57 protein-coding genes and 2 tRNA genes (2 of these 59 running past the window's edge) are annotated in these 57,671 nt (G+C 28.4%); 37 read left to right on the top strand and 22 right to left on the bottom strand.

The annotated features are described in order from the left end of the window. From ACLGL0_RS03180 to ACLGL0_RS03155, 6 genes are all read right to left on the bottom strand, one after another. A protein-coding gene (locus tag ACLGL0_RS03180) for a PIN/TRAM domain-containing protein (RefSeq protein WP_411013597.1) crosses the window boundary here: on the bottom strand, positions 1-11 show its beginning. Its footprint begins 1,060 nt before the window's first position; the window shows 11 of its 1,071 coding nt (coding positions 1-11); it begins with the start codon at positions 9-11; the stop codon falls past the left edge of the window. 9 nt (positions 12-20) lie between these two features. Next, the gene (locus ACLGL0_RS03175; protein ID WP_314558645.1) at positions 21-500 is read right to left on the bottom strand and encodes a CarD family transcriptional regulator; all 480 of its coding nucleotides are present in this window, start codon (positions 498-500) and stop codon (positions 21-23) included. 100 nt (positions 501-600) lie between these two features. Continuing rightward, positions 601-1,503 (bottom strand): ribonuclease H-like domain-containing protein, encoded by a 903-nt coding sequence (locus ACLGL0_RS03170; protein WP_314558647.1) that lies wholly within the window; start codon positions 1,501-1,503, stop codon positions 601-603. An 83-nt stretch (positions 1,504-1,586) separates the two neighbouring features. Next, positions 1,587-1,670, bottom strand: a tRNA-Leu gene (locus tag ACLGL0_RS03165). A gap of 5 nt (positions 1,671-1,675) precedes the next feature. After that, positions 1,676-1,752: transfer RNA gene (locus ACLGL0_RS03160), tRNA-His, on the bottom strand. Positions 1,753-1,835: 83 nt separating this feature from the next. Then, positions 1,836-2,336, bottom strand: coding sequence for a Fur family transcriptional regulator (locus ACLGL0_RS03155; RefSeq protein ID WP_411013596.1), 501 nt, complete (start codon positions 2,334-2,336; stop codon positions 1,836-1,838). 105 nt (positions 2,337-2,441) lie between these two features. Between ACLGL0_RS03155 and ACLGL0_RS03150 the strand changes: the two genes are divergently transcribed. From ACLGL0_RS03150 to ACLGL0_RS03095, 12 genes are all read left to right on the top strand, one after another. Then, positions 2,442-3,440, top strand: a complete 999-nt coding sequence (locus ACLGL0_RS03150) for a metal ABC transporter solute-binding protein, Zn/Mn family (RefSeq protein ID WP_411013595.1) — start codon at positions 2,442-2,444, stop codon at positions 3,438-3,440. A 9-nt stretch (positions 3,441-3,449) separates the two neighbouring features. Beyond that, positions 3,450-4,121, top strand: coding sequence for a metal ABC transporter ATP-binding protein (locus tag ACLGL0_RS03145; RefSeq protein WP_233056002.1), 672 nt, complete (start codon positions 3,450-3,452; stop codon positions 4,119-4,121). Then, positions 4,121-4,924 carry a metal ABC transporter permease gene (locus ACLGL0_RS03140; protein WP_411013594.1) on the top strand — a complete coding sequence of 268 codons (804 nt, stop codon included), beginning with the start codon at positions 4,121-4,123 and terminating at the stop codon, positions 4,922-4,924. The genes ACLGL0_RS03145 and ACLGL0_RS03140 overlap by 1 nt, the downstream gene beginning before the upstream one ends. Before the next feature lie 102 nt (positions 4,925-5,026). Next, on the top strand, positions 5,027-6,013 hold the full coding sequence (lplA, locus tag ACLGL0_RS03135; protein ID WP_411013593.1) for a lipoate--protein ligase: 987 nt from the start codon (positions 5,027-5,029) through the stop codon (positions 6,011-6,013). 10 nt (positions 6,014-6,023) lie between these two features. Next, a complete protein-coding gene (gene lipA, locus ACLGL0_RS03130; RefSeq protein WP_411013592.1) occupies positions 6,024-6,878 on the top strand; it encodes a lipoyl synthase in 855 nt (284 codons plus the stop codon). A gap of 104 nt (positions 6,879-6,982) precedes the next feature. Continuing rightward, complete coding sequence (locus ACLGL0_RS03125; RefSeq protein ID WP_411013591.1) at positions 6,983-7,912, top strand: alpha/beta fold hydrolase; 930 nt, start codon at positions 6,983-6,985, stop codon at positions 7,910-7,912. Positions 7,913-8,236: 324 nt separating this feature from the next. Next, positions 8,237-9,547 carry an NCS2 family permease gene (locus ACLGL0_RS03120; RefSeq protein ID WP_411013590.1) on the top strand — a complete coding sequence of 437 codons (1,311 nt, stop codon included), beginning with the start codon at positions 8,237-8,239 and terminating at the stop codon, positions 9,545-9,547. 121 nt (positions 9,548-9,668) lie between these two features. Continuing rightward, complete coding sequence (locus ACLGL0_RS03115) at positions 9,669-11,261, top strand: ABC-F family ATP-binding cassette domain-containing protein (protein ID WP_411013589.1); 1,593 nt, start codon at positions 9,669-9,671, stop codon at positions 11,259-11,261. Between the two features lie 66 nt (positions 11,262-11,327). After that, positions 11,328-11,654, top strand: coding sequence for a hypothetical protein (locus ACLGL0_RS03110; protein WP_411013588.1), 327 nt, complete (start codon positions 11,328-11,330; stop codon positions 11,652-11,654). Positions 11,655-11,823: 169 nt separating this feature from the next. Beyond that, the gene (locus ACLGL0_RS03105) at positions 11,824-12,255 is read left to right on the top strand and encodes a hypothetical protein (RefSeq protein WP_411013587.1); all 432 of its coding nucleotides are present in this window, start codon (positions 11,824-11,826) and stop codon (positions 12,253-12,255) included. A 17-nt stretch (positions 12,256-12,272) separates the two neighbouring features. Then, positions 12,273-12,971: a hypothetical protein gene (locus ACLGL0_RS03100; RefSeq protein WP_411013586.1), complete on the top strand. Its 699-nt coding sequence runs from the start codon at positions 12,273-12,275 to the stop codon at positions 12,969-12,971. A gap of 15 nt (positions 12,972-12,986) precedes the next feature. Next, positions 12,987-13,673: a hypothetical protein gene (locus ACLGL0_RS03095; protein ID WP_411013585.1), complete on the top strand. Its 687-nt coding sequence runs from the start codon at positions 12,987-12,989 to the stop codon at positions 13,671-13,673. Between the two features lie 735 nt (positions 13,674-14,408). Here the strand turns inward: ACLGL0_RS03095 and ACLGL0_RS03090 are convergent. The 4 genes from ACLGL0_RS03090 to gcvT form a co-directional block, all read right to left on the bottom strand. Next, the gene (locus ACLGL0_RS03090; protein ID WP_411013584.1) at positions 14,409-15,428 is read right to left on the bottom strand and encodes an oxidoreductase; all 1,020 of its coding nucleotides are present in this window, start codon (positions 15,426-15,428) and stop codon (positions 14,409-14,411) included. A gap of 126 nt (positions 15,429-15,554) precedes the next feature. Further along, positions 15,555-17,003, bottom strand: a complete 1,449-nt coding sequence (gene gcvPB, locus ACLGL0_RS03085; protein WP_314558784.1) for an aminomethyl-transferring glycine dehydrogenase subunit GcvPB — start codon at positions 17,001-17,003, stop codon at positions 15,555-15,557. Between the two features lies 1 nt (position 17,004). Then, on the bottom strand, positions 17,005-18,348 hold the full coding sequence (gcvPA, locus tag ACLGL0_RS03080) for an aminomethyl-transferring glycine dehydrogenase subunit GcvPA (RefSeq protein WP_411013583.1): 1,344 nt from the start codon (positions 18,346-18,348) through the stop codon (positions 17,005-17,007). Between the two features lie 26 nt (positions 18,349-18,374). Next, positions 18,375-19,478, bottom strand: coding sequence for a glycine cleavage system aminomethyltransferase GcvT (gcvT, locus tag ACLGL0_RS03075; protein ID WP_411013582.1), 1,104 nt, complete (start codon positions 19,476-19,478; stop codon positions 18,375-18,377). 673 nt (positions 19,479-20,151) lie between these two features. On the opposite strand from gcvT, the gene ACLGL0_RS03070 reads away from it, so the two are divergent. From ACLGL0_RS03070 to ACLGL0_RS03030, 9 genes are all read left to right on the top strand, one after another. Then, entirely contained in the window at positions 20,152-21,267 is a 1,116-nt protein-coding gene (locus ACLGL0_RS03070; RefSeq protein ID WP_411013581.1) for an ATP-NAD kinase family protein, read from the top strand. A gap of 396 nt (positions 21,268-21,663) precedes the next feature. Then, positions 21,664-22,041, top strand: coding sequence for a YtxH domain-containing protein (locus ACLGL0_RS03065; RefSeq protein ID WP_411013580.1), 378 nt, complete (start codon positions 21,664-21,666; stop codon positions 22,039-22,041). Positions 22,042-22,051: 10 nt separating this feature from the next. Continuing rightward, positions 22,052-22,522, top strand: coding sequence for a hypothetical protein (locus ACLGL0_RS03060; RefSeq protein WP_411013579.1), 471 nt, complete (start codon positions 22,052-22,054; stop codon positions 22,520-22,522). Positions 22,523-22,577: 55 nt separating this feature from the next. Continuing rightward, positions 22,578-23,330 (top strand): formate/nitrite transporter family protein, encoded by a 753-nt coding sequence (locus ACLGL0_RS03055; RefSeq protein ID WP_411013578.1) that lies wholly within the window; start codon positions 22,578-22,580, stop codon positions 23,328-23,330. A gap of 12 nt (positions 23,331-23,342) precedes the next feature. Next, positions 23,343-23,705, top strand: a complete 363-nt coding sequence (locus ACLGL0_RS03050) for a winged helix-turn-helix domain-containing protein (protein WP_411013577.1) — start codon at positions 23,343-23,345, stop codon at positions 23,703-23,705. A gap of 199 nt (positions 23,706-23,904) precedes the next feature. Next, positions 23,905-24,240, top strand: a complete 336-nt coding sequence (locus ACLGL0_RS03045; RefSeq protein ID WP_411013576.1) for a carboxymuconolactone decarboxylase family protein — start codon at positions 23,905-23,907, stop codon at positions 24,238-24,240. A gap of 258 nt (positions 24,241-24,498) precedes the next feature. Then, positions 24,499-24,996 carry a QueT transporter family protein gene (locus tag ACLGL0_RS03040; RefSeq protein WP_411013575.1) on the top strand — a complete coding sequence of 166 codons (498 nt, stop codon included), beginning with the start codon at positions 24,499-24,501 and terminating at the stop codon, positions 24,994-24,996. 131 nt (positions 24,997-25,127) lie between these two features. After that, positions 25,128-25,949: an undecaprenyl-diphosphate phosphatase gene (locus ACLGL0_RS03035; protein WP_411010215.1), complete on the top strand. Its 822-nt coding sequence runs from the start codon at positions 25,128-25,130 to the stop codon at positions 25,947-25,949. A gap of 102 nt (positions 25,950-26,051) precedes the next feature. Further along, positions 26,052-26,618, top strand: coding sequence for a hypothetical protein (locus ACLGL0_RS03030; RefSeq protein WP_411013574.1), 567 nt, complete (start codon positions 26,052-26,054; stop codon positions 26,616-26,618). A 48-nt stretch (positions 26,619-26,666) separates the two neighbouring features. Here ACLGL0_RS03030 and hpf read toward each other — a convergent pair whose 3' ends face one another. Next, positions 26,667-27,191: a ribosome hibernation-promoting factor, HPF/YfiA family gene (hpf, locus tag ACLGL0_RS03025; protein ID WP_233056036.1), complete on the bottom strand. Its 525-nt coding sequence runs from the start codon at positions 27,189-27,191 to the stop codon at positions 26,667-26,669. Positions 27,192-27,357: 166 nt separating this feature from the next. Here hpf and ymfI point away from each other — a divergent pair, with 166 nt between their 5' ends. The 3 genes from ymfI (at position 27,358) to ACLGL0_RS03010 (ending at position 29,809) form a co-directional block, all read left to right on the top strand. Then, the gene (gene ymfI, locus ACLGL0_RS03020; protein ID WP_313962245.1) at positions 27,358-28,095 is read left to right on the top strand and encodes an elongation factor P 5-aminopentanone reductase; all 738 of its coding nucleotides are present in this window, start codon (positions 27,358-27,360) and stop codon (positions 28,093-28,095) included. 110 nt (positions 28,096-28,205) lie between these two features. Next, positions 28,206-28,805, top strand: coding sequence for a 30S ribosomal protein S4 (gene rpsD / locus ACLGL0_RS03015; RefSeq protein ID WP_150263297.1), 600 nt, complete (start codon positions 28,206-28,208; stop codon positions 28,803-28,805). A gap of 140 nt (positions 28,806-28,945) precedes the next feature. Beyond that, on the top strand, positions 28,946-29,809 hold the full coding sequence (locus tag ACLGL0_RS03010) for an MBL fold metallo-hydrolase (protein WP_411013573.1): 864 nt from the start codon (positions 28,946-28,948) through the stop codon (positions 29,807-29,809). Between the two features lie 70 nt (positions 29,810-29,879). Here the strand turns inward: ACLGL0_RS03010 and brnQ are convergent, their stop codons facing one another. After that, on the bottom strand, positions 29,880-31,160 hold the full coding sequence (gene brnQ, locus ACLGL0_RS03005) for a branched-chain amino acid transport system II carrier protein (protein WP_411013572.1): 1,281 nt from the start codon (positions 31,158-31,160) through the stop codon (positions 29,880-29,882). A 316-nt stretch (positions 31,161-31,476) separates the two neighbouring features. On the opposite strand from brnQ, the gene pepF reads away from it, so the two are divergent. Continuing rightward, positions 31,477-33,270, top strand: coding sequence for an oligoendopeptidase F (gene pepF / locus ACLGL0_RS03000; protein ID WP_411013571.1), 1,794 nt, complete (start codon positions 31,477-31,479; stop codon positions 33,268-33,270). 560 nt (positions 33,271-33,830) lie between these two features. Here pepF and ACLGL0_RS02995 read toward each other — a convergent pair. The 6 genes from ACLGL0_RS02995 to dnaX all read right to left on the bottom strand — a co-directional run bounded on the left by ACLGL0_RS02995 (position 33,831) and on the right by dnaX (position 38,934). Further along, positions 33,831-34,148 carry an AzlD domain-containing protein gene (locus ACLGL0_RS02995; protein WP_233056044.1) on the bottom strand — a complete coding sequence of 106 codons (318 nt, stop codon included), beginning with the start codon at positions 34,146-34,148 and terminating at the stop codon, positions 33,831-33,833. 14 nt (positions 34,149-34,162) lie between these two features. Continuing rightward, on the bottom strand, positions 34,163-34,870 hold the full coding sequence (locus ACLGL0_RS02990) for an AzlC family ABC transporter permease (protein ID WP_411013570.1): 708 nt from the start codon (positions 34,868-34,870) through the stop codon (positions 34,163-34,165). Between the two features lie 23 nt (positions 34,871-34,893). After that, the gene (gene recR, locus ACLGL0_RS02985; protein WP_233056047.1) at positions 34,894-35,502 is read right to left on the bottom strand and encodes a recombination mediator RecR; all 609 of its coding nucleotides are present in this window, start codon (positions 35,500-35,502) and stop codon (positions 34,894-34,896) included. A 2-nt stretch (positions 35,503-35,504) separates the two neighbouring features. Then, entirely contained in the window at positions 35,505-35,846 is a 342-nt protein-coding gene (locus ACLGL0_RS02980; RefSeq protein WP_233056048.1) for a YbaB/EbfC family nucleoid-associated protein, read from the bottom strand. A gap of 254 nt (positions 35,847-36,100) precedes the next feature. Beyond that, positions 36,101-37,249 (bottom strand): serpin family protein, encoded by a 1,149-nt coding sequence (locus ACLGL0_RS02975; protein ID WP_411013569.1) that lies wholly within the window; start codon positions 37,247-37,249, stop codon positions 36,101-36,103. Positions 37,250-37,287: 38 nt separating this feature from the next. Continuing rightward, positions 37,288-38,934 (bottom strand): DNA polymerase III subunit gamma/tau, encoded by a 1,647-nt coding sequence (gene dnaX / locus ACLGL0_RS02970; RefSeq protein WP_411013568.1) that lies wholly within the window; start codon positions 38,932-38,934, stop codon positions 37,288-37,290. A gap of 229 nt (positions 38,935-39,163) precedes the next feature. Between dnaX and ACLGL0_RS02965 the strand changes: the two genes are divergently transcribed. Both ACLGL0_RS02965 and ACLGL0_RS02960 read left to right on the top strand, forming a co-directional pair. Continuing rightward, positions 39,164-39,844: a YczE/YyaS/YitT family protein gene (locus ACLGL0_RS02965; protein WP_411013567.1), complete on the top strand. Its 681-nt coding sequence runs from the start codon at positions 39,164-39,166 to the stop codon at positions 39,842-39,844. A gap of 84 nt (positions 39,845-39,928) precedes the next feature. Further along, the gene (locus ACLGL0_RS02960; protein WP_411013566.1) at positions 39,929-41,107 is read left to right on the top strand and encodes a M20 metallopeptidase family protein; all 1,179 of its coding nucleotides are present in this window, start codon (positions 39,929-39,931) and stop codon (positions 41,105-41,107) included. Positions 41,108-41,581: 474 nt separating this feature from the next. On the opposite strand, the gene ACLGL0_RS02955 is transcribed toward ACLGL0_RS02960, so the two are convergent. Further along, on the bottom strand, positions 41,582-42,736 hold the full coding sequence (locus tag ACLGL0_RS02955; RefSeq protein ID WP_411013565.1) for an NAD(P)-dependent malic enzyme: 1,155 nt from the start codon (positions 42,734-42,736) through the stop codon (positions 41,582-41,584). Between the two features lie 172 nt (positions 42,737-42,908). On the opposite strand from ACLGL0_RS02955, the gene radA reads away from it, so the two are divergent. After that, positions 42,909-44,276, top strand: a complete 1,368-nt coding sequence (radA, locus tag ACLGL0_RS02950) for a DNA repair protein RadA (protein ID WP_411013564.1) — start codon at positions 42,909-42,911, stop codon at positions 44,274-44,276. A 31-nt stretch (positions 44,277-44,307) separates the two neighbouring features. On the opposite strand, the gene ACLGL0_RS02945 is transcribed toward radA, so the two are convergent. After that, positions 44,308-44,853: a DUF6648 family protein gene (locus ACLGL0_RS02945; protein ID WP_411013563.1), complete on the bottom strand. Its 546-nt coding sequence runs from the start codon at positions 44,851-44,853 to the stop codon at positions 44,308-44,310. A gap of 36 nt (positions 44,854-44,889) precedes the next feature. Then, positions 44,890-45,315, bottom strand: a complete 426-nt coding sequence (locus ACLGL0_RS02940; RefSeq protein WP_314558833.1) for a hypothetical protein — start codon at positions 45,313-45,315, stop codon at positions 44,890-44,892. A gap of 248 nt (positions 45,316-45,563) precedes the next feature. Here ACLGL0_RS02940 and ACLGL0_RS02935 point away from each other — a divergent pair, with 248 nt between their 5' ends. The 4 genes from ACLGL0_RS02935 to ACLGL0_RS02920 all read left to right on the top strand — a co-directional run bounded on the left by ACLGL0_RS02935 (position 45,564) and on the right by ACLGL0_RS02920 (position 51,786). Then, entirely contained in the window at positions 45,564-46,268 is a 705-nt protein-coding gene (locus ACLGL0_RS02935) for an ABC transporter ATP-binding protein (RefSeq protein WP_411013562.1), read from the top strand. A 1-nt stretch (position 46,269) separates the two neighbouring features. Continuing rightward, entirely contained in the window at positions 46,270-49,491 is a 3,222-nt protein-coding gene (locus ACLGL0_RS02930; RefSeq protein WP_411013561.1) for an FtsX-like permease family protein, read from the top strand. 16 nt (positions 49,492-49,507) lie between these two features. Beyond that, complete coding sequence (locus ACLGL0_RS02925) at positions 49,508-50,101, top strand: hypothetical protein (protein WP_411013560.1); 594 nt, start codon at positions 49,508-49,510, stop codon at positions 50,099-50,101. A 356-nt stretch (positions 50,102-50,457) separates the two neighbouring features. Then, positions 50,458-51,786 carry a hypothetical protein gene (locus tag ACLGL0_RS02920; protein ID WP_411013559.1) on the top strand — a complete coding sequence of 443 codons (1,329 nt, stop codon included), beginning with the start codon at positions 50,458-50,460 and terminating at the stop codon, positions 51,784-51,786. A 391-nt stretch (positions 51,787-52,177) separates the two neighbouring features. Here ACLGL0_RS02920 and gad read toward each other — a convergent pair whose 3' ends face one another. Continuing rightward, positions 52,178-53,647, bottom strand: coding sequence for a glutamate decarboxylase (gene gad / locus ACLGL0_RS02915; RefSeq protein ID WP_411013558.1), 1,470 nt, complete (start codon positions 53,645-53,647; stop codon positions 52,178-52,180). 400 nt (positions 53,648-54,047) lie between these two features. Between gad and ACLGL0_RS02910 the strand changes: the two genes are divergently transcribed. The 5 genes from ACLGL0_RS02910 to ACLGL0_RS02890 all read left to right on the top strand — a co-directional run. After that, entirely contained in the window at positions 54,048-54,245 is a 198-nt protein-coding gene (locus ACLGL0_RS02910) for a helix-turn-helix transcriptional regulator (RefSeq protein WP_411013557.1), read from the top strand. A 1-nt stretch (position 54,246) separates the two neighbouring features. Further along, complete coding sequence (locus ACLGL0_RS02905) at positions 54,247-54,639, top strand: DUF2178 domain-containing protein (protein ID WP_411013556.1); 393 nt, start codon at positions 54,247-54,249, stop codon at positions 54,637-54,639. A gap of 37 nt (positions 54,640-54,676) precedes the next feature. Further along, positions 54,677-55,366 (top strand): alpha/beta hydrolase, encoded by a 690-nt coding sequence (locus ACLGL0_RS02900; protein WP_411013555.1) that lies wholly within the window; start codon positions 54,677-54,679, stop codon positions 55,364-55,366. Positions 55,367-55,818: 452 nt separating this feature from the next. After that, positions 55,819-57,267: a glutamate--tRNA ligase gene (gene gltX / locus ACLGL0_RS02895; RefSeq protein ID WP_411013554.1), complete on the top strand. Its 1,449-nt coding sequence runs from the start codon at positions 55,819-55,821 to the stop codon at positions 57,265-57,267. 74 nt (positions 57,268-57,341) lie between these two features. Beyond that, positions 57,342-57,671, top strand: partial view of a DUF2207 family protein gene (locus tag ACLGL0_RS02890; protein WP_411013553.1) — the start only. Its footprint extends 1,398 nt past the window's final position; 330 of the gene's 1,728 nt are visible here — the first part of the coding sequence; it begins with the start codon at positions 57,342-57,344; its stop codon lies off the right edge, out of view.

The raw sequence follows: 57,671 nt of genomic DNA, 5'->3' as shown, positions 1-57,671 counted from the left end.
ACTTTAAACATACTTTCCTCCTAATGTTCTGTTGAATATTCTATAATTTTGTTAATTTTGTGCTTTGAAAAACCACTTACCATAACAAATTCTGAAATCAAAATTCGTTTAGCAAGGTTTAACATAAACAATTCTTTTAGAGAAAGTTTACCTTTCTCATTTCTTACAGCCAATCCTTTAAAAACATAAGCTATTTCAAAAATATCTGTAGACTTAAGTCTTTGTGTATTTTCTTTGTACCTTTGAACCCAATTGTTCGGCATAGGGCATTTTTCGTAACTAAGATAGTCAAAAACTTTATCAAGTGTATCTAGGTTTACGAGTTCTCTAAATTGAAAATTTCTTATATCTCCTTCTTTGATGAAGATATGCAAATTTTGTTCAAAAGGGAGCTCTATAACATAAAATCGTTCTCTAACATCATCGAAATCTTTGTTTTCTATGCTTTTAATAAAACCTGCTCCATGCATAGGATAAAATATTTTGTCACCAACATCCATAGCAATCTCCTAAAAATTAAACCAACAACTACATAACGACCCTCCAATACTATTATACACCAAATACAAAAAAAATTAAAGGACTATTATGTTTCATACACTAAATAATATTAAGTAAAAGCAGTAAATTTTCTTTAATTAATTTATTTTGCTTTAATATAAGTATGAAATTTTCAGTTAAATTTTTAGATTCTTTAAAGATTTTATTATCGTATTTTGACTTAAAAACCTTAGCTTTAATATTGTTTTCTATAAGACCTTCTTCTAATTCCAATTCTATTTTTATTTCGTCTTTATTACTTATAATGCTGTAATTTTGTTGATGAAAATTTAAAATTAAATTTTTAGGATTAGAAAGTCTAATAACTAGAAAGTTTTTTTGTATATAAAGAGTTTTCATAACTCCAGTAAAATTCTTATTATTAATTGTAAGTATTCTATTTAAAATACTTTCTTTATATTCATAAATATGGCTTAAAACTTGTAAGTCAATATAATTATGATATATTAATTTTGATAGCATTTCATTGTCTTTAAGTTCTTGATACATCTTAAATATCTTTGGCATTTCTTGTTGATTAACATGATCATGCACATCAAAACCAAGTCTTTTTCCTAAATTTATAGCTTTAAGACTAGGCTCGTCTAAAAAGAAATTTAGCTTTTGGAGTTGCCTATAAATATCAGTGTTTTCAAAATTAAATTTAGGAATATTATATTTTTCCATTTTTTTTCTGATGAAAGGGAAGTCAAATCTATCACCATTATATGAGATAATTTTTTTATCATTTAAAAGTTTTGAAAGCTCTAAAATCAGTTCTTTTTCTTCTTTTTCATCTTCTATATAATATTGAGAATAGATTAATTCATTATCTTTTTTTTCGCAGATTCCAAACATATACATAAAATCTTTGCTTCGATTAAGTCCAGTTGTTTCTATATCAAATAAAGTATAATTTTCAAAATTTGAATCAGTTTTTTCAATATTTACAACTTTTTTCATAACAACTCCTTTCTTAAAGTGGTTTTAAATAGAAAAAAAGTAGAGTCGAAAAACTCTACTTTTTAACTACTATCCATAGTACATGGTGCAGGAAAGAGGACTTGAACCCCCACGTCAATGACACTAGATCCTAAGTCTAGCGCGTCTGCCAGTTCCGCCATTCCTGCATATATGGGGTGGATGATGGGATTCGAACCCATGACCTTCAGAGCCACAATCTGACGCCCTAACCAGCTAGGCCACACCCACCAAACTTTGCATTCATTCTAAACGCTTGTATATTATAACAATTTATTAAAAATTTGTCAATAGTTTTTTTAAAATTTTTTAAATTATATACAGTTTTCATCTTTGCATTTATGTGTACTATGAGCTTCTTTACTAGAATCTTGTAAATCTTTTAGTTCTTCTTCTGAAAGTTTTTCCTGACAATTTTTGCAAATTCCTTTAATTTCTAAATGATGACCAGTAACGATAAAATCAGTTTTATGTTCTATATCATGAATTAAATTATGTATTGGGCAATGGTTAATAGGCATTATTTTTTTGCATTTTTCACAGATTAAGCTATGAGTATGACCTTTATTTAATTGATAATAAGTAGTTCCGTCAATTTCTGCTGTTTTTTTAGCGATATTCTTATCGCAAAATTGATTTAATGCTCTATATACACTTGATATACTATATTTATCGCCTTTTGTTGAAATAGCGTTATAAATATCTTCTGCTGTTGTAGGAACTTCTCTTTTTTCTAATTCTTTAAGGATTGCCATTCTATTTTTTGTAATTTTTAAGTCATTATCTTTTAGAATTTTCAAAAAAACTTTTTTCATAAATACTCTCCTTTACTTGATTTTTCGGCAAATAGGGTATATAATACTATAAGTAAATGAGTGCTATTTGCAAATAAGCTCTCATAATATAAAAAAGGAGTAATTATGAAAAAAATCATAACTAAAATCATTTCCTTTGCCCTTATTATAACACTTTTTTCAGCTTGTGGCAAAGATTCTGTAAAAAATGATACAAAAAAAGAAGATAAAAAAATAATATACACATCATTTTATCCACTACAAAGTATTACTAAAGAAATTGTTGGAGATAAAATTGAAGTTAGAAATTTAATTCCAAATGGTCAAGAAGTTCACCATTGGGAGCCAACAGCTCAAGATATGAAAAACTTATCTGAAGGCAGTGTAATTTTAGTAAATGGACTTGGATTAGAAAGTTGGCTAGATAAATTTAAAGCTTCAATTAAAGATTTGAAAATTGTAGAGGTTTCAAAAGATGTTAATTTGTTAAAAGCAGAAGATGAAGACCATGACCATGATGAACATGATAAGCATAATGAACATGGAGAGCATAAAGATGAGGACCATAAACATGATAAGGAAGAAAAAGAACATAATCATGGAGAATATGATCCACATATTTGGTTAAGTCTAAAAAATATGAAGATTATTGCAAAGAATATTTATAGTCAAGTTGTAGAAATGGATAAAGAAAATGAAGCATTTTACAAAGAAAATTTAGAAAAATTACAAGCAAAACTTGATGATTTAGATAAAAAATATTCTGAACAACTAAAAAATGCAAAAATAAAATCTGTTATTACTTCACATGAAGCTTTTGCATATCTATTAAATGACTATGGTTTGAAACAAATTCCAATTGAAAATTTGAGTTCTGATTCTGAACCTAATTTAGAAAAGATTAAAGAAGTTGTAGAATTAGCAAAAAAAGAAGGAATAAAAGTTGTTTTTTATGAAGAACTAAGTGAAAATAAAGTTGAAGAAACTATCGCTAAAGAGATTGGTGGAGAAGTTAAAATGCTTTATACAATAGAAGGTCAAACTGAAGAACAAGCAAAAGAAAATAAAGACTATATTCAACTTATGGAAGAAAATTTAAAAGCCTTAGTTGAAGCTACAAAGTAGGAGAATGTTTTGAATAATATTATTTCGATAAAGGATCTGTCTTTTTCTTATAGTGGAGGAGTTAATGTCTTAGAAGATCTTTCTTTTGATATTCAAGAGAAAGATTTTATAGCAATTATAGGAGCAAATGGTAGTGGAAAATCTACTTTGCTTAAATTAATTTTAAGAGAACTTAATCCTTCAAGTGGAGAAATATTTATATCAGATACGAATATTAAGAATTTTAAGGAATGGAATACAATTGGCTATGTACCTCAGATAAATGCTAGTAATATTCCAAATTTTCCGATTACTGCATTAGAGATAGTAACACTTAATCTATATCAAAAAATGGGCTTTTTTAAGTTTTCAAAAAAAAGCCATATAGAACAGGCAAAAAGAGCTTTAATGCAAGTAAATATGCTAGATTTTGCCAATACGCCTATAAATAAGATGAGTGGTGGGCAGCAACAGAGAATTATGATTGCAAAGTCTTTGATTAATAGCCCAAAAATTTTAATTTTTGATGAGCCTACAACAGGAATTGACAAAGAAAGTAAAAATCAACTTTTTAGAATTTTAACTCACTTAAATAGAGTTCATGGAATTACAATTATACTTGTAACTCATGAGCTTGAAATTATGAAGGATAATTTGACAAGAGTTGTAGAAATAAAAGATAAGAAAGTGGTGGTAAGATAATGTTTCAACTTGAATTTATGAGAAGAGCTTTTTTAGTTGGAATTATGCTTTCCATCGTTATACCTTGCATCGGAGTTGTGATGGTAAATAAGAGAAATTCGATGATAGGAGATGCTTTATCCCATGTTTCTCTTGCGGGTGTTACTATAGGTCTTATATTTAGAGTAAATCCAATTATAACTGCAATTATTTCTTGTGCAATTGCAAGTTTTTCAATAGAGATTATGAGAAGGTATTTTCCGAAAAATTCGGATATATCAACGGCAATAATGATGAGTTTGGGAATTGGGCTTGCAGCAGTTCTTTCAGATTTTGTAAAGGGTGCTGCTAATTTCAATAGCTTTTTATTCGGTAGCATTGTTGCTATAAGTGATTTTGAAGTTATTTTAGTTACATTGGTATTTTTCGTTGTAATAACAGTTTTTACAATGCTTTACAAGGCATTACTTTATGTATCATTTGATGAAGTTGGAGCGAGACTTGCAGGAATAAAAGTACAAAGTGTAAATATAGTTTTTACATTTTTAATTTCCTTATCTATATCAATAGCTTCAAGAACTGTTGGGGTTTTAATGGTTTCATCATTAATGGTCGTTCCAGTAGCATGTGCGTTAAGAGTTTCAAAATCTTATTTTCAAACTGTAATTTACTCTATTCTCTTTGGAATGACATTTACAATTTCAGGTATAACAATTTCATTCTATCAAGGTTTAAAACCTGGTGGAACAATGGTTTTAACGGGAATATTAGTACTTTTTACAATCGTAATATTACAAAATTTAAGAAAGCTTTTAAAAATTTAAAGAAAATCAATTTGATTTTCTTTTTTTGCTTTGGGACTATTCTTTAACAATGATTTATGTTAAAATATAATTGGCTAAAAATTTATTTTATGGAGAGATAATATGATTTTTGTTGAAAATAAAAATTTTGATCCGGCATTAAATCACGCAATTGAACTTTATCTAATGGAAAATTATGATGAAGATATTTTTATGCTTTGGAGAAATAGACCTTGTATATTACTAGGTCGTTATCAAAATATTGATTTGGAAGTAAATTTAGATTTTACAAATGCAAATAATATGGATGTAATCAGAAGATTATCTGGTGGGGGTGCAATATATTGCGATACTGATAATATGCAATATACTTTTATAACTAAAAAGACTGGAGAAGATGTTGATTCGTCATTTAAAAAATTTGCAAAGCCAGTTGTTAATTTCTTAAATTCATTAGGTCTTAATGCTGAATTTACAGGAAGAAACGACATTCAGATAGATGGAGCAAAAGTAAGTGGTAATGCTCAATATCAAAATAAAGAAAAGATTTTACATCATGGAACTTTCTTATTTAAAGCAAATCTATATAATTTAACAAATTCATTGAAATCAAGAGATATAAAGTTCAAGGGTAAAGCAGTACAATCTGTTAGATCTAGAGTTGGCTTTATTGGGGATATGATTGATATGGATGTTGAAACTTTTATGGATAAAGCTATTGATTACATAAAAGATGAGTATAATATTACTAATACTACAATTCTAACTGAAGAAGAAATGAAAAAAATTTACGAGATTAGAGATTCTCTTTTTGCAACAAAAAACTGGAATTACGGAAATGGCTCTTTAAAAAAGAATAGAAAAGCAGAAAAATATTCTTGTGGAGTTGTTGAAATAGGGATTGATGTTGAAAACGAAAAAATAAAAGACATCTCAATTGAGGGTGATTTTTTCAGTGAATTGGGTATAGATAATTTGTGTAGTATATTAAAAGGAGTTCAATGTTCAAAAGAAGCCATTGAAGAGGCTCTTAAGGATATTGATATCGATAGATACATTAAGTCAATGAATAAGGAAGTCTTTATTGATGATATAACTAAATTATTTTAAGAGGTGTAATATGCTAAGAAAAAAAGCAGAAATAATGAGAAAACCTGAATGGTTAAAATTAAAAATTCAGGGAGATAAAAATACAACTGACGTTGAAAGCATGTTAGAGGGATTAAAGTTAAATACTGTTTGTCATGAAGCAAATTGTCCAAATAAAATGGAATGTTATTCAAGAAGAACAGCAACTTTCATGATTTTAGGAAGAAACTGTACTAGAAACTGTACTTTCTGTAATGTAACAAGACATACTCCAGATCCAATTAATTTAGAAGAACCTGAAAATCTTGCAAAAGCAGTACAAATTCTAGGACTTAAACATGCTGTTGTAACTTCTGTTACAAGAGATGATTTACCAGATGAAGGTGCAAATCAATTTGCAGAAGTTGTAAGACAAGTTAGAAAATACAATCCAGATACTACAATAGAACTTTTGATTCCTGATATGTCTGGAAGAAAAGAACTTATGGATATTATTTATGAAACAAAACCTGATGTTTTAAACCACAATGTTGAAACAATTCCAGCGTTTTATCCAAAGGTAAGACCTGCTGCAAACTTCCAAAGAAGCTTAGAAGTTTTAAAATATGCAAAAGAATGTGGACTTAAAACAAAATCAGGACTTATGGTAGGTTTCGGAGAAACTGAAGAACAAGTTGTTGAAGTTTTAAAAGCACTTAGAGAAGTGGATTGTGATATGGTAACAATTGGACAATATTTACAACCTACAAAATTCCATATAGCTGTTAAGGAATATGTACATCCTCAACAATTTGATAGATATAGAGATATAGCTTTTGAAATGGGCTTTTTAAGAGTAAACTCAGGACCATTAGTAAGAAGCTCATATCACGCGGAAGCACTATAATTATAGAACTCATTTTTACTTTTGTAGAAATGAGTTTTTTTACTACTGTATTTATTAATTAATTTGTGGTAAAATAATTGTAGCTTGTTATTATGAGGTGTTTTATGAAAGAGTTTTACATAAATTCATGTATAGACGATAAAAGACTATATTGTGTAGATTTTGCAGAAAATTTAAAAAATCCTAAAATGATTGTGCAAATTTGTCACGGAATGACTGAGCATATAAGAAGATATAAGGACTTTGCACTATTCTTAGAAAAACAAGGAATAAGGGCCTTTGGAATGGATAACAGAGGACATGGAAAAACTTGTGAAGAAGAGGAATTAAGAGGACATATTGCTGATGCAGAGGGTGATATAAAACTTATAGAAGATGTATATACTCTTAACAAATATATAAGATCAGAATTTCCGGATAAAAAAGTTGTAATTTTTGGACATAGTATGGGTTCATTAATAGTTAGAAACTTTTTAAATGAATACTCTGAATGTGTTGACGGTGCAGTTATTTGTGGAACAACAGAACCTTATGGAATTAAACATAGAATTTCTATGCTTTTAGCCAAACTTTTTAGTGCAAAAAATGGAAGTAAAAAGAGTGAATTTGTAAATAGACTTGGATTTAAAGGATATAATTCTAGAATAAAAAATAGAAATTCAGATTTTGACTGGCTTACATCAGATGAAAATGAAGTTGAAAAATACATTTTAGATAAGGATTGTGGTTATCTTTGCACAAATATGTTCTTTCTAGATTTACTAACTTTAATAAAAGAAGCCTCATACAAAAAGAATATTGCAAATATTAGAAAAGATTTACCAATTCTTTTTGTTGCTGGAAAAGAAGATCCGGTTGGTGCTTATGGAAAAGGTGTATTAAAAAGTTATAGGTTATACAAAAATGCCGGAATAAAGAATGTTAAGTTAAAACTCTATGCAAAAATGAGACATGAAGTTTTAAATGAAATAGGCAAAGAAAAAGTATATCTTGATATATATAATTTTTTAGAAAATATAAATGAAAAATTTTAAGTGTTAATTATGAGAAAGTAGGTAAAATACTGCTTTCTCTTTATTTTTTTATATTATATTTCTATAAAAAATCTATTGACAAATGTTTTTGTTACTGATATTATATTAATGTAATAATAGTAACTCGTAAGAGAAAGTGCACATAGGGTTCCGAAGAATTTTTCTTGCAGGTCCAAGCTGTGCAGGTGCATCGCACTACACCTAAGGGAGAAAAGCCCAGAAGGTAGGTTTCGCTTGAATCCTACTTTTTGGGCATTTGTTTTTAGTTGTTTTTATTTTTTAGGGGTTATTTTTGTTTTGCAAAAATATTTTTTAGGAGGATTTATGAGCACATTTTTTGAAAATTTTTTCAAACTTAAAGAACACAAAACAAGTGTCAAAACAGAAGTTCTAGCAGGTATTACTACATTTATGACAATGGCTTACATATTAGTTGTAAACCCAGCAATTTTATCTGAAGCCGGAATGGATAAGGGGGCTGTTTTTACAACAACAGCAATAGCATCTTTTATAGGAACGGTATTAATGGCATTACTTGCAAACTATCCTTTTGCATTAGCTCCAGGTATGGGATTAAATGCTTACTTTGCTTATACAATTGTAATTGGTAAAGGATATAGCTGGCAATTTGCTTTAACAGCTGTTTTATTAGAAGGTATTGTATTTTTAATTTTAACTTTTACAAAAGTAAGAGAAATGATTGTAAATGCTATGCCATATTCACTTAAACAAGCAGTTAGTGCAGGTATTGGTATATTTATAGCTTTTTTAGGTTTATATCAAGCTGGACTTGTAAAACAAGGTAAAGGAATACCTTTAGATTTAGGTGTAATCACAAGTGCAACTTCATTAATTACAATTTTTGGTATTTTATTTACTATTTTCTTACTTGTAAAAAAAGTTCCAGGTGCAATTTTATTTGGTATGATTGCTACAACAATAGTATCAATAATATGTGGAGTTTCTGAACTTCCAAAAGCAGTTATTGGAAAACCATCAAGCATAGCACCAATCTTTATGAAATTTGATTTTAGTAAAGCTTTATCAACAGAAATGTTTGTAGCATTATTTGCATTTTTATTTGTTGACTTATTCGACACAGTTGGAACTCTTGTAGGAGTTGCTTCAAAAGCTGATATGTTAGATGAAAAAGGAAATTTACCAAAAGCTAGACAAGCTCTTTTTGCTGATGCAGCAGGAACAACAGTAGGAGCAATGCTTGGAACATCAACAGTAACTACATTCGTTGAAAGTGCAGCGGGAGTTGCTGAAGGTGGTAGAACAGGACTTACAGCAATTGTTACAGCTTTTCTATTCTTACTAGCTTTAATTTTCCAACCAATATTTTCTATAATTCCAACATATGCAACATCTTCTGCATTAATCGTAGTAGGATTATTTATGATTACAGGAGTTAAGAAAATAGACTTTGACGACTATACAGAAGCATTACCAGCATTCTTAACTATTATTATGATGCCTTTATCATACTCAATAGCAAACGGAATCGTATTTGGTATTGTTTCATACGCAGTATTAAAATTAGTTTCAGGTAGAAGAAAAGAAGCTTCTCCAGTTGTTTACATCTTAGCTTTACTATTTATCTTAAAATTTGTAGCAGAAGCATTTATGTAATTTAATGATATTAAATTAAAATGAGCCTATAAGGCTCATTTTTTAGTTGATTAATTAAGATAAATATAGTATAATCTAATTTATGTTTAATAGAGAATAAAATATATTATGAGGTGAAGGAATGATTAATGTAATAGATTTAAGTTTGAGTTTTCAAGGACAAAAACTTTTTGATGATGTAAATTTATCTTTTACTCCAGGAAACTGCTATGGAGTAATTGGTGCTAATGGCGCAGGAAAGTCAACTTTTCTTAAAATTTTAGAGGGAAGACTTGAACCGGATACAGGAAGTGTTTCTATTAAGCCAAATACTCGTATGAGCTTTTTAGAACAAGATCACTTTAAGTTTGAAGATGAAAAAGTAATAGATGTTGTAATTATGGGAAATGAACGTCTAATGGAAATCATGAGACAAAAAGAAGAAATTTATGCAAAAGAAGATTTTTCAGATGAAGATGGAATTTTGGCTTCAGAGCTTGAAGCTGAATTTGCTGATATGGACGGTTGGAGTGCAGAGGCAAATGCTTCTTCTCTTTTACAAGGTCTTGGTATCGGAACTGAATTACATGAGAAAAAGATGAGTGAACTTTCAGGTAAAGAAAAAGTTAAGGTTTTACTTGCAAAGGCACTTTTTGGAAATCCTGAAATTTTAATTCTTGACGAACCTACAAACGACTTAGATATTAAGAGCATACTATGGCTTGAAAATTTCCTTATGGACTATGAGGGAACAGTTATCGTAGTTAGCCACGATAGATATTTCTTAAATAATATTTGTACTCATATGGTTGATATTGACTTTAAAAAGATTAAGATTTTTGTTGGAAACTATGATTTCTGGTATGAATCAAGCCAACTTGCAGCACAAATGTTAAAAGACCAAAACAAGAAAAAAGAAGATAAAATTAAGGAATTACAAAACTTTATCGCAAGATTCTCCGCTAATAAGAGTAAGTCAAAACAAGCTACAAGCCGTAAGAAATTGCTTGATAAAATTCAAGTTGAAGATATTCAACCTTCAACTAGACGTTATCCATTTGTAGGTTTTGAAATGGAAAGAGAAGTTGGAAATCAAATTTTAGAAGTTAATGAAATTTCAAAGACAATTGAAGGAAGACTTGTTTTAGATAAGGTTTCATTTATGGTTAATAGAAATGATAAAATTGGTTTTATCGGAGATGAATTAGCTATTACAACTCTTTTCAAAATTTTAGCTGGAGAGCTTGAACCAGATAGTGGTGATTTTAAATGGGGAGTTACTACTTCAAGATCTTATTTTCCAAAGGATAATACTGAATTCTTTAAAGATACACCATACAATTTGATTGACTGGTTAAGACAATTCTCAACAGAACAATCTGAAATATACATTAGAGGATTTTTAGGAAGAATGTTATTCTCAGGAGATGAAGCTTTAAAACCTGCTCAAAAACTTTCAGGGGGAGAAAAGGTTAGAATGATGTTATCATATATGATGCTTAAAAATTCTAATGTTTTAATTCTAGATCAACCAACAAATCACTTGGATCTTGAAAGTATTATCAGTTTGAATAATGGACTTAAAGCATTTAAAGGAAATATTTTATTTGCCAGTCATGACACCGAATTTATGAATACAATAGCAAATAGAATTATCCATATTGAAGACAATATATTTGAAGATAGACTTATGACTTATCAAGAATATATTGATAGATTTGTTGAAGGTCAATAATATTTAAAAACAAACAAATCCGAGTTATACTCGGATTTTTTTAAAAATTTCATTAAGGAGGTAAAAATGGCAACTAATAGTAATTTAAAAGAAAATGAACAAGTAAATGAAGAAAAAGTAATTGCTAATAAAGATGTTGAGCTTGATTCTAAAAATAAGAAATACTCCATGGTTAAAGTAGTTGTGCTACTTGGTATTTGGTCGTTGTTTTGCCTTTTTTTGCTTGTTTTCAGTGTAGTGGCTGGATTGCCTTATAGTGACGAAGAACTCATAGAAAAAGCACCAATTTTGAATACAATCACTACAATTATTTATTATACAATTCCAATAATATGGATTTTTGTACCGCTTTTAATTTTCGTTTATAAAGATGTAAAAAAATCTAAAAAATAATATTAGTATAAATGAAAAAATCCGAGAATTCTCGGGTTTTTTATTGTAAAATAACAAGGTTTCTGGACACCCACCTGATACAAAGCATCGTGGAAGTGAGGAAATCATTTTAAATATTTTAAAATTATAGTATAATATTGTATAGATTAAAGAATTAAGGAGTTTTATTATGTCTGATTTTTTTAGGTATTTTTGGATAGGATATGAAAGCATGTGGCAATATAGTATTACGAGAAATGCTATGATATTTCTTGCTGTTACTCTTTTAGTTATAATATTTCGTAGATTTTCAATAGCTTTAAGAAGCGGTGGAAGCATTTTAAGACCTTTTCATATTTCAAATGGAAATTTTTATATACATAATGCATTCTATTTTTTAAATAGAGTAATACCTTTAAAAAAGATAAGATCAATCGAAGTTGACAGAATTAGGTCTGTAAGACTAAATGGAAGCAGATATATGCTAACTCTTGAACTTAAAAATGGAAAGAGGAGTGCCTTTTTTTTCGGTAGAGATAAAGCAAGTGATGAATTGGTAAGAAACTTAAAACAAGATACTAAAAGGTATAATATTAAAATTCATACTATTAATTTTGATTAGAAAAGATAGGAGAAATTATGAAAAAGATAAAATTTCATAGTATCTATTATAGATTTATATTATTTATACTTACTTTTGCCATTCTCGTTATAAATATGATTATAGCTGATAAAAATGCAATAATACAATTCAATAATTTTAATATAAAATTATTGAAATTAAATTATATTTTCATCGGAATTTTTATTGCTGTTACAATAATTTTCTCTTTTGTTGGTTGGAAATTTTATGTTTGTAAAGAAGGAATATACCTAAGAAAACTAGATTTACTCGTTCCTTGGGAAGATGTTGATGCTGTAAGCCATGTTTGGATTAATGAATGGAGTATAAGACCTCATGGGAGACAATATTTGTATAATAGAAAATCTTTAGTAATTTACAGAAAAGACTATAAGCCTATTTGCATTTATAATATTTCTATATTAGCTTTATATACGATAAAAATTTTAAAACCTAGCATTAAAACCAATATTATTGTTGCTACATTGGCTACTATTTTTAATATGGCAGTTAATTTTGGAATACTTTACAGTGTTTACTCAAGGAAATTAGAATTTATAAAAATAGAGATATTTCTTAGCTATATTGTTGTATATATTATAAAGATGACATTAGTACCATTAGTAATGGTCAAATATGAAAATATAAAACACGGGAAATACTTATTTCACGATAATGCATATAACAAAAATTCCTCAAAAGTAATTCAATTGTAAGTAATAAGGAGAGTTATGAAAAAGATAAAATTTCATAGTATTTATTATAGATTTATTTTGTTTATTTTTGCTATTTTTTTAACTAGTATAAACTCAATAGATAGAGTTAATAAAGTTACATTTGATTTTAAATGGTTAAAGGTAGAATATTTAAATATTTGTTTTTTCGTTATTTCAATTATTCTTATATGGTATTTTGAATTTTTTACTTGGAAATTATATATTTGTAAGGAAGGAATATATCTTAAAAAAATAGATTTATTTGTTCCATTTGAAGAAATAAATTCTGTGAGTCACGTTTGGTTTAGTTCATTAGGAAGTGTTAAAGACCGTTCAAGTTATAGTAGAAAATCATTGGTGATTTACAGAAAAAATGACAAGCCCATTGTCGTTTACAATATTTCTTTATTAGCATTATATTTTATAAAAAAATACAATTCAAAAGTTAAAATAAATATTATGTCTGCAACATTAGCAACACTATTTAATGTATTAGTTAATACATGGTTTCTTTATAGAACATTTACAGATTTTAATGGTATGATTAATTATACAGAATTATTTATCTATATCATTATATTTATAATAAAGTCATTAATACCATTTATAATGATTAGAATTCAAAATAAAATACATGGAGATTACCTAGAACATGATGTACCATGGTATGGTTGGGGAAATGACAAGGTTATTAAATTGTAGTTAAGAAACACACCCTTCCACGATGTTTCGCATCGTGTGGGTACCCGGGAACCTTGTTGTTTCACAATAAAAACAAAAATATAAAAAAGCAAAGACAAAAATTATACTTTATCTTTGCTCTAAATGTATCGAAGATACATATAGAAATTATTTTTTTTATTTCTTTCAGAAATACTATTGCTTACCAGCAATAGTTGAGATTTCCAGAGTAATTGTATCTAAAGATACAATTATCCCGTCAGACCTACTTTTGTTTACAAGTAAACAAAGTTAGGGCTAGATTCATTTCGCTAACGCTTCAGTCGAAATGACGTGTTAGGAGTATTTCTTTACAAATAACTTTGACGTGCATTATTTTGTTTTATATATTTTTTATCACCTTTTTTAAAATTATTTTCGAAGTTTATTTGCTTTTAACGTATATCACTTAAATAAAGGTACTTCCTTTATACGTCATCTCGACTGTAACGAAGCAAAGCTGAGTGTAATGGAGAGATCTCATACTTATTCTTGTTTACAAGAATAAGTAAATGTATCGTAGATACATCCAGACTAATGACAAAGGTGTCGATGAGCAATTATTGGCACTTTTTTTGTGGAGAAAAAGAGAATAAGTTGTATAAGAATTAGACTATTCCACGATGCTTCGCATCGCGTGGGTTTCCGGTAACCTTGTTGTTTCACAATATAAAAAAGTAGCTTATAAATATAAGCTACTTTTAGTTTTTTATTTTCTTAAAATTTAATTACAGAATATGAGTATAGAGGATATTCTATTTGATTTTCTTCGTTAAAATATGCTCCAGCACCATAAACCCAGTTTGGATTTTTAAGTAATGTTCTTCCTTGGTAAATCATATCACAGGCATCACTTTGAAGTAAATATTCACATAATCCATAGTCTTCTAAAAGTCCAACTGCAGATACTACTAGCCCAGCTTTTTTAATTTCTCTACTTAATTCAGCTTGATATCCTGGATAAACTAACGGACTTTTTGGAACAACTCCACCACTTGAAATACTGTTGAAAACAACTCCATCTTCTTTAGCAAATTTTAGAATATTAATTATATCTTCTAAAGAGCTTCCGTTTTCATCATATTCGTTTGCAGAAACTCTAATATGAACATCAATATCTATATTTTTAATTTCTTTTAAGATATCTCCAAGAAATTTATATCTTTTTTCTAAACTACCACCATATTCATCAGTTCTTTGATTTGATAGGGGAGATAGGAATTGATTGATTAAATATCCATGTGCTCCGTGGATTTCTACAAAATCAAAACCAGCTTCTTTTGCAAGTTTTACAGAATTTACATAATCTTTTTGTAAAGATATAATTTCATCTTTACTTAATTCTCTTGGAGCTTTTTCATCTGCAAAGGGAATTGCGCTTGGAGCAATGATATCATCATAAGATGAATCAGCTTTTCTTCCAGCATGGCTTAATTGAATACCAATCTTACAGTTATAGTTATGAACTCTATCTACAAGTTCTTTAAATGCTTTCATTTGTATTTCGTTATATAGACCTAAATCGGTTTTTCTTATTCCACCTTTGGAATTAACCATTGTAGCCTCAATAATAATCCCAGAAACACCACCTAAGGCTCTTGCTACATAGTGATCAAAATGCTCTTTAGTTAAAACTCCATCAACTGTTTTTGAATGGAACATGCACATTGGAGCCATAACCACTCTATTTTTAAATGTATGTCTACCTATTTGAATAGGACTTAAAAGTTTACTCATAAAAACCTCCTAATTTTTTTTGCTATTATCTTATACCCTTAATATGATTTATTTAATTAAAGATAAAAAAATATTTTAAGCAATAAAAAAAGCTGTTACTTTCATAACAGCTTTTTAAAATCTATACTATTTTGTATATTTTAAGATTAATTCTTTAGCAGCTAATGTTTCATCAGGACGTTTAATTTCTGTGTCGTGTGGTGCTGAATGAACAATTTCAGGATTTTTTTCAGCTTCTTTTGCAATCCTAATCATAGCTTCTGCAAATCCGTCAAGAGTTTCTTTTGATTCACTTTCAGTTGGTTCAATCATTAACGCTTCATCAACGATTAATGGGAAGTATACAGTAGGTGGGTGATATCCCATATCCATCAATCTCTTAGCAACGTCAAGAGTTACTAATCCATTAGGATTCTTTAATCCTGCAAGTACAAATTCATGTTTGAATTTAACATTTTCAGGAAGATTGTAGTAATCTTTTAATTTACTTGCTAAGTAATTAGAGTTTAATACTGCATAATCACTTGATTTCTTAAGTCCGTCAGCTCCTAAAGCTAAAATGTAAGCATAAGCTCTTACTAATACACCAAAGTGTCCGTAGAAGTCTTTCATCTTACCGATTGTCTTAGGAACGTCATAAGAGAAGTTATATTTTTCTCCATTCTTAACTACGATAGGAACTGGTAAGAATTCTTTTAAGAAATCTTTACAACCAACATATCCTGCACCAGGACCTCCACCACCGTGAGGAGTAGAGAATGTTTTATGAAGATTGTAGTGGATTGCGTCAAATCCCATATCTCCAGGTCTAACATGTCCTAAAATTGCATTTGCATTAGCTCCATCATAATATACTAAACCGCCAGCTTCGTGAACGATTTTTGTAATTTCTTGAATTTCTTTTTCAAATAAACCTAAAGTGTTAGGGTTTGTAAGCATAAGACCTGCAGTATCATCACCAACAGCTGCTTTTAATGCTTCAATATCAACTAAACCATTTGCATTAGATTTAATTTCAATAATTTTGTAACCTGCCATTGTTGCAGTTGCAGGGTTAGTTCCGTGAGCTGAGTCAGGAACGATAATTTTATCTCTTTTTAAATCATTGTTATTTTCATGATATGCTTTAAATAGCATAATTCCTGTGATTTCACCATGAGCTCCAGCTGCAGGTTGTAATGTACAAGCATCCATACCTGAAGTTTCATTTAAAGCTTCACCAAGTTCATAAATTAATTGTAAAGCACCTTGAGCTCCACATTCAGGAACATTTGGATGAAGTGATGCAAACCCTGGAAGAGCACACATAGCTTCATTAATCTTTGGATTGTATTTCATTGTACAAGATCCTAATGGATAGAATCCAGTATCAACACCAAAGTTTTTATTTGAAAGATTTACAAAGTGTCTAGCAACTTCTGGTTCAGAAACTTCTGGTAAATCAATTTCGCCTTCGTTTAAAAGATTAGCAGGAATTAGCTCTTTAATACATACATTATCAACATCTAATTCTGGTAATTTATGACCAATCTTACCAGGTTTTGATAATTCAAATATTATTTTATCGTATTTCATATTATGCTTCCTCCAATACCTTACATAGTTTATCAATTTCTTCCTTAGTACGTTTTTCAGTAACTGCAAACATAATAACATTTTCTAATTCAGGATAGTACTTTCCAAGATCGAAACCACCAATAATTCCGTTTTCAAATAATTTCTTATTTAATTCACAAACTGGTTTTTTAGCCTTTAATGCAAATTCTTTGTAGAATGGAGCATCAAATACTTTTTCGAACTTACCTGTTGCTAAAAGTTTATTGTATAAATAATGAGATTTCTTTATACATTGTTTTGAAAGTTCTTTAAGTCCTTCTTTACCAAGAAGTTCCATATAGATTGTTGCAGTCAAAACGTTAATACCTTGGTTAGAACAGATATTTGAAGTAGCTTTATCTCTCTTAATATGTTGTTCTCTGGCTGATAATGTAAGAACCCAACATCTCTTTCCATCTCTATCAAGAGTTTGTCCAACGATTCTTCCTGGAATCTTTCTTAAGAATTCTTTGTTTACAGCCATAAATCCTAAGTATGGTCCACCAAATGAAACAGAAATACCTAGAGGTTGAGCTTCACCAACAACTACATCAACATTACATTCAGATGGTTTCTTTAAAGCTCCTAAAGATGATGGATCAACAGAAACTACTGAGTAACATTTTTTAATGCTATGAGCTATTTCAGAAATCTTAGTTACATCTTCGATATTACCAAAGAAGTTAGGATTTTGAACTAATACAGCACCAACTTCGTCATTTAATTTAGCTTGTAAATCTTCAACACAAGTTACACCATTGCAAGTTTTAACAACTTCCATTTCTAAATTTTGTGCATGAAGATAAGTTTTTAAAACTTCTCTTGACCATGGAGCGATAGCTTCAGAAACTAAAACTTTTTTCTTTTTAGCGTTATGAACAGTCATAATTGCTGCTTCTGCTAAACCAGTTCCTTGATCATAAAGTGAAGCATTCGCATAATCCATTCCAGTTAAGTTTGAAATCATTGTTTGGAATTCAAATATATATTGTAAAGTACCTTGACTGATTTCTGGTTGGTATGGAGTGTAAGAAGTTAAAAATTCACTTCTACTAAGAATTGTTGGGATAACAGCAGGAATATAATGATCATAAGCGCCAGCCCCTAAGAAAGTAGGGTATTCGCTTGATGAAGCATTCTTGCTTGCTAATTTAGTTAGATAGTTATATACTTCCAACTCACTTTTTGCTTTTGGTATATTTAATTCTCTTTTTAATTTTACTTCTTCAGGAATATCTGAGAATAAATCTTCAATAGAATTAATACCAAGGCTATCTAACATATCTTTAACATCTTGTTCTGTTAGAGAAATATAAGGATACATATAGAATTTACCTCCTAGTAATTTAATTATTTTTTAAGAAATTTCTTGCTTATTAATACAGCAGGAACTCTTTTGTTTCTAAGTTCAACTTCAACTTCGTTATCAACTTCAGCTTGATCAGCATCAACTATAACATTAGCAATAGTTTTGTTAAGAGTTGGAGACAAGTAACCAGTAGTTACAAATCCGATTTCTTTATCGCCTTTGAATACTTTTGTGCCATGTCTAGCAATTCCTTTGCCCTTTAATTCAAGTCCGATTAATTTTCTTGGAAGTCCAGCTTCTTTAATTTTTGCTAAAACTTCTTTACCAATGAAATCAGCTTCTTGTTTTAATTTTACGAAATATCCAAGACCAGCTTCAAGAGGTGTAATAACGTCATCCATTTCGTTTCCGTATAGTGGAAGACCTGCTTCGAATCTTAATGTATCTCTACATCCTAAACCACAAGGCTTAACTCCGTCTTCTTTACCAACCTTTAAGATTTCATCCCATAGTTTACACATGTCTTCGCCGTTTCCGTAAATTTCGAATCCATCTTCACCAGTGTAACCAGTACGTGAAACTAAGAATTTTCCGCAATCTCCAAGTTCAACATTTTCTTTGAAAGTGAAGAATTTTATTTCATTTGCTAAATCAACATTTTTAGCTAATTTTTGTAATACTTTTTCAGCTTTTGGGCCTTGTAATGCAATTTGTGCAGTTTCTGATGAAATGTTTTTGATTTCAACATCATAGTTTCCTTTTTGTTTTAAGAACCAATCAAAGTCTTTATCAGTATTAGCAGCGTTAACTACTATATACATATCGTCTTGACCTTTTCTGTAAACTAATAAATCATCAACAACTCCACCGTTTTCATTACATAATAAAGAGTATATAACTTGTCCGTCACCAATTGTTGTTAAATCATTTGTGATTAAATGATTTACATAGTCAAAAGCATCTTTGCCTTTAACAGTAATTTCTCCCATATGTGAAACGTCAAATAAACCAGCGTTATTTCTTACAGCATAGTGTTCAGGAGCAAGTCCTTCGTATTTAACAGGTAATAACCAACCAGCGTAATCAACGATTTCTCCTCCATATGAAACGTGTTTTTCGTATAATGGTGTTTTTTGTGCAGCCATATCTAATTCCTCCTTAAATTAAATAGAAATTAATTACCTTTCAATAAGATAACCCATTTTCCTTAATGTTATTATAGTATAAAAAAATAAAAAATACAATAGTGTTTTTACAAAATCGCAAAAAGTCATTTATTAAGCTAAAACTATTATTAATAAAATTAACAAAAAAGAGCTATAAAAAAATAAAAACGTTTTTATTTTAACTTATAGATGAGTAATATATAGAAAATATACCCTAAAAAATTTGAAAATATATAAAAATTAAAAAACTTTTTTAATTTATTTTTTATATATTTTAATTAGATATAGTAAAATGATAATGTAAACTATAAGAATTGTACGAGATATAAAATTTACTAATTTTTTAAAAAGTTTTTAAAAAAATTACAAAAAATATTAAATTTTTTATAAAAATTTTTTAATTATACGAAAAATGTGTTACAAAAGTGAAAATATTCAAAAAATAGTGACTATTTGTCAACCAGATTATGAGTTATATTTTTAATGGAATAAATCAAATTATTAATAAAATTGATTATCTAAAAAGATACGAAAAAAATAAAAACGTTGGTCAAATTGGAAAAAATTTTTTTATATAAGAATTTTTAGGGTATAAAATCAATATCGGAAAAAATGTGATATAATTAGATATATAGATTAATAGGAGGTTATTATGAAAAAAATAGGATTTCTTGTTAACCCTATTGCCGGAATGGGTGGTAGAGTAGGACTTAAAGGTACTGATGGAGAGGGCATATTAGAAAAGGCAATCTCACTTGGTGCAGTTCAAGAGGCTCCAGAAAAGGCCAAAAAAGCTTTAAGCAAAGTTGTTGAGTTAAAAGACAAGTTTACAATTTATACTGCAAGTGGACTTATGGGTGAAATAGAATGTAAAGAACTTGGATTGAATTATGAAGTTGTTTATAATGCAAAAGAAAATTCTTCTGTTTCAGACTCAAGAGAACTTTTAAAATATTTTTTAGAAAATGAAATTGAATTGATTTTCTTTGTTGGTGGAGATGGAACTGCTAGAGATGTTTATTCTGTTGTAGAAGATAAGATTCCAGTAATAGGAGTACCTGCTGGAGTAAAAATACACTCACCAGTTTATGGTAATACTCCTGAACAAGCAGGAAGTTTGCTTTATGAAGTAATTAATGGGGTTGAGCTTCCTGTAATTGAAAAAGATGTTGTTGATATTGATGAGGAAGCTTTTAGAGATGATAGAGTAGAAGTTAGACTTTATGGATATTTAAAAGTACCTTTTGATCAAAGATATTTACAAAATAAGAAATCTCAAACTCCTCAATCAGATAATGATGCTCAAGTTTCAATAGCTTGTGATGTTATTGATGAAATGAAGGAAGATGTTTTTTATATAATTGGTTCAGGAACAACTCCTATGTATATTATGAAAGAATTGGGATTACCATATACTGTATTAGGTGTTGATATAATCAAAAATAAACAACTTGTAAAAAAAGATTGTAGTGAAAGAGATATTCTTGAAGTAATTGGTGATGAAAGAGCAATACTTGTTGTAACTCCAATGGGTGGACAAGGTTATGTATTTGGTCGTGGAAATCAACAATTAAGTGCAAATGTATTGAGAAAAATCGATAAAAAAGATATTATAATAATAGCTACAAACGGTAAATTACAAAGTATAACTTCAGGACATCTAGTAGCTTATACAATGGATGAGGAAGTTGACAAAAAATTAAAAGGTTATTATAGAGTTAAAATAGGATACGAAAGAGAAAAAATGATTTTAGTTGATAATGAATAAGACGATAGTTATATCGTCTTTTTTATTATAAAAGTGTGGATAAAAAGGTAAGCATATTTATTTAGAAAATAAAAAATAAGATGTTAAAATTATAGTAATATTATTAATTTTTATTCTAAAATATGTATAAATATCAAGTTAAAGATATAAATTTTTTTACACATTACTGTTTTATACTATTTTTTTAGGTTAGAGTGTGCTATAATAATATTGTCAAAGGTTCCTGTTTAATTATACCTACACTTATTATAAGGGATTACGGAGTTCTTACTTTGATGGCAGCCTTTTATTAGGAAACCGTGAGATTTAAGACAGTTTGCCCACCTTCAACTAGGAAGGTTTATAAAATGACAGGAACCAGATGACTTTTATAAAATAATAATTAGGAGGTTTTTTATGAGCTTAGCAAAGTATATCGAACAAAGACGTATCGAAAAAGAAAGAGAAGTTAGAAGAAAAATTAGAAGAGAAAAAGCAGCTACTGCTGCAAAATTAGTTGCTGGAGCCGCTGTTGGCGCTGGAGTAGGAATCTTATTTGCTCCTAAATCAGGAAAAGAAACTAGAGAAGATATCGTTAAAGTAACAAAAGACGGTGTTGAATATGTAAGTGAAAATGTAAATAACGCAGTTAAAGCTGTTTCTGAAAAAGCTAAAGAAGTTAAAGAAGTTGTAGAAGAAAAATATGAAAACTTCACTAATAGACATATGACTGAAATTTCTCCTGAAGATGAAGAAATTGAAGTAACAGACTTAGCGGAAGAAGTAGAAGAATAGTGAGGAAAAAATGGTAACAATAGATTTAGATTTAACTTTAAGAGTTATTCTTTATTTAGTAGCAATAGTATTCCTATTATCTTGTATTTGTTTATTCACAAAGTTAATAAAAGCAGTTGCTAGATTAAATAGGGTTTTAGAAAAAAGCGAAGAAAGTATAGTTACATCAGTTGAAAAAATACCTAGCTTACTTGAAAACGCCGATAAAGCTATTGCAAATGCAAATGAAATTCTTGGAAAAACAGATAAAATCCTTAACGATACTCAAGATGATATAACAGACAGCATTGAAAATGTTAGTATGACACTTGAAAATGTTAGAGAAATCACTGATGATATCACTACTTCCACTAGATTTGTTGCAGAACAAGTAGTGGATACAACACTGGATATAAGAGAAAATGTTGATGTTGTATTTGATAAAATTGATACAATTAAAAATATTATAGATGCTATTAGGTCTTATTTTAAGAAAAAATAAATTATAATATAATTTTTCTAATTTTGTTTTTCTATAAAAATACTGGGAGGTTATTATGGGAGTTATATCAAAAGCGGAATTATTAGAATCATTGTACAAAATAGGAGAAGGAAAAGCTAATTATAAATTACACAAAATGATGATTGTTGCATTTTTAGCTGGTTTATTTATAGCGCTTAGCGGACTTTCTTATATAATTGTTAATACAGGAATGGCTAGTTTAAATCCAACATATGGAAAATTCATATCAGGAATTTGTTTCTCATTTGGACTTTTTGCCGTAGTTGTTGCAGGAGCAGACTTATTCACAGGTAATATCTTGATTCTTGCTCCAGCATTAGCAAAGAGAATTACATTCCCAAAAATGTTTAGAAATTGGATAGTAGTTTATCTATTCAACTTTGTAGGATCAGTTTTTGTAGCTCTATTAGTTTATTTTGCAAGCGTTCTTTCACCAGAAATGCTTGCGTACTTACATAAAATTACAGTTTCAAAAACTACAGAAAGTTTTTTAGTTCTACTATGTAAAGGAATAGGATGTAATATTTTCGTTTGTTTAGGAGTTTGGATGTCTTATGCTTGTAAAGATGGAGTTTCAAAATTCTGTGCTTGTGCAATATCCATTATATTATTCTTAATTTGTGGATTTGAACACAGTGTTGCAAATATGTTCTATCTTTCATTATCTACAATACTATCTGATATAAATGTAGGAGCAGTTTTATACGACTTAGTTCCTGTTACAATAGGAAATATAATTGGGGGAAGTTTAATAGCTGTTTGTTATTATTTTGCCTATAGAGATTAGGGAGTTTAAATTATGTTAGAATTTCCAAAAAAAATCAATGTGAAATTGACTTTATATAATGAAGACTATTCATTTGGAAATGGATTATATAGATTACTCTTATTGATTGACGAATACAAGTCAGTCAATAGAGCTTGTAAAGAAATGCGTATGGCATATTCTAAAGCATATAAAATGATAATTCGTTCTGAAAAAGATTTGAATTGCAAATTACTTGTAGGAAAAATTGGAGGGAAAGGCGGTGGAGGTTCCGAGCTTACACCAGAAGCTAGAGAATTATTAACTATATATGAAAGAGTAAATTTAAAGACAAAAGAATTTGCTGAAAATGAAATTGAAAATTATAGGAAATCAATAAAAAAAGTGGAGAAATAAAATTCTTCGCTTTTTTTATTGTGAAACAACAAGGTTACTGGGTACCCACCCTATGCTAAGCATCGTGGAAGGGTGGGGTCTTGCTTTTTATATTTCAACATTTTTTCTACTTAATATTGTTAAATAATAATTATATGTTTAGAAAGTAATTAAAAATGGGTATCAATACAATATAAAATAAAAAAGGAGGTCTTTTATTATGGATCATGTAAAAGGATTAGAAAATGTAGTTGAAAATTCAAAGAATTTAGCTGGAGCTCTACCAGAAGAAATGAAAGCATTTAGAGCTTTTTCTGGAGAAGTTTATAAAGATGGAGTATTAACTGTTAAAGAAAAAGAACTTGTTACACTTGGAATCGCAATTTCAGTTCGTTGTGAAGGTTGTATTGAAGCACATGTTAGAAATCTTGTTAATCTAAAAGCAACAAGAGAAGAAATTGCAGAAGTTATTTCTGTTGCAGTTGCAATGGGTGGTGGACCTTCATCAGTTTATGGAGGAAAGGCATTAGAAGCATTTGATCAACTATCTAAATAGTTTTATACAAAAGTGGTGATAACACCACTTTTTTTATTGTGAAACAACAAGGTTCCCGGGACCCACCCGATGCGAAGCATCGTGGAAGGGTGGGGTTCTTATTGAAAAAATATTTTATTTGTGATAAAATAATACGGTAATTTTTACAGAGAATAAAATTTAAAAGATTAGTGTTTTGCTTGGCACCCACTTTAAAAATCAAGTGCAGGGGCACTTTGCCCTTTTTTTGTTGATCAAAGCACTCCAAAAGGAGGAAATATGAACGTAAAAAAAATTACAAGACAGGGAATGGTAGCAGCAATTTATGTTGTTTTAACTCTTCTATCAGAAACATTTGGATTAGGATATGGAAGTTTACAATTTAGACTTTCAGAAACTTTAGCAATTTTGCCATTTTTCAATCCAGAATATACAATTGGGGTAACATTAGGTTGTTTTTTAGCAAATATTGCCAGTACAGTTGGAATTATTGATATGGTAGTTGGAACTCTAGCAACATTTGTAGTAGCGTTGATTATGACTAAAATCAAAAACTTCTACATAGCTTGTTTAGTACCAGTTGTAGTAGGTATGGTTCCAATAGCATTAGAAATTTATTTATTAATGCCAAATCCTGTTGGTTTTTGGGCTATATTAGGAGAACTAATGCTTTCAGAAGCTCTAGTAATCTATGCAGTTGGAGTTCCTGTTTTCTATGTTTTATGTAAAAACAAATCATTTACTAAAGCTCTAGAATTTAAAAAAGACATAAGATAAATGTGTATACATTTTTTATTTTAGTTAAGACTTGTAAATTCAATTGTTAAAATAAAAACTCTTTTCAAATTTGTCAAAATGTGATAAACTTTGAATAGAGTTTTTTTAATTTTTAATAAAGGAGATAGAATATGTGGTTTTTTGATATAATCAAAGTCATTATTTTAGGAATTGTTGAAGGGATTACTGAATGGTTACCAGTAAGTAGTACTGGTCATATGATTTTGGTTGATGAATTTTTAAAATTAAATCAATCAGCTGAATTTAAGGAAATGTTCTTAGTTGTTATACAACTTGGGGCTATTTTAGCAGTTGTCATTATGTATTTTAATAAGTTAAATCCTTTTTCTAAAAAGAAAACTAAGGAGCAACAAAAAGATACAATTAATATGTGGTTAAAGGTAATTGTCGGAGTAATTCCTGCAGGTGTTTTGGGAGTTCTTTTTGATAAGACTTTAGAAAAATATTTTTATAATTTTCCAACTGTTGCCTTCACATTAGTTTTATATGGAATTTTATTTATAGTTGTAGAAAATAACCCTAAATTTAAAACACAAAAGATAAAAAGATTTGAAGATTTAAGTTATACACTAGCTTTTTATGTAGGATGTTTTCAAGTTTTAAGTTTAATTCCTGGTACTTCAAGATCTGGGGCGACTATAATAGGAGCTTTAATTTTAGGACTTTCAAGAAGTTTAGCTGCTGAATTTTCATTCTTTATGTCTATTCCGGTAATGTTTGGAGCTAGTTTATTGAAACTTAGAAAATTTGGTTTTGCTTTTAGCTTTTTCCAATTTTTCATTTTAATTCTTGGAATGTTTGTAGCATTTGTAGTTTCTGTTTTAGCTATAAAAATGTTAATGAGATACATTAGAAAACATGATTTCAAAGTTTTTGGATATTACAGAATAGTATTAGGTATAATTTTAATTATATATTACTTTATACATTAATTTTATTTTTAAGAAAAGTTAAATAGTTTGAAAGTTCTTACTATTTGACTTTTTTTGTTATATTTGTTAAACTGAATTAACATAATAAAGGAGATGATACCAATGAAAAAAAGATTTCTGATTATGGCTTTAATAGTTTGTGTTAGTGGAGCTTTTGTTTCCTGTAAGAAAAAAGAAAAACCAGAAGAAAATACTAAGGAAACTACTAATATAACGGTTAAAGAAAAAGAAGTAAAAGAAAATGTAGAAGAAACAAAGGAAGAAAATAAAAAGACTGAAGAAAATAAAAATGAAAAGGGAATATCTTTTGCAGTTAAAGATCAAGGGAATAATGATGTTACTTTGATTTCTAAAAAGGATTCAAAAATTCCTTTTGATATCTTTACTGTTGGAATGGATTTTAAATTAAAAATAGATGATAAAGAATACTCTTTCAAAGATGCTGTTGCTAAAGGACTTTTAGATGAAAAAAAATTATTTAATAAACTTGAGCAAGATAAGAAAGATGGTAAATCCACTAGTGAAATGTATAAAGATGGTGGTACTATAATATATAAATATAAAGATTATTCTATTGTAAAATACAATACTGTTGATGGAGATGAAGATATGTATTTTACAAAGGCAAAAGATTTAAATGCTTTAGAAGAAATATTAAATAAAAGATAAAAAAATCGCAGAATAAAATCTGCGATTTTCTTTTTATATTAATATTTATTAATCAGCTATAATTAAACCGTAATTTCCGTCTTTTCTTTTGTAAAGAACATTAGTTTTTGAATCTTTTGCATTTTTGAAAATGAAAAAGTCATGATTTAAAAGTTCAATTTGTAAAATAGCTTCTTCTTCAGACATAGTAGCTACATCAAAGTTTTTAACTCTTACAATCTTTGGCTCTTCTTCTTCCACCGGTTCAGAAATTTTTTCAAATCTTATAGTTTCTAAAGCTTGATATTTCTTTTGTAGTTTTGTTTTGTTTTTTCTGATTTGTCTTTCAAGATTATCCAAAACGATGTCTATTGAAGTGTACATATCGCTTGTGCTTTCTTCTGCTCTAAGTATTGTGCTATTTGGTAAATAAATTGTAGCTTCAAAGATTTTATCATTCTTAACTGAACTAAAAGTTACTTTGCCTTCAATGTCTTTAGAAAAGAACTTATCTAATTTTTCAAACTTCTTAGCTGTAATTTCTTTTAAAGCATCTGTTATTTCAATATTTTTACCTATAAATTGTAATTTCATACCAATACCTCCCTAACATTATTTATACTTGCATTAAAAATACAAATATAATGTTATTTATATTATACCACATTTTTCCTTTAAATACTTAAAATGAAACTAAAAATTTTTGTTTTATATTTTTTTGTGGTATACTTAATTAGTATTTATTTTAAAAGGAGATATTATGAAAAGAGATACTGTGCTTATAACTGGCTCATCAAGAGGTATTGGCTCTGCAATTGCAAAGACTCTGGCAAAAGAGAATTATAATATAGTTATAAATTATAAAGAAAATGAAATAGAAGCAAAAAAAGTTTTTGATGAAATAAAAGCATATAATCCAAATGTATTAATGATTCAAGCAGATATTAGAAAAACTACTGAAGTTGAAAATATGTTTAATGAAATAGAAAAAACTTTTGGAAATGTAGATATTTTGATTAATAATGCTGGTATTGCAAGTATTAGATTTTTTCAAGATATTACAGAAGAGGAATGGGAAGATATTTTTAATGTAAATGTACACGGTTCGTATCGTTGCATAAAAAGAGCAATTCCTTCAATGATTAATAATAAATATGGAAAGATAATTGGAATAAGTTCAATTTGGGGAGTAACCGGAGGAGCCTTAGAAGCTCATTATTCTGCAACAAAAGGAGCAATTATTTCAATGAATAAAGCTCTTGCAAAGGAGCTTGGATATTCAGGAATTACAGTAAACACAGTTGCTCCGGGTGGAGTTGATACTGATATGTTAAGTTCAGTTCCAAAGGAGAGTATTGATGCTTACTGCCAAGAATTTCCTTTACAAAGACTAGCAAAACCTGAGGAAATTGCATCAGCTGTAAAATTTTTAATTTCAAAAGAAGCTTCTTATATAACAGGACATGTTTTAAATATTAATGGTGGAGCTTTTATTTAAAAATATTGAAAAAAACATAAAAAAGCTATTTACAAAAGATAAAAAAAGTTGTATAATTTACACGTGGCTATAAATTATCGCGGCAAATAATTTATGGGGAGTATGAAAATATGGCAAAAATGATGGGACCTAGATTTAAACAATCAAGAAGACTAGGCTTAAATGTATGCGGACACCCAAAAGCTAACAAAAGAATGGGTAAAGGTCTTGCAAGAAACGACAAAAAATTAACAGAATACGGATTACAATTACTTGAAAAGCAAAGATTAAGAGCTTACTATGGAGTTATGGAAAAACAATTCAGAACTTATGTAGAAAAAGCACTTAGACAAAAAGAACATATAACAGGGGATGCTCTTGTTATGATGTTAGAAACAAGATTAGATAACCTTGTTTACAGAATGGGATTTGCTTCTTCAATTAGACAAGCTAGACAAATGGTAGTTCATGGACATATGCTTGTTAACGGTAAAAAAGTTGATATACCTTCATACGCAGTACAAGTTGGAGATGAAATCACTTTAAGAGAAAAATCACAAAAAGTAGAAATGTTCAAAGAAAACTTTGAATCTACATTCTTAGGAGTTGTTCCTTACATCGAAAAGAAAGAAGGATTAAAAGCAACTTTATTAAGAATGCCAGAAAGAAACGAAGTTCCAATTGAAATTCAAGACTCATTAGTAGTAGAATTCTACTCAAGATTAATTTAGCAAAACAAAGCACGAGTTATCGTGCTTTTTTGTGTTGTTAATTTAATACAATTAGCAAAAAAATAAAAATATCTGTTATATTGTAGCTTATGCCTTAGTGCTTAAATTGATTCTGTCAGAAAGGGGTAAAGGTAAAACATATGTCAAAAAAAGATTCAGAATTTCAAGTTAAATTTATGTCTTTTCTTTTTAGAGGAAAAGAGATATTTAAACCATTAAATACAGGTTTTATTGACGAAAGAGTAAGCTGTATTAGAGAATATGTAGCTAATATTTACTTTTATACAAAAGATGGTCAAACAATTATGATTGATGCAGGTTATAACTATGATAGACTTGCAGAAAAAATGCAGTGGTTAGATATAAGTCCAAAAGATATTAAAGATATTTTAATCACTCATCAAGATACAGATCATGTTGGAGCTATTGAAAAAGGCAGTAACGAATTGTTTAAAGAAGCTACAATATATATTGGAAGAATTGAAAATGAATATTTAGAAGGTAAAAGGACTCGTAAAGTATTTTGGGGTTTACATAAATTACCAAAAGTTCAAATTGATAATAAAAAAGTTTTGATTGAAGATGGTCAAGTTTTTTATATTGGAAATATAAAGATAGAAGCTATTCTTGTTCCTGGACATACTTGGGGACATCTCGTTTATTTAATAGATGATGCTTATTTATTCACAGGAGATACTATCTGGTTTGGAGCAGATGGTGGTTATGCATTTTTAAACAACCTTGCAGAAGATAGAAAATTGCAAGTAAAATCACTTAAAAGATTGGAAGAAATAATTAGAAAAAAAAATCTTAAACTTAAAATTATAACAGGACATACTGGTTGGACTGACGATATAGACTTCACTTTTGCTCATATAGATGAAATATGTAATTCATTAAGGAGAAAGCCAAAAGTTCGAGATCCTAAAGCTCCATACGATGGCTTTGATGAAAGTGAAGATACAAAAGAAAATGCAAAAAAGGGCTTTTTAGAAAAGTGTTAAATTTTAAAATTTATAGTAAAAAAGGTGATGCAATACTGACATCACCTTTTATTGTGTTTTAGTTAGATTACTATTTCTTTTTTATAAACAATGCTATTACAAATGCTACAAAACTTGGAATTATCCAGTTAAATCCTACATCACTTAATGGCAAAATAGTTATAAATTTAAAAATTCCTAATTGTTCGTAAATCACTTGAATAAAACTAATTGTAACTGCTGTAAAAGCAGGTAATTTAAAGATTAAATCATTCTTAATTTTATCTTTAAAGAACGCAAGTATAATTAAAACTATTGTTGGTGGATATACAACTGCAAGAATTGGAGCGCCAATCTTTACAATTCCACTAACACCTATTATTGCAGCAACTGTTCCAAATAAGCACATATATAATACAAAAGTAGAATATTTTATTTTTCCTTTTGTAATTCCTACTAAATACTCTCCTGAAGCGGATGTAAGTCCAATTGCAGTTGTTAAACAAGCAAGGAATGATGCTAATCCTAAGGCAATTTTACCGGCATTTCCTAAAAGTTCTTGTGTTACATTTACAATAATATCAGCTTGTTGAACATCTATTCCGTAAGTTTTAGAAACAGTAGCTCCTAGATAAGTTAAACCGCCATAAATTAATGCTAAAGTTGTACAGGCAATTAGACCTGATTTGAATAACATTTTTACTTGTTGATTATGATTATTATAGCCTTTGTTCTTTAAAGTTAACAATAATACTGAACCAACTGCTAAGGAAACAAAGCAGTCCATTGTTTGGTAGCCGTCAATTAAGCCCTTTCCTAATACGCTGTTTATTTTAACTGTTTCAGATGGAAGTCCAATTGGTGAAATAATTCCTTTAACAATTATTACAACAAGTGCAAGAATTAAAAATGGAGTTAAAAATTTTCCAATAATATCAACAACCTTTGAAGGTTTAACCGTTAAAAAGTAAGTTAATGTATAGAAAATTATTGCAACAATTGATATTGAAAAGAAATTATGGAAACCTAATATAGGTTTAATTCCCATTTCATATGCTGTTGCTCCCGTTCTAGGAATTACAAGAAGTGGGCCAACACACATAATAACCATAAAACTTAGTATTAATGCAGGTGTTTTTCCGATTGGGCTAAAGAATTTCATTATATCACAATCATAGTATGTTACCGCCATTAGAGCTACAAGTGCAAGGCCAACAGCTGTAACAGTAAAACCTAAAAATATAACGAGCCAATAACTACCGGCTAGAACTCCTAAATATGGAGGAAATATTAAATTTCCTGCTCCAAAAAACATTGCAAAAAGTGCGAATCCAAACGTTAACATATCAGCAATGCTATTTTTTTTATTCATATAAATCTCTCTCCTTAAAAATAAATAAAATTAAAATAACAAAACCCTAACATTTTGTATTTTTTGTCTAAGAATATTTTACAAGATAACTAAAAAAAACTCAATACTAAAAGCTACTTTTATTAAAAAAATTTATTAAAAATTGATAAATTTTATGTATTTTAGAAAAATATAGGACATTGGTTTAGTTGATATTAATATTGGTATTATGAAATTAAAAATATTTAATTTTTGAATAATTGAAATAAACTAATGCAAAAAATTTTTAAATATGATAGAATAGAGAGGTAGAAGAAAACATTTTTGGAGGTATGAAATGAAAAGAAATGAAGTTGATAAAAGTTTAACTTGGAATTTGAGTGATCTTTTTAAAACAGAGGAAGATTATAAAAAAGCCCTTAATGAAATAGTAGAAAAAACTGATGAGTTAGTAAAAGTTTATGAAGGTAAACTTGATTGCTACTGTACTATAAATAGTTGTTTGGAAGATTTAAAACCTATTTATGAATTAATTGACTTGACTGGAAATTATGCTGCTTTAGATTATGAAACAGATTTAGGTGGAAAAGAACAATTTGAAAGAATTGTAAATTATGAAAATACAATTGCTCCAGTTTATGCTAAACTTAGTTTTGTAGAAACTGAAATCTTAGCAAATGACAAGAGAATAATAGAAAAAGCTATGAAAGAAAATTCTGAAAACAGAAGATTTTTAGAAAAACTTTTAGATAGAAAAGATCATACTCTATCAAAAGAAGTTGAAGGGACACTTTCAGCTTTAGCAGGAAGTTTTGAAACTCCTTTTAGAGTATATAATCAATCAAAAATGCAAGATTTATCTTTTGAAGATGTTGAAGTAAATGGAGTAAAAACACCAATGACTTATAATGTTTTTGAAGGAAGCTATGAAGTAAAAGCAGATACAGAATTTAGAAGAGATGCCTTTAAAAAATTCTATAAGACTTTAGAAAAATACGAAAATACATTCGCAAGTACGTATTATAGCAATGTTCAACATGATAAGGCTATGTCTAAAGTAAGAAAATACGATAGCGTATTTGATTATTTACTTGCTTCACAAGAAGTTACAAGAGAAATGTATAATAGACAATGCGATGTTATCATGGAAAAACTTGCTCCTCATATTAGAAAATATGCAAGACTTTTAAAAAGAGTAAATAAATTAGATAAGATGACTTTCTCAGATATGAAAATGCCATTAGATTCAGAATTCCAAAAAATTTACAGCGTTGAAGACTGTAAAAATATGGTTATTGATGGATTATCAGTTTTAGGAAGCGACTATAAAGAATATTTAGAAAAAGCTTTTAATAATAGATATATTGACTATGTTGACAATGAAGGAAAATCATCAGGAGCTTTCTGTGCTAGTCCATATAAAGTTCATCCATATATACTTTTAACTTGGACAGGAAATATGTCTGATATTCTTACAGTTGCTCATGAGCTAGGACATGGTGGACATTTCTCACTTGCACATCAAAATCAAAATATTTTAAATGTTGACTGCTCAACATATTTCGTTGAAGCACCTTCAACAACAAATGAATTGATTATGGCTCATTATCTTCTTGAAAAAGCAAAGACTGATAGAGAAAGAAGATGGATTATTTCAGAAATAATTTCAAAAACATATTATCATAATTTTGTAACTCACTTCTTAGAAGCTTATTATCAAAGAGAAGTTTATAAGATTATAGATAATGGTGGAGCTGTTGATGCTGAAACTTTAAATACAATCTTTAAAGAAACAATGGAAAAATTCTTTGGAGAAGATGTTGAACTTGTAGATGGAGTTGAAAGAACTTGGATGAGACAACCTCATTACTACATGGGACTTTATTCATACACTTACAGTGCTGGTTTAACTATCGGAACACAAATGTGTTTAAATATCTTAAAAGATAATTCAAAAGCTGCACAATGGATTGAAGTATTAAAATCAGGTGGAAGTAAAAATCCAATCGATCTTGCAAAAATGGCAGATGTTGATGTTACAACAGATGCACCACTTCTTAATACAATAGAGTATATCGGAAGTCTAATTGACGAAATGGAAAGATTAACTGATAAAATAGAACAAGAATAATTTAAAAAAGATACTGATTTATTCAGTATCTCAGATTGATGACAAAGGTGTCGATGAGCAATCATTGGCACTTTTTTAGTAGAGAAAAAAGGGAAAAGTAGTATAATAATTTGACTATAAAAAAATAAATAAAAAAGAACCTCACCCTTAATGCGAATTATTTTGTTTTGTATATTTTTTATTTCTTTCAGAAATACTATTGCTTGTAAACAAGCAATAGTTGAGATCTCTCCGCTCCGTTACTCTCCGGTCGAGATGACGTGTTGGGGGGTACTTCTTTTCTAATTGCTATTACGTGAACTATTTTGTTTTATAGCCTATATTTTTAAATAAGTTATTATTTATTTTTACTATATTTATAAAAATTTGATGTTTATTTACATTTAACGTCTAGCTCTTAAACAAAGGTATTTCCTTTATACGTCATTTCGACCGAAACGAAGCAAAGCGGAGTGCAGTGGAGAAATCTCACACTTTTGTTGAAAACAAAAGTGAATGTATCGTAGATACATATAGAAATTATATTTTATATAAAAAAAGGAGCTTTAAGCTCCTTAAATTTATATAAAAATATTCATATATAAAAATGTTGTTAGTATTGCTGCGAATACTGTTAGTATCATATTTTTAGTAATATATGATACTACTGAAGCAACTGCGATTGTAACTGAATACATTATTTTATCAGAAGCTTCTGCTTTTAAGACTTCTCTTAAAATCAGTACTGTCATTGAAGTAAAAGGAATGATTTTAAAGAAAGTCATTAATCTTTTATTAAAAGTTTTTCCTCTAAGGAAGAATAAAGGAAGAACTTTTGGAATTATTGTTACTGCTGCTGCAACAAGTGTAGCAACTATATAATAAGTTAGTTTGTCCATTTTTTCTCCTTATTTTATTCTTCTTTATCTTCTAATGTTTCATCGCCAATTAAGAATATTCCAACTATTGAAGAAATTATTATTGAAAAAACTATATCCCATCCAAGTGGAAATACATTTAAACGACAAATAATAAAGTAGATTATTCCTGTTGCGATTACAATTCTAACTGTTACTAAATGCTTTCTTACATTTGGAACAAGTAGGGCAATGAAAAGTCCTAAAAGACCAACACTGAATGCAACTTTTATATTATTAGGTAAAAAGTCGCCTAAAAAATATCCTACTAGTGTAAAAATTCCCCATATAAAGTAAGGTGGAATTTGAACTCCAAGTGTAAAAGATGTATTTACTTTTTCTTTGTTAAATGAAAGAATAGAAAAACTTTCATCTGTTAATAACCAACCAACGATAGGGAATGCTTTATGATTTACCTTATCTACTGTTGCCCCAATTGTAGCAGACATAAGGAAAAGTCTTGTGTTTAGTAAAAATACTGAGACTGCAATTCCTAAAATAGGAACACTTGCTGTTAAAAATCCTACTAACATGAATTGAGCAGCTCCAGAATATAAAACAAAAGAACTCAAAAAAGCATGACATAAACCAAGCGAATTAGTATTACAAAGAATACCAAAAGTAATCGCTGAAGGAATATAACCTATCCATATAGGAATCGAATGACGAACTCCTGATAAAAACTTATTAGTTTTTGATTTCATATTTACCCCCAAACATTAGAAACCTAGTATTCAATCTCTCTTCTATCTTCTAATGCCTTTAAAAATGTTAATTCATCATAGCTATCTATGCTTCTACCAATAGGGATTCCATTTGCAATTTTTGAAATCTTTAGGTCTTTGAATTTTTTAAGTAAGTCGATGATATAAAGTTCAGTTAGTTCACCGTCAATTGTTTGACTAATAGCGAAGATAACTTCCTTTACATTGTCTTTTTCAATTCTATCCAAAAGTGTATTTACATTTAAATCGTCTAAAGTTATCCCTTCTCTTGGAGTAACAAGGCCATTCAAAATATGATAAGTTCCTTTATATACTTTGGTCTTTTCAAGACTAATAACACCGTGCATATCTTCAACAATAGTTATAACAGACTTATCTCTCTTTGGATTAGAACAAATATTACAGATTTCATCTTCTGTTAAATTTCCACAAATTTTACAGTGATGAGTATTCTTTTTCATATTTATAAGACTTTTTGCAAATTCAATCGTAAAATCATCATCCATTTCTAAAATTTTCAAAGCCATTTTAGTTGCAGATTTTCTTCCGATAGATGGAAGTTTTGATAAATAGTGAATAACTTCATCTATTGATTTAGTATACTTATTCATTTCTATAATCCTGGAATATTAATTCCGCCTGTTATTTTATTAATTTCTGAATCATGTTTTTCTTGAGCTTTTCTATTAGCTTCATTTATAGCTGTTATAATTAAATCTTGTAACATTTCTATATCATCTGGATCAACAACTTCTGGAGTAAGTTTAATACTTAAAACTTCTTTCTTTCCATTAACAGTTACTTCAACTGCGCCACCACCAGATGTTGCAGAAACTTCTTCTTCATCTAATAATTTTTGCGTATTTTCAAGTTCTCTTTGCATTTTTTGCATTTGTTTCATCATATTGCCCATATTCATTCCGCCACCGAATTTAGGGAAACCACCTTTAGCCATAAATACCTCCTAAAAAAATTAAATATCACAATTAATCAATGAGTAAAATCATTAATTTTTAAATTTTATTGTTAAAAAAATAACATAAAATTCCGAAAATCCCTTAAAAATCTTGTCTTATATTAACATTTTTTTAAGGATAAATCAATCGTTTACAATAACCGATTAAAGCAATTTTATATTTTGATAAAAATACAAAAAGACAATGAAGATATTGAAAATATCGCATTGTCTTTTTTAAAAAAACTTATTTATTACTTACTTGGATCTGTTATAAAGGCTGAAAAAGTAATTAAATTTGTATTACTTTTTTCATCTAAATCTTCTATGATAACATAAAAAGGACTATCCATTTTTATAGTTAAATGTTTTTTGCCAGGAACAGCAGTTGATTTATTTGATATTTTTGTTACAGTCTTTGCTTTTGCACCGTTTTCATCAATTTTTAGAATTGAGTTTTGTTTGGCATCAGATACTTTAATTTCAGTATTTACGAGTAATTTCTCCAACTTATATCCACTTAACATCTTATCAAGACCAATCTTTGAAAATAATGATTTAAAATCCACTTCCGTCTTTGTATCTATCTTTGGTAAAAAGAAAGTTACCTCAGCTGACTCACTATTATTTTTTAAAGAGTATATAGTTTCCATCAATTGTTCTGCTGAAAAATATTCATTCTTTTTAGGTTTTATAAAATAAACTTTTGAATCATTTGCCACCATTGAAAAAGCTTCTTTTTCTTCATCGGATATTGCAACTGAATTTTCAAAACTATTAGACATAGTATTTACTTGTATTACTGAGCCATCCAATTTTGTAAAATCTCTCATTTTAGTTAGTGATTCATTAAATTTCTGATCCCAATTTGCATCATAGTTTACTGTATCAATAAAACTAGTAATTAAACTTTCATCAAATTCAGTTTTATCTAAAATTTCTTCAAGATGTTTTTTTTGAAAATCTTGATAAGTCTTAGTTGCTTCTTTCGATGATTTTACAGTTTTAACATTATCATAATTAAGATTTTTTGTTTCTCCATTAAAATTTTTAGTATTTATTAAAATTAAATTTGCTAATTTGCTATTTTTTAATTTTAAATTTTGAAGATGAGCATCATCATAATTCTTTAAAAACTCTAAATTTTCTCTATCTTCAGTAGAAAGAGAAATTAAATCTAAACATCTTTGAATAGATAGGGGAGATAAGACAAAATTCTCTCCTTTATTAGATTCTAGCATTGTAGAAAAAATTTCTAAATTCAATTTGTTTATATTTTCTGTTTTATCTTTATTAAATACAATTTCTTCTCTATTTTCTGGAAATGGCTTTTCAGATTTTGAGCAAGAAGCTAGTGAGATTGAAACAAAAAATAATAAAATAGTTTTTAATAAGTTTTTCATAAGACATCCCCTTTCAATGTTTGAGAAACATTTTTAAATTATTCTACAAAATTAGCGTAAACCGTCAATGATTTATGAACAGGCATATTAATTTTTGTGAAAAATTCATTTAAAATAGTATTATCTTGTACAATAAAATTATGATTTTCATCTAATTTATAACTTCCAAACTTAAATAAATACTCCTTACAGTCGATATGTAAGAAAGCTTCTTTTGGGAAATAGTATATTTCTTTAACACTTTCGTCAAAAAGTTTAGAAATAGTTTTTTTGAATATAGTTGCTTTTAAAACATCTTTAAAAGAACTTAAATCAACTTTTTCAAATAATTCTTCATTATCATCAGAAGATTCAGCTATTTCTGTGTTTTCAATGTTTTCATGATTTTCTGCGTCTTCATAAGTTTCAATATTTTCTATTGTTTCAATAGTTTCAGTGTTTTCCACAGTTTCAACGGTTTCAACAGTATTGAAATTTTCTACTACTTCCGTAGCTTTTTCTTCTGATTTTTCTACTACAATTTCATCTTTTGATTCAATTTTTAAATTTCCACTCTTAATCATATTTTCAAGAGCTTCAATTCTCTTTTCCATTTCAGATTTCTCTTTTCTATATGAACAAATCTTGATAATTAAAAGTTCAGCTAATGCATTTTGCATATCACTCTTTTTCATCTTATCTTCAACATCTAAAAGATTTTCTAATATAAATATAAGCTCATCCATTCTAAATTGATTTGAATGTTCTAAATATCTCTTATATTCAACATCATTTAGAGTTGTAAGTTCTTTTTTGATGCTCTTAACTAAAACTATATTTCTAAAATGTTTAATTAAATCAATAATTATATTGTTTGGAGTCTTTCCATTTTCAACTAAATTTCTAAAAGTCTCAATAGTTTCATTTTTTGAAGAATTTAAAATTGAATTTGAAAGTTCAAATAACTTATTTAAGTTAACAAGTCCTAAACATTCATTAATATCTTCAACTGTAATTTTTTCTTTTCCAGTTGCTACAACTTGATCTAAAAGACTTAAAGCATCTCTCATTGCACCAGAAGAAAGTTCAGAAATTAAATTAATTCCATCTTCTTCAACTTCAATATTTAGATTATTTAAAATATATTTAATATTTTCAACAATATCTAAATTGTTAATTCTCTTAAATTCAAATCTTTGACATCTTGAAATAATTGTATCTGGAAGTTTATCAATTTCGGTAGTTGCCAAAATAAAAATTAAATGCTTTGGTGGTTCTTCTAAAATTTTTAGAAGAGCATTAAAGCCTTCATTTGTAATCATATGAGCTTCGTCTATAATATAAACTTTGTATTTTACAATTTGTGGGGGATAGATTACTTTTTCTTTTAATTCCCTTATATCGTCAATACGTCTATTACTTGCAGCATCCATTTCTACAACTTCAAGAGCCTTGTCATTAAGAATCATTTTACAATTTTCACATTCATTACAAGGATTTCCGTCTTTTGGATTTAAACAGTTAACAGCACGAGCAAATATTTTAGCACAACTTGTCTTTCCAGTTCCTCTAATTCCTGAGAAAAGATAAGCATGTCCTAAATTACCAGTCTTTATTTGATTTTTTAAAATTTCAACAATATGAGATTGACCAACAACTCTTGTAAAGTCCTTCGGTCTAAACTCTCTATAAATAGCTTGTTTCAAAATTTCACCTCTAATAGTTTAATTAATATATGTATATATTATATTATATCATATAACAAATAAAAATGTAGAATAAAGATATAAAATGTTTTTTATTAAAAATTAACGAAGTTCTTTACAAACTGAACACTTTAAAAATACATATAAAAACATTGACAATCAAACTTTTTTTTTATAAAATAAGCCGGTAGGAAATGGTAGTATTAAGAAACCGATAGGAGAGGATAGTATGAAGAAAGATAAATTGTTTATAAGAGTTATTATGTCAATTATAGGTATGATAATATTAGGAATTGGCGTATTTTTTACAATAAAAGTTAATCTTGGATCTGATCCTGCGAGTACGCTTCAACTTGGAATGGCAAAACAATTAGGAATAAGCTACGGATTATCTACAGTTATTTTTAATATTGTATTTTTAATTATAATATTTTGTTTTGATAAAAAATACATAAATATATCTTCAATTTTAGCTATTTTTATAATTGGTTATACTGTTGAAGGTATGAATTTAATTTTTGGTTGGCTTGATTTAGAAAGTTTAAATTTAATATATAAACTTATAATTTGTTTAATCGGAACATTTGTTATATCAATAGGAGTTACGGTATATATATTTTCAGACTTGGGTGTTGGAGCAACAGATGGTATATCTGAATTAATAAGTGATAAAACAAAATTTCATTACAGAACAGTAAGATTTGTATCTGATTTAGTTTTAGTTATCTTAGGATATTTACTAGGAAGTGTTGTTGGTATAGGAACTGTCCTTATAACATTTAGTGTAGGACCTTTCATTCAACTTAACAGAAAAATCATGGCTCCATTACTTAAAAAGGTAGTTGGTGTAGAATTAGTTGAAGACGTAAATAGTCATGAAGATAAATTTGAAAAAGAAGTTATTGCATAATGAAATAGGGGAAACCCTATTTTTTTATTGCGAAAAGTGGTATTATATGTTTATATTAATTTAATCAGAAACAAGGAGTTTTTTATGGATATACTAAAATTAGTAAAAGAAAAAGAAGAAAGAGTAATAAAGATTAGACGTGATTTACATCAAATTCCAGAATTGGAATTAGAACTCCCAAAAACTATGGAATATATTTCAAAAGTTTTAGACGAAATAGGAGTAAAATACAAAAAGTTATTAAATGGAAATGCAATTGTAGCTCAAATTGATGGAGAACAAGAAGGAAAATGTATTGCAATTAGAGCTGATAGTGATGCACTTCCGGTTGTCGAAGAAACAGGACTTCCTTTTGCCTCTACAAACGGAAATATGCATGCTTGTGGACATGATGGACATACTGCTATGGCATTAGGTGCTTGTATGATATTAAATGAAAATAGAGACAAACTAAAAGGAACTGTAAAGATATTTTTCCAACCGGGAGAAGAAAGTCCGGGAGGTGCATTACCTATGATTGAAGAGGGATGTATGGAAAATCCAAAAGTTGATGCAGTTATTGGACTTCATGAGGGCTGTTTAATTCCTATTGAATATGGAAAGATAGGAGTAAAGTCAGGAGCGATTATGGCTTCAGCAGATGTTTTTGAAATCTATGTAAAAGGGAAGTCCTCACATGCTGCAACACCACATCTTTCGGCTGATCCTATTGTTGTTTCATCAGAAATTGTGCTTGGACTTCAAAAGATTGTTTCAAGAGAAGTAAATCCAATTTCAAATGCAGTTTTAACTATTGGGATAATCCAAGGTGGAACCGCACACAATGTAATTCCAGAAACTGTTTATATTAAAGGAACAGTTAGAACTCTAGATGAAAAAGTTAGAGAGTTTATCGCAAAGAGAGTTGAAGAAATTACAGATGGAATAGCAAAAACTTATGGTTGTACTGCAGAAACAATATATCATTATATGTATCCTGTAGTAATGAATGATGAAAAATTCACTGAATTTTTTATAGAAAATACAAAAGAAATTTTAGGTGAAGATTCAGTTGAAATAATAAAAGATCCAAGTATGGGTGGAGAAGATGTTGCATACTTCTTGCAAAGAGCAAAAGGAACATACTTTATGCTTTCAAATCCTAAAATATATAAGGATGATACAATATATCCTCATCATCATAGTAAATTTGATGTTGAAGAAAGTCTGTTCTACAAGGGAATGTCAGCAGTGTTAGCAACAGTTTTTAAATATTTAAGTTAAGAAAAATGGATTGTCAAAATGACAATCCATTTTGTATTCTCAAATTTATTTTTTATGTATCGAAGATACATTCACTTTTGTTTGCAACAAAAGTGTGAGATTTCCACAGTCGATTGTACTCAAATCAAAGATTTGAACAATCTTTGCGTCAGACCTACTTTTGTTTGCAAGCAAACAAAGTTAGGGCTAGATTCACTTTGCTCGAAATGACGTATAAGGAAAAATCTTCGTATAATAGCTTGACGTGAATAGTAAATAATCTTAAAAAAATTGTTAAGCAAACAAAAAGTTTCACGTCATAATAATAAGAGAAATAGTACTTCCAACACGTCATCTCGACTGGAATGAGCGAAGCGAAAGAAATGGAGAGATCTCATAGTTTTGCTTATGAATAAGCAAAACTAAAATGTATCGAAGATACATCAAAACATAAAAAAATCCCCAACATTGTTGAGGATTTACTTTAATTTTATTCTATTTAACTTTTTCAGCAACTGCTTTTGCAACTGTATCAGCTACATTTTCTTCAAAAGCAGAAACTATTACATAATCTTCTCTAATTTTATCATCAGGAATCATACTTGCAAGACCAACTGAAGCAGCGAATTTCATTTCATCAGTAATTTTCTTTGCTCTAGCTTGTAGAGCACCTTTGAAAATTCCAGGGAATGCAACTACATTGTTAATTTGGTTAGGCATATCTGATCTTCCTGTCGCAGCAACTCTTGCTCCTGCTTCTTTTGCATCATCATAAAGAATTTCAGGTTGAGGATTAGCCATTGCGAATACAATTGAATCTTTATTCATTGAAGCTACCATTTCTTTAGTAACTAAATCTTTTTGGCTTACACCGATGAATACGTCAGCACCTACAAATGCTTCCTTCAATGTCATATCCTTTTGTTCTTTATTTGTAATTTCAGCTAATTCTTTCTTTACAAGATTATAATTTTCTGCATGTTTTTTGTTGATTGCGCCCTTTGAATCAAATGCAATTACATTTTGAACACCTAACATCATAATTAATTTTATGATTGAGTATCCAGCAGCACCACAACCAGAAACTACAACTTTAACATCTTTAGCTTCTTTTTTAACTAATTTTAAAGCATTGATTAAAGCGGCAGTAACAACAATTGCAGTACCGTGTTGGTCATCGTGGAATACTGGAATATCAAGTTCATCAATTAATGTTCTTTCAATTTCAACACATCTTGGAGAAGAAATATCTTCAAGATTAATTCCACCAAAAGTTGGTGCAAGAGCCTTTACAATTGCAATAATTTCCTTAGGATCTTTTGTATCTAAAACTATAGGAACAGCATTTATTCCGCCGAATTTTTTAAATAAACAGCATTTTCCTTCCATAACAGGCATAGCAGCTTCTGGACCAATATCTCCAAGACCTAAAACAGCAGTTCCGTCTGAGATAACAGCAATAGTGTTTGCTTTACTTGTATATTTATAAGCTAAAGAAGGATCTTTACTTATTTCTAAACAAGGTTGAGCAACACCAGGAGTATATGCATAAGTTAAGTCCTCAGCATTATTTAATTCTACTTTTAATTCTGTTGATAATTTTCCTTGCCATTGTTCGTGAAGTAACAACGCTTTTTCGTAAACATTCATTTTATTTCTCCTTTATGATAAATATTCATTCGTTGTTACTATACTACAAAGATTACTAAAAGTCAATATAATTATGAAGTCTATTATCATTAAAATTTTTAATGGATTAAATGTAAAATTTCTGCTATTGCTTTTTAAAAATATTTACATTAAAATATAGTTGGTGATTAAAATGAAAATAAAGAAAAAATATATTTGTTCAAATTGCAAAAAAGAGTCTTTGGGTTGGCAAGGAAAATGCAGTTTTTGCGGTAGTTGGGGAACTATTGAAGAAATTGAAGTTTCTGACGTAAAAAGCTCAAGTGATAAAATTGTTGCAAAGGGAAAAGTTGAAAAACTTAAAAATGTAAATGTTAATGAAAATGATAGATATATAACTGGAATAGAAGAGCTTAATCGTGTTTTAGGTGGAGGAATTGTTAGAGATAGTGTAAATATCTTAACTGCAAGACCTGGCTGTGGAAAGAGTACATTGCTTTTACAGTTGTCATTAGATTTTGCTAGTAAAAATGTAAAAACAATCTATATCTCTGCAGAGGAAAGTTCATCACAGATAAAATCAAGAGCAAATAGAATTGTAAAAGAAATTCCAGAAAATATATGGATTCAATCAACACAAAGTATGGATGAAGCTTTAAATTCAATTGATGAAGTTGATGCTGATATTGTTATCTTAGATAGTATTCAAACAGTTATGTTAAGCTCAATTCCTTCAAGAGCAGGTTCTCCAACTCAAACGGTTGAATGTATAAACGAGTTAGTTAGACTCGCAAAAAATGCTAAAAAGCCAAGAGCTATTTTTATTGTTTGCCATATGACAAAACAAGATGAAATGGCAGGACTTAGAACTTTAGAGCATATGGTTGATTCTGTATTGCTTCTAGAAGGAGAGTCAGATGAAAGCCTTAGAACTCTTACAAGTACAAAAAATAGATTTGGAAGAACTGGAGAAATAGGACTTTTCAAAATGGAAGAATACGGACTTTTAGAAATTAAAAATCCATCAGAATTTTTTGTAACTCAAAGAGAAAAAGACATCTGTGGAAGTGTCTTATCCGTTGTAAAAGAGGGAAGTAGAATGCTTGTGGTTGAAGTTGAAAGTCTAGTTTCACAATCATTCACAAACTATCCTGCAAGAATAGGCGATAGTCTAAAAAAAGATCAACTTAATACATTGCTTTCTATCTTGGAAGAAAGAGCAGGATTTAATCTATATAACAAAAATGTAATTTTAAAGACTACTGGAGGCTTAAAGATATCGGAACAATCTGTAAATTTAGCAGTTATAATTTCTGTAGCATCTTCAATTTTAAATAAAGCGGTTCCAAGAGATACAGTATTTATTGCAGAAGTAGGACTGACTGGAGAGCTTAAAAAAGTTCTAAATTTAAGTGAAAGACTAATAGAGCTTGACAGAATGGGCTACAAAAAAGTATATATTTCTAATGATGTTGTGGATACTAAGAACTTAAAGACATTAAAAGTTGAAAAATCCAAAACTCTAAAAGAAGTTATAGACAAAGTTTTTAAAAATAGTTAAAAAAAGAAGAGGTTGTGTTTTTACACAACCTCTATATATTTGTATTAACATAATCATTAATCTTTGAAATTCTAGTTTCATTTATTAATATGTTTTTTTCATTCAATTTTTCTAAAATTTTCTCATTCATAGAATGGAATATCGCAAATTCAACATCTTTTACAACTATCTCAAAAAGAGAATTATTAAGTCTTTTAGAATTCATATCTATAAAATATGCTTCTGACGAATTCTTATCCAAAAAATCAATCATCTTTAAAAGATACTTATCTTTTTCAGCGTAATAGTTATTAGACTTCATAAGATTTTCATTATACTTTTTTTGTTTTTTCTTGTTATTTGAATATAATTGGGATTTTTGCTTAAAAAACTTAGCTAAGATATTGTAATATTGATAATTATACATTCCTTCCTCTAATGAGGATATATTTAAAAGTGGTTTCATGTTTAAATTTTGTATTAACTCATAATTTTTTTCTAAAAAAGAAATTTTATCAATCTTTCCTTCAGAAAGTTCTGAAATCAATTCATTTCTCTTTTTGAAAAAAATATCTAATTGTTTAGTTGGAATATTCATATCAAAAAAAAAGCATCTAAACGATGCTTTTTAAATCTAGTCAACCTTTAATTCTACGCAAGTTGCTTGACCACCTTCGCAAAGTTGTTCCTTAGGAATATTAACTCCCATGAAAACTTCTAGTTTGTGATCTTCACAAAGTGCATCGACTTCTTTCTTAAATTTACAAAGCTTATCGCTGTCAATTTCAATTATTGAATAGATACCATCGATGTAAATTTTTTCCACATCGTAATCTCTTGAAACTATACCAAAAATAAATCCGTATAATTTGTCAAGAGTATCTATACCGTATTCTTTAGCATTTGTTAATCTAACACTGTGGTCTAAGCTAAAAATATGAGAATCATCTGTATCAATAAAATTGATATTTCCATTTCCTTTTCTCACTTCTTCATTAGCTTTATCTATTAACCATTTAGTTTTTCCTGCTCCTGATGGACCAAGTACAAAATTTAACATATCAACCACCCCTTAATTGTTTTTTCTCATTATACCATTTTAATATAAATAATACAAGTGTTTTATTTATAAAAAAACATTATAGAAATACTTGAAAATTAAATATTTTTATTGAGGTTTTGAAATATTCTTGAAAACGATATTAAAATTTTATTTCTTGATTTTTTTCGGGTTTTGTGCTAAAGTAAAATAAGATAAGTTTGAATTTTTTTAAATTTTAAAAAATAGATACAAAAGAGGAGGATATTATGGCTTTTGTAGAATTTAAAAATGTATATAAAAAATATAATGAAGGAAAAAGCTCAGAGATAATTGCGAATAGAGATGTCTCTTTTGAAATTGAGCATGGAGAATTCTGCGTAATAGTTGGACCTTCTGGAGCAGGAAAATCAACAATCCTAAATATCTTAGGTGGAATGGATAATGCTACAAGTGGAGAAATTTTTATAGATGGAAAAGATATTTGTAAATTTAATAAAAGAGAATTAAATGATTATAGAAGGTATGATGTAGGTTTTGTTTTCCAATTTTACAATCTTATACCAAATTTAACAGTATTAGAAAATGTAGAACTAGCTGGACAAATCGTAAAAGAAAGTTTAAATCCCGCAGGAGTTTTGGAATCTGTTGAACTTTCTCACAGACTTAATAATTTTCCAAGTCAATTATCCGGTGGAGAACAACAAAGAGTTTCAATAGCGAGAGCTCTTTGTAAAAATCCTAAATTGCTTCTTTGTGATGAACCAACTGGAGCTTTAGATTATAATACGGGAAAAAGAATTTTAGAGCTTTTACATCAAAGATGTAAAAAGACAAATACGACTGTAATTTTAATTACTCATAATATGGCAATTGCTCCAATGGCAGATAGAGTTATTGAAATTAACGATAGTACAGTAAAGAAAGTGGTTTTAAATAAGAATCCTAAGAACATAAAAGAAATAGAGTGGTAGTATGAAAAAATCATTGTTTAAAAATTTTTACAGAACAATTTTTAGAACATTTCCGAAATTTTTATCTATTGTATTTATGATAGGTCTTGGAGTAATGGTTTTTGTAGGACTAAAAATAACTCCACATATCATGAGAAGAAGTGTTGACAAACACATAAAAGCAGGTAATTTATACGACTTTAAAATCTCTTCAAATTTTGGCTTATTAAAAGAGGATTCAAGTATAATTTCAAGTTTAGAAAATCTAAAAGATGTTGAATTTGGTTATACAATATCCCTTAAAGATGAAAATAAAGCTATAGATTTTACGGTTGAAAATAAGCCTGAAAAAATTAGTACAGTTCAAGTAATTGAAGGCTCTGACATTGAAACTGATACTGATATCTTGTTGGACGAAAGACTTAGAGATACTTACAAAATCGGAGATGAAATTTACTTTAAAGATGTTGAAAAATTTGGAGTCTTTAAAGATGAAGTAAAAAAATTAAAACAAAATAGATTTACCGTTAAAGGCTTTATCAAAAGTCCAGAAGTTTTATCAATATTATTATCTGGAACTACTGAAAGCGGATATTTAGCTATGATTTCAAAAAATACTTTTGATTTTAGCTATTTTTCTCATGCAAAGATTACTTTCACAGATTTAAACGACTTGGATAAGAATAGCAAAAAGTTTGAACAAGTCAAAAGCGAGAAAAAACAGATGCTACAAAATCTTTTCAAGAATAGATCAGTTGAAGTGTACAATCTTATCTATGCACAAAAAAGAGAAATTTTAGATGATAGCAAAGAAGAAGTAAATAAAAATCAATTAGACATAAACTCAAATGAAAGAAAATTACAACAAAATTTAGAAAAACTACAAAATGGACAAAAAGATATAAGAAGAGCTTTTGCGGACTTAAGTTATCAAAAGAGCCTTTTTGTAAAACAAATAGAGAACAATAGAGTAAAACTTGGGTTAGCTTTAAATGAATTATTTGAAAAAAGAGCAGAAGTTACAAAAAACAAATTAGAATTAAGCGATAAACGCCAAACTCTATTAAAAAGTAAAGAGGAATTAGAAAAGTCAAAGTTGGAAGTTGAAGCATCAATTAAAACTGTAAAAGAAACACTAAGCACTCTTGAAAACAGCTATTCTCAAAATTTAATAGAAGCTGAAGAATACAATACAAAAAAAGCTGAAATAGAAACTAAATTAGCTGAATTAAATAAGAATTTAGAATTAATTCAAGGTAATTTAACAACAGTTGAAACAAATCAAACAACTGTTTCAACAGCTTTAAGCGAAATAGAAAAAGCTGAAGAAAAATTAAATTCTGAAATTACAAATATAGAAGCTAAAAAATCTGACTTAGAAAAACAAACAGAAATTGGTTTGGCTAAGTTTGACGAATACTATTCAAAATTAGTTGAAAAAAAGGCAGAAGTTGAAGCGAATAACTTAAAGTTGAATAAAGGAAAAGAAGACTTGCAAGATGCTAAAGAAAAAATTCTTGACGCAACTAGCAAAATCTCAGATGGAGATGAAATTCTATCAAAACTTATTGAACCAACTTACAATATAGAAGATGGTTACAGTGCATCTTCAACTTCAAAAGTTTATTTTGCAGCAAAAGGAATTTACGGAGTTTCAAATGTATTCTCACTTTTCTTCTATTTCATTGCACTTTTAGTTTCTCTTACAACTATGACAAGAATGGTTGACGAAAATAGAGTTCAGATTGGAACATTGAAATCCTTAGGATATAGCAATATAGACATTGCAAAACAATATTTCTACTATGGACTATTGGCAAGTTTAATTGGTGGAGCTGTGGGAACTATTTTAGGCTTTAAAATAATATCTCCTTTGGTTTATGGAGCATATTTAAAAGCACTAATAATCACAAAAGTATTTGACAATTACTATCCTACAATTGTAATTACAGGGATATTAATAGCGATAATCTGTACAGCTTTTGTATCCTATGTAACTTGCATACGAAGTTTAAAAGAAAAAATTTCATCTTTAATGAGAGCAAAAACTCCAAAATCTGGAAACTCTGTTTTCCTTGAAAGAGTACCTTATATTTGGAAAGAACTTTCATTCTTACAAAAAGCTACATTGAGAAATGTTTTTAGATATAAACTAAGACTTACAATGACAATAATTGGTGTAATGGGATGTATGGGACTTTTGGTACTTGGATTTGGAATAAAGGACAGCCTTGACGGGGTTTCAGAACTACAATATTCAAAATATACAAAATTTAATGCAACAATTATATACAATCCAATGGCTTTAGACAAAGACTTGGATAAGTTTAACGAAGAAATAAAGTCAAATCAAGACATAAAAGAAAGCTTTGATATTGCGACAACAACAGTAAATATAAAAACAGAAAAAAGTTTTGACGAAAAAATTACTGTATTTACAACTGATACTATAAACGAATTTTCAAAATATTTTGGACTTTACGACGGAGAGAAAAAACTTGAAACACTTGAAGACGGAATCTATATAAATAGAAAATTAGCTGAAAAGTTTTCACTTTCAGTTGGAGATACAATAACCTTTATAAATAACAACAAAGAATACAAAGGAGCAATAGCTGGAATATTTGAAAACCATGTTGGTAACTTCTTTGTAATGAACGAAAAAACTTATGAACAAACATTTTTCAAAAAGCCAGTAAAAAATACAAAACTACTATTACTAAATGACGGAAGTAAAGGAAATGTCGATAAAGTAATACATGAACTTGAAAAGAATTCCGTTGTAGTAAAAGGAATAAGCATATACTCAATGAAAAAAGCAATTGACGATGCATCATACAGTGTAAACTCAATTATCTTGCTAATTGTAATTTGCTCAGCATTTCTATCAATCGTAGTTTTATACAATCTAAGCAATATAAATATCTCTGAAAGAAAAAGAGAAATTGCAACACTAAAAGTTTTAGGATTCTATCCGAGAGAAATAGACAAATACATTTACAAAGAAACAGTAATCCTAACAATAATTGGAATAACTTTGGGAATCTTTGTAGGCTATAGCTTACACATAAATATCATGGAACAACTAGCCATGGACTCAATTAGATTTTTCAACAAAGTAAAACTAATAAGCTACATTTACTCAGCACTAATAACACTGTTTTTCTCATTTATAGTGTACTTCGTAGTAAAAATAATGCTTAAAAAAGTTCCAATGATAGAATCGTTAAAAGATGTGGAATAAAAAGGGAGGTAGAAAAATGAAAAAAAACAAAGAGGAAATTATTATTCCTAAACCATCAATTAAAGAGGTTAAAAAATATCTTAAAGAATGGGATAAATCAGATGAATACAAAGATAAGGAAGAAGCGCTAAACAAACTATTCTTTGAAATATGTCCAAAGAATACAGATATTAAGGATATTCTATTAAAGGCATCAACACTAAATGACTTTTATAGCACAAATATTTTTTCAATTTATCCGGTTGCTAAGCATATACAAGATAAGGGGATAGATTCAAAACTTAAAAAAGGTGATATTTCTGTGGTTAGTGATATTCAAAATGTAACTATTGCAGGTAAAAACAAAAATTTTTATTCTTTTGCTTCAAAGTACTGTAGTCATCACAATCCAGAAGAGTATCCAATTTATGATAGTTATGTGGATAGGATACTTAGATATTTTAGAAAATGTGATAAGTTTTCTGACTTTAAAAACGAAGATTTGAAAGATTATGTTGAATTCAAAAAAATACTTTTAAAATTCAGAGACTACTACGGATTAAATGAATATAGTCTTAAGCAAATTGACCAATATATTTGGCAGCTTGGGAAAAAATATTTCTCTAATTAATAAAAAAATGAAATATATTAATAAGTAAATAATACTGCTTATATATACAGAATTGTGAAAAATATTTAATAGATGCTAGGGATTTTTTTAAAAATAGTTTTACTAAATTTAATAAGGTACAATACCATATTGTACCTTTTATTTTTAAATATATAAGTGTTAAAAATATTATGATATAATATAGAAAATATAATCTACTAGATTAATAAAATAAAAAATCTATTGTTAAGTATTTTGCTTTTTTAAAAAGGGAGTGAGTAAATTTGCAGATATAAAAAATAAAAGTTTTAATTTATTACACGAACTATAAAAATTAATAAAATATATAAACCAAAGTTTATTAAGGAGAGTTTAAAATGAAGTTTTTATTTATGGATGAGAAAGGACCTCAAAATTCATTTAAAATTTCTAAACCTTTTAACAAAAGAGAAAAATTAAGCTATGGAACTGATATTATGCATTCTTACGTGGCGAATGTTATCCAAATTAATGAAGAAGATTATAAGAGTATTGAAAATGAATATACGAAAATTGTTGAAGAATATTTAAATTCTAGAACTCAACTTAGAGATTCTCTACAAAATAAAGGACGAGAATTAAAAGGAGCAGATTTATTAAAGAATAATTTTGACTATGGAATAGCGTCTATGAGTGAAAGAGAATTAAATTTTTATATAAATCTTTTGAATTTGCTTTTAAAATATGATGTACATAATTTGTTATTTATGATAAGTAAAATGTCAATTATAACTTCTTCTCGATTACAGAACTATTTTTATTATATAGGTTCTAATACTAGGATATCTCCGTTTATTGTTAAATATATAATAACTAAATATGCTGAAATTGAAGCTTCTAAAGAGGTTATAGAAGCTTTTTTGGATAAGAATATAAGTACTTATTATTTGCTTAAACTGATTAGACAAGATATGAAAAGTATCGTTCAAAATAATAAAAATAATACAAGAATGTTTAAACAAATCACTAGTTACAGAGAAATTATCGAAATGATAAATCATACTTTGAATGATAGTGCTAAATTAGAAGAACCTGAATTATCGTTATCTTTTGATTGGAAAAAAGTTAAATGGGCTTTCGATTTATGGATTACTGAACGAAAATTTAAAAATATTAAAGATGATATTATCTTATTTCTGGATGAAGGTATACCTAAAAATATTTTTGAGGATTTGAATTTTTATAAAATAAATGATAATTGTAATTCTAAATCACATATTGGATTACAAATAACAGATATGATTGTTGTAATTTGTGGGAAACTTATATCAAAACTTAATGAGGATGTAATGTATGATTTTGAGAATCCTAAAAAACGTGTTTTGGTAGCTAAAAATTATTTTGAATTGAATGAGAAACAATTTAATCTTGTTAAGAAATTATATGAATTCATTATAAATAGAAAAAGCAAATATCATTTTATGAACGATTCATATTTTGATGAATCGGTATTATTACAAACTTATTTAGAATATATAGCATCTTATGAAAAATATGATAATTATATTAAATTTGAGAGAATAAATCATCCTGAGATACATATGAAAGGATATATTGATTTGTCAGAGAGTAAGTTTTTAGAAGTAATGTATTATGAGAATTTAGCAAAAAATATGTTTGGAACGATTAAGGAAGCAATAGAATCAGGACTTTTAAGACCTTTATAAAAGCAAATTAAAATTTTGAAATTATTTATATATTAATAAAATTGAATAACTCTTATAAATTAGACGGTAGAAATACCGTCTTTTTTTATGTATCTGCGATACATTTACTTTTGCTAAAGCAAAAGTATGAGATTTTCGCAGTCGATTGTACTCAAATCAAAGATTTGAACAATCTTTGCGTCAGACCTACTATTGCTTGTAAACAAGCAAAGTTAGGTCTAGATTGACTATACTACGTTTCGCTCGAAATGACGTGTTAGGGAAGCTGTTTAAACTAGGGGCTAGACGTTAAAAGTAAAAAAATTTAAAAATATTTTTAAATGAGATTCTTATTATTAAATATACATTAAAAAAGAGGCTAACTTTAGCCCCTTTTAGTATTTTGCATAAATTATCTACCACTATGGTCGAATCCTTTGTCAGGATCAGAGTTCTTTTCATTGTCACGAAGAACAACTCTTGAACCGTTTAATATTTCAATTTGTTTTTTCATTTCGTTTATACAAAGAATTGCTAAAGGCATACCGAAGTCTTGACGAAGAACAAGTCTTTGAACATCTACATCTTTTAAATTTTCAGGCATTGGATATGCAGGAATCATCCAACCATGCATACGGAGTCTATCTTCAAGGTCATATAATGTCCATTGTACATTTGCATTTTCTTTTAGTCTCCAGCATACGATTGGGATTTGATTTGCTTCTTCAAGCAGTTCAAATATTCCCATTTTTTTGATTTCATCTGCCATGTATCTAGCGACATCTATTGTTCTTTGATGAATTTCTTTATATCCTTTAAACCCGTTTCTCATAAGCATATAGTATTGACCGACTATTTGAGACGCACTACGTGAGAAGTTGATTGCCATAGTAGCTTCTTTTCCTCCTAAGTAACTAACCCAGAAAATTAATTCTTCTGGAAGAGCTTTTTTGCTACGCCAAATTACCCAGCCTACTCCCGGATATACAAGACCATATTTATGACCTGAAGTACTAATTGACCATACATTTTTTAATCTGAAGTCCCATTTTAATTCAGGTTCTATAAAAGGAGCAACCATACCTCCAGAAGCAGCATCAACGTGTATTCTAATAGGTAAATCAGGTTTCTTTTTATTATATTGTTCAACTAGTTTGTCAAGAGCTTTTACATCATCATATTTTCCTGTATAAGTAATACCTAAAATAGCAACTATACCTATTGTGTAATCATCAACATAATCCATTACTGTATCCATATTAAGAGATAAATGTTCCATATCTAGTGGAACAGTTCTCATTTCAATATCCCAGTAGCGACAGAATTTTTCCCAACATACTTGATATCCTGAAGAAATTACAAGATTAGGTCTCTTTTTGGTGAATCTATTAACTCCTGCTTTATCTGCAAGATGTTTCCATCTGAAAAGCATAGCAAGTCCACCTAGCATACAAGCTTCAGATGAACCGACAGTAGATGTTCCTATAGGTTCTTCTTTTGGATTCATATGCCATAAGTTACCAATAATGTCAACACATCTGTTTTCAAGGTCTGCAGTCATTGGATATTCATCTTTATCAATTGCATTTTTTTCAAAATTCTCTGCCATCAATGCTGTTGCAGTTGGTTCCATATAAGTTTGACAGAAAGTTGCAAGGTTTTGTGTTGCATTTCCTTCTGTTTTTAGATATTCTCTAATAATTTCTGCTGCAACTTGAGGAGCAACAGGATTTTCATTTATTTTTTTGTTTGGCATTTCAATATCACTAGCTTCTGTACCGAAAATTGGTGTAAGATATCTTGTTTCTTGATTCATTGATTCAAGAATATCACTGACATGATTAGAGCTTTTTCTACTTGATTTTGATATTTTTTTACTCATATTAATCTTCCTTTCTGAAAATAAAATTTGAACTATATCAATGTAGTTAATAATTTATAATAACTACTTATTTTTATCATCATATTTTGCTGCCCATCTATGATTGCTGTTAAATAACCAACTGCTCTCTTTTTAAAAATATTAAAAGTATCAAAATTTAATTCAAAAAATCGAAGTAAATTTATAAAACTTTTATGTTAAATTGCATATATGTAATATATTATTTAAAAAACTACTTAATTATTATAATTATACTATATGAATATTATTTAATCAATTATTTTAAAATTTATATTTTGTTTGATTTGATTGGTGAAATAATGTAAAGTTTACTTGACATTGTAAAATGAATTTGATAAAATAAATGTAAAGTAAACTTTCCATAGAAGAGGGGATAATTTTGAAAAATAAACTTGAACAGATAAGAAAAGATAGAGGAATTACTCAGGAAGAATTGGCTAATATTTTAGAGGTGTCAAGACAGACGGTTAATTCTTTAGAAAATGGAAGATATAATCCATCAATTGTGTTAGCTTTTAAAATTGCAAAAGTTTTTGATTTACAGATTGAAGAAATTTTCATTTATGAGGAGGAATAATATGAAAAATAGTAAAATTTGGTATTTGGGATATGTGCTAGGATTTTGTAGTCTTGTTTTAGTCCTTGCTTTAAAGTTAAATGAGGCATTGAAGATTTTTTTGACTTTCATTTTTGCAATGAGTATTTCAGTTTCTCATGTCAATATTGTGCATAATAAGATGATAAAAAATGATAAAAGTTATAAGATAGATGTAAATGATGAAAGAAATGAAAAAATTAGAGATAAGGTTAATGCTACGATGGCTTCTATTCTATTGCTAATTATAGGAATCGTTGCAGTTATTTGTATTTCTATAAAGGCATATTTACCGGCTGTTCTTTTGATAATTTCAATTATATGTTCACCAGTTATTATGTTTTTTATAACAAAATATTATGAGAAAAAATATTAGAATAAATATTTTAGTTTAAAGAAAGGCTGGATTGTAAATGGCTTATAAAAAAGAAGAATTAAATGTAAATGATACAAGATGTATAGTTTATTCATGCAATAGTCCAAAATATATTTTGATACAACCTGTTGATGAGAATGATATTAAGGTTTTAGATAGAGAAGTAGAATTGATTTCAAATGACGTGAGAGAGAATTTTTTGTTTATTGCTTTTAAAATTTCCGATTGGAATAATGATTTATCTCCTTGGAATGCTCCTGCGGTTTTTGGTAAAGATGGTTTTGGAGATGGTGCACAGAACACTCTTTCTTTTATAGAAGATGTTTTGATTGATTGTATTTGTGAAAAATATCAAATTAAAAATGATATTCCACTAATTCTAGGGGGATATTCGTTAGCTGGTTTATTTTCTCTGTGGAGTTCTTATCAATCAAGTAGTTTTAATGCGATTGTTGGAGCTTCTCCTTCCGTATGGTTTAATGGTTGGGAAGAGTTTATCGATAAAAATAGTCCTTTATCTAATGTGATTTATTTAAGTCTAGGAGATAAGGAAGAAAAAACTAAAAATAAGACAATGGCTAGAGTTGGCAAGGCTATACAAAAACAAGAAGAAGTTTTAAATAACAGAGGAATTAAGACAATTCTAGAATGGAATAATGGTGGACATTTTCAAGATTCTGATATTAGACTGGCAAAAGGTTTTGTATGGTGTATTAATAATTTATAATTTTAAAGACGGTAGAAATACCGTCTTTTTTTATGTATCTACGATACATTTACTTTTGCTTTTCAAGCAAAAGTATGAGATCTCTCCGCTGCACTCAGCTACGCTTCGTTTCGGTCGAGATGACGTGTTTGGGGCTATACCTGTAAAGTTTCTATGACGTGAAATATTTAGTTTCATATAAAATTTTAAGAATTATAAATTTTTAATATTATACATTTTTAAATTTTTTAAAATTTATTTAAATTTAACGTTAAGCTCCTAAACGAAGTTTTTTCCTTATACGTCATCTTGAGCGAAGTCGAAAGATCTCATAAATTACTATTAGTATTATATTTACCATTTTTAAAAAAGCTTTAGTTTGGACGATTCTAAAATAGTATTTCTTTACAAATAAAAATATTTGATATATAATTATGTTGAGGAAATGTTTATTTTTTAGGAGGTATATTTAAATGGTAAGATTACGTTTTGCACCAAGTCCAACAGGATATTTACATATTGGAGGACTTAGAACTGCATTATATAATTATTTATATGCTAAGCAAAATGGCGGAAAGTTTTTGCTTAGAATTGAAGATACAGATAGAACTAGATATGTTGAAGGAGCTATTGAAAATTTAATTCACGAACTTAAGTGGGCAGGAGTTGAGGCAGATGAAGGTGTTTGTCTTGATGAAAATGATAATATTACAGAAATTGGTGAATTTGGTCCATATATTCAGTCTGAAAGAGTTGAAAAGGGAATTTACAATAAATATGCAGAAGAACTTATTGAAAAAGGTTATGCTTATTATTGTTTCTGTAGTAAGGAAAGACTTGATGACATTAAAAATCAACAAAAAGCTGATGGAAAGATTCCAAGATATGACGGACTTTGCAGAGGTATTAGTATTGAAGATGCTAAAAAGAGAATTGCAAATGGCGAAAATTATGTTATTAGATTAAAATTACCAGAAAATAGAGATATTGTTTTTGAAGATGTTATTAAAGGTAAAATTACAATTAACACAAATGATATGGATGACCAAGTATTAATTAAAGCTGATGGTTTCCCAACTTATCATTTTGCTGTTGTTGTTGATGACCATTTAATGGGAATTACTCATATTGTAAGAGGAGATGAATGGATTTCATCTACTCCAAAACATATTTATCTTTATGAAGCATTAGGTTTTGAAAAACCTACTTTTGTTCATTTACCAACAGTTCTAAACAAGAGTGGAAAAAAATTATCTAAGAGAAATGATGATGCTTCAGTTGAAGACTTCAGATTAAAAGGATATTTGCCAGAAGCACTAGTAAATTATTTAGCACTTGTCGGTTGGAGTCCAGAAAGTAACGAAGAAATTTTATCTTTAGATGAGATGGTTAAACAATTCTCATTTGAAAGAGTGTCAAAATCAGGTGGTGTTTTTGACGTAGATAAATTGGATTGGGTTAATGCTCAATATATTAGAAAAATGGAAGTGTCTGAACTTGCAAAACTTGTTAAACCTTATTTAGTTGAAGCAGGTTTTATCAAGGAAGATATTTGCGAAAAGAGACTTGAGCTAATTACAAAAACTTTCCAAGAATCTATTTCAAGACTTCCTGAAATTGTTGATCAATCAAGATTTTTATTTGAAGATGTTGAAGTTGAACCAGAAGCAATTGAAATGAGAAATGTTGAACATATAGAAATTTTAAAAGAAAAAATTAAAGAAGAATTATCTCAAATTGATGAAATAGACGAAGAAATTGCTAAAGGATTTATGAAAAAAATCCAAAAGGCATCAGGATTTAAAGGAAAAGACTTGTATATGCCAGTTAGAGCATTACTTACAGGTCAAGTTCATGGACCTGAACTTTCTAATATTTTAGAAATTTTAGGTAAGGAAGAGATTTTAAGAAGATTAAAATAAAATTTCTTCATCTATATAATTGCAAGTTTAGTTTTGTAAATTGTAAATTTTAAAGAAAGTTGGTATATAGAATTATGCAAAATATTAAAAATTTTGTAAAAAGAATTTTTGTGTTTTCTTTAATATTGCTCGGATTGTTCGTTGTTCAGTCCAACAATTCTTATGCAGATACTTTATATAAAAATGAAATAACTGTTAGAATTAATAAGGACGGCAGCGCTGATATCGAAAATATTATGGATTATCATCCAACAAAGGGTACAGAATACTATATTCCTATTAATAATTTAGGAAAAAGCGAAATAATTAATTTTAATGTTTCTGAAATAACTGATTCTGGAGAAATTCCGTATGAGAGTTTATCAAAATGGGATGTTAAAAAGACTATACAACAAAAAGCTGGT

The organism is Parvimonas pharyngis, assembly GCF_046569675.1.
In the GTDB taxonomy this organism is placed as follows: Bacteria; Bacillota; Clostridia; order Tissierellales; family Peptoniphilaceae; genus Parvimonas.
The sequence above is the reverse complement of the archived record's forward strand: the minus strand, read 5'-3'. Positions and strand labels throughout refer to the sequence as shown.

Bases quoted from the DNA above. Each gene is read 5' to 3' on its own strand.
- ACLGL0_RS03055 (WP_411013578.1), top strand. From the start codon at position 22,578: ATGGGAGTTATATCAAAAGCGGAATTATTAGAATCATTGTACAAAATA.
- ACLGL0_RS03050 (WP_411013577.1), top strand. From the start codon at position 23,343: ATGTTAGAATTTCCAAAAAAAATCAATGTGAAATTGACTTTATATAAT.
- ACLGL0_RS03155 (WP_411013596.1), bottom strand. From the start codon at position 2,336: ATGAAAAAAGTTTTTTTGAAAATTCTAAAAGATAATGACTTAAAAATT.
- ACLGL0_RS03095 (WP_411013585.1), top strand. From the start codon at position 12,987: ATGAAAAAGATAAAATTTCATAGTATTTATTATAGATTTATTTTGTTT.
- ACLGL0_RS02945 (WP_411013563.1), bottom strand. From the start codon at position 44,853: ATGAATATTCCAACTAAACAATTAGATATTTTTTTCAAAAAGAGAAAT.
- ACLGL0_RS03105 (WP_411013587.1), top strand. From the start codon at position 11,824: ATGTCTGATTTTTTTAGGTATTTTTGGATAGGATATGAAAGCATGTGG.
- ACLGL0_RS03140 (WP_411013594.1), top strand. From the start codon at position 4,121: ATGTTTCAACTTGAATTTATGAGAAGAGCTTTTTTAGTTGGAATTATG.
- ACLGL0_RS02965 (WP_411013567.1), top strand. From the start codon at position 39,164: ATGAAGAAAGATAAATTGTTTATAAGAGTTATTATGTCAATTATAGGT.
- ACLGL0_RS02980 (WP_233056048.1), bottom strand. From the start codon at position 35,846: ATGGCTAAAGGTGGTTTCCCTAAATTCGGTGGCGGAATGAATATGGGC.
- ACLGL0_RS02905 (WP_411013556.1), top strand. From the start codon at position 54,247: ATGAAAAATAGTAAAATTTGGTATTTGGGATATGTGCTAGGATTTTGT.
- radA (WP_411013564.1), top strand. From the start codon at position 42,909: ATGAAAATAAAGAAAAAATATATTTGTTCAAATTGCAAAAAAGAGTCT.
- ACLGL0_RS03070 (WP_411013581.1), top strand. From the start codon at position 20,152: ATGAAAAAAATAGGATTTCTTGTTAACCCTATTGCCGGAATGGGTGGT.
- ACLGL0_RS03120 (WP_411013590.1), top strand. From the start codon at position 8,237: ATGAGCACATTTTTTGAAAATTTTTTCAAACTTAAAGAACACAAAACA.
- ACLGL0_RS02900 (WP_411013555.1), top strand. From the start codon at position 54,677: ATGGCTTATAAAAAAGAAGAATTAAATGTAAATGATACAAGATGTATA.
- ACLGL0_RS02920 (WP_411013559.1), top strand. From the start codon at position 50,458: ATGAAGTTTTTATTTATGGATGAGAAAGGACCTCAAAATTCATTTAAA.
- gcvPA (WP_411013583.1), bottom strand. From the start codon at position 18,348: ATGTATCCTTATATTTCTCTAACAGAACAAGATGTTAAAGATATGTTA.
- ACLGL0_RS02960 (WP_411013566.1), top strand. From the start codon at position 39,929: ATGGATATACTAAAATTAGTAAAAGAAAAAGAAGAAAGAGTAATAAAG.
- lplA (WP_411013593.1), top strand. From the start codon at position 5,027: ATGATTTTTGTTGAAAATAAAAATTTTGATCCGGCATTAAATCACGCA.
- ACLGL0_RS03065 (WP_411013580.1), top strand. From the start codon at position 21,664: ATGAGCTTAGCAAAGTATATCGAACAAAGACGTATCGAAAAAGAAAGA.
- gad (WP_411013558.1), bottom strand. From the start codon at position 53,647: ATGAGTAAAAAAATATCAAAATCAAGTAGAAAAAGCTCTAATCATGTC.
- ACLGL0_RS02990 (WP_411013570.1), bottom strand. From the start codon at position 34,870: ATGAAATCAAAAACTAATAAGTTTTTATCAGGAGTTCGTCATTCGATT.
- hpf (WP_233056036.1), bottom strand. From the start codon at position 27,191: ATGAAATTACAATTTATAGGTAAAAATATTGAAATAACAGATGCTTTA.
- pepF (WP_411013571.1), top strand. From the start codon at position 31,477: ATGAAAAGAAATGAAGTTGATAAAAGTTTAACTTGGAATTTGAGTGAT.
- ACLGL0_RS03090 (WP_411013584.1), bottom strand. From the start codon at position 15,428: ATGAGTAAACTTTTAAGTCCTATTCAAATAGGTAGACATACATTTAAA.
- ACLGL0_RS03100 (WP_411013586.1), top strand. From the start codon at position 12,273: ATGAAAAAGATAAAATTTCATAGTATCTATTATAGATTTATATTATTT.
- ACLGL0_RS02975 (WP_411013569.1), bottom strand. From the start codon at position 37,249: ATGAAAAACTTATTAAAAACTATTTTATTATTTTTTGTTTCAATCTCA.
- ACLGL0_RS03115 (WP_411013589.1), top strand. From the start codon at position 9,669: ATGATTAATGTAATAGATTTAAGTTTGAGTTTTCAAGGACAAAAACTT.
- ACLGL0_RS03045 (WP_411013576.1), top strand. From the start codon at position 23,905: ATGGATCATGTAAAAGGATTAGAAAATGTAGTTGAAAATTCAAAGAAT.
- ACLGL0_RS03125 (WP_411013591.1), top strand. From the start codon at position 6,983: ATGAAAGAGTTTTACATAAATTCATGTATAGACGATAAAAGACTATAT.
- ACLGL0_RS02995 (WP_233056044.1), bottom strand. From the start codon at position 34,148: ATGGACAAACTAACTTATTATATAGTTGCTACACTTGTTGCAGCAGCA.
- ACLGL0_RS02935 (WP_411013562.1), top strand. From the start codon at position 45,564: ATGGCTTTTGTAGAATTTAAAAATGTATATAAAAAATATAATGAAGGA.
- gltX (WP_411013554.1), top strand. From the start codon at position 55,819: ATGGTAAGATTACGTTTTGCACCAAGTCCAACAGGATATTTACATATT.
- gcvPB (WP_314558784.1), bottom strand. From the start codon at position 17,003: ATGAAATACGATAAAATAATATTTGAATTATCAAAACCTGGTAAGATT.
- ymfI (WP_313962245.1), top strand. From the start codon at position 27,358: ATGAAAAGAGATACTGTGCTTATAACTGGCTCATCAAGAGGTATTGGC.
- recR (WP_233056047.1), bottom strand. From the start codon at position 35,502: ATGAATAAGTATACTAAATCAATAGATGAAGTTATTCACTATTTATCA.
- brnQ (WP_411013572.1), bottom strand. From the start codon at position 31,160: ATGAATAAAAAAAATAGCATTGCTGATATGTTAACGTTTGGATTCGCA.
- ACLGL0_RS03110 (WP_411013588.1), top strand. From the start codon at position 11,328: ATGGCAACTAATAGTAATTTAAAAGAAAATGAACAAGTAAATGAAGAA.
- ACLGL0_RS02940 (WP_314558833.1), bottom strand. From the start codon at position 45,315: ATGTTAAATTTTGTACTTGGTCCATCAGGAGCAGGAAAAACTAAATGG.
- gcvT (WP_411013582.1), bottom strand. From the start codon at position 19,478: ATGGCTGCACAAAAAACACCATTATACGAAAAACACGTTTCATATGGA.
- ACLGL0_RS03170 (WP_314558647.1), bottom strand. From the start codon at position 1,503: ATGAAAAAAGTTGTAAATATTGAAAAAACTGATTCAAATTTTGAAAAT.
- rpsD (WP_150263297.1), top strand. From the start codon at position 28,206: ATGGCAAAAATGATGGGACCTAGATTTAAACAATCAAGAAGACTAGGC.
- ACLGL0_RS02955 (WP_411013565.1), bottom strand. From the start codon at position 42,736: ATGAATGTTTACGAAAAAGCGTTGTTACTTCACGAACAATGGCAAGGA.
- ACLGL0_RS03040 (WP_411013575.1), top strand. From the start codon at position 24,499: ATGAACGTAAAAAAAATTACAAGACAGGGAATGGTAGCAGCAATTTAT.
- ACLGL0_RS03010 (WP_411013573.1), top strand. From the start codon at position 28,946: ATGTCAAAAAAAGATTCAGAATTTCAAGTTAAATTTATGTCTTTTCTT.
- ACLGL0_RS02930 (WP_411013561.1), top strand. From the start codon at position 46,270: ATGAAAAAATCATTGTTTAAAAATTTTTACAGAACAATTTTTAGAACA.
- lipA (WP_411013592.1), top strand. From the start codon at position 6,024: ATGCTAAGAAAAAAAGCAGAAATAATGAGAAAACCTGAATGGTTAAAA.
- ACLGL0_RS02925 (WP_411013560.1), top strand. From the start codon at position 49,508: ATGAAAAAAAACAAAGAGGAAATTATTATTCCTAAACCATCAATTAAA.
- ACLGL0_RS03030 (WP_411013574.1), top strand. From the start codon at position 26,052: ATGAAAAAAAGATTTCTGATTATGGCTTTAATAGTTTGTGTTAGTGGA.
- ACLGL0_RS03175 (WP_314558645.1), bottom strand. From the start codon at position 500: ATGGATGTTGGTGACAAAATATTTTATCCTATGCATGGAGCAGGTTTT.
- ACLGL0_RS03035 (WP_411010215.1), top strand. From the start codon at position 25,128: ATGTGGTTTTTTGATATAATCAAAGTCATTATTTTAGGAATTGTTGAA.
- ACLGL0_RS03150 (WP_411013595.1), top strand. From the start codon at position 2,442: ATGAAAAAAATCATAACTAAAATCATTTCCTTTGCCCTTATTATAACA.
- ACLGL0_RS03060 (WP_411013579.1), top strand. From the start codon at position 22,052: ATGGTAACAATAGATTTAGATTTAACTTTAAGAGTTATTCTTTATTTA.